The 57,093-nt window shown below is 58.0% G+C and carries 42 protein-coding genes and 25 pseudogenes (1 of these 67 only partly in view); 34 read left to right on the forward strand and 33 right to left on the reverse strand.

Going from position 1 to position 57,093, the window contains the following annotated elements; all coding sequences use genetic code 11:
* Positions 1-116 precede the first annotated feature (116 nt).
* Together AB4Y35_RS40705 and AB4Y35_RS40710 are read right to left on the reverse strand one after the other, a co-directional pair.
* Positions 117-725, reverse strand: coding sequence for an RES family NAD+ phosphorylase (locus tag AB4Y35_RS40705; RefSeq protein ID WP_368708724.1), 609 nt, complete (start codon positions 723-725; stop codon positions 117-119).
* Positions 725-1,363: a hypothetical protein gene (locus AB4Y35_RS40710; RefSeq protein WP_368692154.1), complete on the reverse strand. Its 639-nt coding sequence runs from the start codon at positions 1,361-1,363 to the stop codon at positions 725-727. Before AB4Y35_RS40710 ends, AB4Y35_RS40705 begins: the two co-directional genes overlap by 1 nt.
* A gap of 662 nt (positions 1,364-2,025) precedes the next feature.
* Here AB4Y35_RS40710 and AB4Y35_RS40715 point away from each other — a divergent pair.
* On the forward strand, positions 2,026-2,553 hold the full coding sequence (locus AB4Y35_RS40715) for a hypothetical protein (RefSeq protein WP_368692153.1): 528 nt from the start codon (positions 2,026-2,028) through the stop codon (positions 2,551-2,553).
* A gap of 492 nt (positions 2,554-3,045) precedes the next feature.
* On the opposite strand, the pseudogene AB4Y35_RS40720 reads toward AB4Y35_RS40715, so the two are convergent.
* Positions 3,046-3,117, reverse strand: a pseudogene (locus tag AB4Y35_RS40720) (IS6 family transposase); the annotation flags it as partial.
* 469 nt (positions 3,118-3,586) lie between these two features.
* Between AB4Y35_RS40720 and AB4Y35_RS40725 the strand changes: the two are divergent.
* The 5 genes and pseudogenes from AB4Y35_RS40725 to AB4Y35_RS40745 form a co-directional block, all read left to right on the forward strand.
* Positions 3,587-3,847, forward strand: a pseudogene (locus AB4Y35_RS40725) (integrase); the annotation flags it as partial.
* Between the two features lie 14 nt (positions 3,848-3,861).
* Positions 3,862-4,677 (forward strand): class I SAM-dependent methyltransferase, encoded by an 816-nt coding sequence (locus tag AB4Y35_RS40730; protein WP_368692152.1) that lies wholly within the window; start codon positions 3,862-3,864, stop codon positions 4,675-4,677.
* 75 nt (positions 4,678-4,752) lie between these two features.
* The gene (locus AB4Y35_RS40735) at positions 4,753-5,079 is read left to right on the forward strand and encodes a hypothetical protein (protein ID WP_368692208.1); all 327 of its coding nucleotides are present in this window, start codon (positions 4,753-4,755) and stop codon (positions 5,077-5,079) included.
* A 263-nt stretch (positions 5,080-5,342) separates the two neighbouring features.
* Positions 5,343-5,612 (forward strand): hypothetical protein, encoded by a 270-nt coding sequence (locus tag AB4Y35_RS40740; RefSeq protein WP_368697587.1) that lies wholly within the window; start codon positions 5,343-5,345, stop codon positions 5,610-5,612.
* A pseudogene (locus tag AB4Y35_RS40745) lies at positions 5,560-6,556 on the forward strand (IS110 family transposase); the annotation flags it as partial. The gene AB4Y35_RS40740 and the pseudogene AB4Y35_RS40745, both read left to right, overlap by 53 nt.
* Before the next feature lie 440 nt (positions 6,557-6,996).
* On the opposite strand, the gene AB4Y35_RS40750 reads toward AB4Y35_RS40745, so the two are convergent.
* A complete protein-coding gene (locus tag AB4Y35_RS40750; protein ID WP_368692151.1) occupies positions 6,997-7,926 on the reverse strand; it encodes a class I SAM-dependent methyltransferase in 930 nt (309 codons plus the stop codon).
* A complete protein-coding gene (locus AB4Y35_RS40755) occupies positions 7,923-9,170 on the reverse strand; it encodes an STM4012 family radical SAM protein (protein ID WP_368692200.1) in 1,248 nt (415 codons plus the stop codon). The genes AB4Y35_RS40750 and AB4Y35_RS40755 overlap by 4 nt, the downstream gene beginning before the upstream one ends.
* Between AB4Y35_RS40755 and AB4Y35_RS40760 the strand changes: the two genes are divergently transcribed.
* Entirely contained in the window at positions 9,122-9,448 is a 327-nt protein-coding gene (locus AB4Y35_RS40760; protein WP_368692207.1) for a hypothetical protein, read from the forward strand. The genes AB4Y35_RS40755 and AB4Y35_RS40760 overlap by 49 nt on opposite strands.
* Here AB4Y35_RS40760 and AB4Y35_RS40765 read toward each other — a convergent pair.
* Positions 9,356-10,385 (reverse strand): annotated as a pseudogene (locus AB4Y35_RS40765) (IS630 family transposase). The gene AB4Y35_RS40760 and the pseudogene AB4Y35_RS40765 overlap by 93 nt on opposite strands.
* A gap of 900 nt (positions 10,386-11,285) precedes the next feature.
* Entirely contained in the window at positions 11,286-11,429 is a 144-nt protein-coding gene (locus tag AB4Y35_RS40770; protein ID WP_368692150.1) for a hypothetical protein, read from the reverse strand.
* Here AB4Y35_RS40770 and AB4Y35_RS40775 point away from each other — a divergent pair.
* From AB4Y35_RS40775 to AB4Y35_RS40790, 4 genes are read left to right on the forward strand one after another with little or no spacing between them, the layout of a single operon-like run.
* Positions 11,428-11,589, forward strand: a complete 162-nt coding sequence (locus AB4Y35_RS40775) for a hypothetical protein (RefSeq protein ID WP_368692149.1) — start codon at positions 11,428-11,430, stop codon at positions 11,587-11,589. The two genes, AB4Y35_RS40770 and AB4Y35_RS40775, sit on opposite strands and share 2 nt — an antisense overlap.
* A 3-nt stretch (positions 11,590-11,592) precedes the next feature.
* A complete protein-coding gene (locus AB4Y35_RS40780; RefSeq protein WP_368692148.1) occupies positions 11,593-11,868 on the forward strand; it encodes a transposase in 276 nt (91 codons plus the stop codon).
* Complete coding sequence (locus AB4Y35_RS40785; protein ID WP_368692199.1) at positions 11,796-12,146, forward strand: transposase; 351 nt, start codon at positions 11,796-11,798, stop codon at positions 12,144-12,146. Before AB4Y35_RS40780 ends, AB4Y35_RS40785 begins: the two co-directional genes overlap by 73 nt.
* Positions 12,095-12,364, forward strand: a complete 270-nt coding sequence (locus tag AB4Y35_RS40790; protein ID WP_368692147.1) for a hypothetical protein — start codon at positions 12,095-12,097, stop codon at positions 12,362-12,364. The genes AB4Y35_RS40785 and AB4Y35_RS40790 overlap by 52 nt, the downstream gene beginning before the upstream one ends.
* A gap of 575 nt (positions 12,365-12,939) precedes the next feature.
* Here AB4Y35_RS40790 and AB4Y35_RS40795 read toward each other — a convergent pair.
* Together AB4Y35_RS40795 and AB4Y35_RS40800 are read right to left on the reverse strand one after the other, a co-directional pair.
* The gene (locus AB4Y35_RS40795; RefSeq protein WP_368692146.1) at positions 12,940-13,680 is read right to left on the reverse strand and encodes a sulfite exporter TauE/SafE family protein; all 741 of its coding nucleotides are present in this window, start codon (positions 13,678-13,680) and stop codon (positions 12,940-12,942) included.
* 126 nt (positions 13,681-13,806) lie between these two features.
* Positions 13,807-14,061, reverse strand: coding sequence for a hypothetical protein (locus AB4Y35_RS40800; RefSeq protein ID WP_368708725.1), 255 nt, complete (start codon positions 14,059-14,061; stop codon positions 13,807-13,809).
* 543 nt (positions 14,062-14,604) lie between these two features.
* On the opposite strand from AB4Y35_RS40800, the gene AB4Y35_RS40805 reads away from it, so the two are divergent.
* Positions 14,605-14,781 (forward strand): phage integrase family protein, encoded by a 177-nt coding sequence (locus tag AB4Y35_RS40805; protein WP_368692144.1) that lies wholly within the window; start codon positions 14,605-14,607, stop codon positions 14,779-14,781.
* 389 nt (positions 14,782-15,170) lie between these two features.
* Here the strand turns inward: AB4Y35_RS40805 and AB4Y35_RS40810 are convergent.
* Together AB4Y35_RS40810 and AB4Y35_RS40815 are read right to left on the reverse strand one after the other, a co-directional pair.
* Positions 15,171-15,827, reverse strand: a pseudogene (locus tag AB4Y35_RS40810) (IS630 family transposase); the annotation flags it as partial.
* Positions 15,787-16,284: pseudogene (locus AB4Y35_RS40815) on the reverse strand (transposase); the annotation flags it as partial. The pseudogenes AB4Y35_RS40815 and AB4Y35_RS40810, both read right to left, overlap by 41 nt.
* Before the next feature lie 693 nt (positions 16,285-16,977).
* On the opposite strand from AB4Y35_RS40815, the gene dmpG reads away from it, so the two are divergent.
* The 4 genes and pseudogenes from dmpG to AB4Y35_RS40835 all read left to right on the forward strand — a co-directional run.
* On the forward strand, positions 16,978-17,988 hold the full coding sequence (gene dmpG / locus AB4Y35_RS40820; RefSeq protein ID WP_368692143.1) for a 4-hydroxy-2-oxovalerate aldolase: 1,011 nt from the start codon (positions 16,978-16,980) through the stop codon (positions 17,986-17,988).
* A gap of 15 nt (positions 17,989-18,003) precedes the next feature.
* Complete coding sequence (locus tag AB4Y35_RS40825) at positions 18,004-18,882, forward strand: acetaldehyde dehydrogenase (acetylating) (RefSeq protein WP_368692142.1); 879 nt, start codon at positions 18,004-18,006, stop codon at positions 18,880-18,882.
* Between the two features lie 20 nt (positions 18,883-18,902).
* Positions 18,903-20,090, forward strand: coding sequence for a pyridoxal phosphate-dependent aminotransferase (locus tag AB4Y35_RS40830; RefSeq protein WP_368692141.1), 1,188 nt, complete (start codon positions 18,903-18,905; stop codon positions 20,088-20,090).
* Positions 20,091-20,209: 119 nt separating this feature from the next.
* Positions 20,210-20,661: pseudogene (locus AB4Y35_RS40835) on the forward strand (IS5 family transposase); the annotation flags it as partial.
* Between the two features lie 54 nt (positions 20,662-20,715).
* On the opposite strand, the pseudogene AB4Y35_RS40840 reads toward AB4Y35_RS40835, so the two are convergent.
* A pseudogene (locus AB4Y35_RS40840) lies at positions 20,716-21,390 on the reverse strand (IS6 family transposase); the annotation flags it as partial.
* A 269-nt stretch (positions 21,391-21,659) separates the two neighbouring features.
* Between AB4Y35_RS40840 and AB4Y35_RS40845 the strand changes: the two are divergent.
* Together AB4Y35_RS40845 and AB4Y35_RS40850 are read left to right on the forward strand one after the other, a co-directional pair.
* Positions 21,660-22,085 (forward strand): hypothetical protein, encoded by a 426-nt coding sequence (locus AB4Y35_RS40845; protein ID WP_368692140.1) that lies wholly within the window; start codon positions 21,660-21,662, stop codon positions 22,083-22,085.
* Positions 22,086-22,433: 348 nt separating this feature from the next.
* On the forward strand, positions 22,434-22,697 hold the full coding sequence (locus tag AB4Y35_RS40850) for a DDE-type integrase/transposase/recombinase (RefSeq protein WP_368692139.1): 264 nt from the start codon (positions 22,434-22,436) through the stop codon (positions 22,695-22,697).
* Here AB4Y35_RS40850 and AB4Y35_RS40855 read toward each other — a convergent pair.
* Positions 22,652-22,888, reverse strand: coding sequence for a hypothetical protein (locus tag AB4Y35_RS40855; RefSeq protein ID WP_368692206.1), 237 nt, complete (start codon positions 22,886-22,888; stop codon positions 22,652-22,654). The two genes, AB4Y35_RS40850 and AB4Y35_RS40855, sit on opposite strands and share 46 nt — an antisense overlap.
* A 71-nt stretch (positions 22,889-22,959) precedes the next feature.
* On the reverse strand, positions 22,960-23,163 hold the full coding sequence (locus tag AB4Y35_RS40860; protein WP_368692138.1) for a cold-shock protein: 204 nt from the start codon (positions 23,161-23,163) through the stop codon (positions 22,960-22,962).
* 174 nt (positions 23,164-23,337) lie between these two features.
* On the opposite strand from AB4Y35_RS40860, the pseudogene AB4Y35_RS40865 reads away from it, so the two are divergent.
* The 3 genes and pseudogenes from AB4Y35_RS40865 to AB4Y35_RS40875 form a co-directional block, all read left to right on the forward strand.
* Positions 23,338-23,689 (forward strand): annotated as a pseudogene (locus AB4Y35_RS40865) (DDE-type integrase/transposase/recombinase); the annotation flags it as partial.
* A gap of 320 nt (positions 23,690-24,009) precedes the next feature.
* Positions 24,010-24,345 (forward strand): H-NS family nucleoid-associated regulatory protein, encoded by a 336-nt coding sequence (locus tag AB4Y35_RS40870; RefSeq protein WP_368692137.1) that lies wholly within the window; start codon positions 24,010-24,012, stop codon positions 24,343-24,345.
* Between the two features lie 231 nt (positions 24,346-24,576).
* Positions 24,577-24,729: pseudogene (locus AB4Y35_RS40875) on the forward strand (IS6 family transposase); the annotation flags it as partial.
* A 5-nt stretch (positions 24,730-24,734) separates the two neighbouring features.
* Here the strand turns inward: AB4Y35_RS40875 and AB4Y35_RS40880 are convergent.
* From AB4Y35_RS40880 to AB4Y35_RS40890, 3 genes and pseudogenes are all read right to left on the reverse strand, one after another.
* A pseudogene (locus tag AB4Y35_RS40880) lies at positions 24,735-25,400 on the reverse strand (IS630 family transposase); the annotation flags it as partial.
* 984 nt (positions 25,401-26,384) lie between these two features.
* A pseudogene (locus AB4Y35_RS40885) lies at positions 26,385-27,515 on the reverse strand (IS110 family transposase).
* Positions 27,516-27,802: 287 nt separating this feature from the next.
* The gene (locus AB4Y35_RS40890) at positions 27,803-28,204 is read right to left on the reverse strand and encodes a transposase DNA-binding-containing protein (protein WP_368692198.1); all 402 of its coding nucleotides are present in this window, start codon (positions 28,202-28,204) and stop codon (positions 27,803-27,805) included.
* A 124-nt stretch (positions 28,205-28,328) separates the two neighbouring features.
* Here AB4Y35_RS40890 and AB4Y35_RS40895 point away from each other — a divergent pair.
* The 5 genes and pseudogenes from AB4Y35_RS40895 to AB4Y35_RS40915 all read left to right on the forward strand — a co-directional run.
* Positions 28,329-28,538 (forward strand): annotated as a pseudogene (locus tag AB4Y35_RS40895) (IS3 family transposase); the annotation flags it as partial.
* Between the two features lie 854 nt (positions 28,539-29,392).
* Positions 29,393-30,835, forward strand: a pseudogene (xdhA, locus tag AB4Y35_RS40900) (xanthine dehydrogenase small subunit); the annotation flags it as partial.
* Positions 30,836-30,928: 93 nt separating this feature from the next.
* Positions 30,929-33,316 (forward strand): xanthine dehydrogenase molybdopterin binding subunit, encoded by a 2,388-nt coding sequence (gene xdhB / locus AB4Y35_RS40905; RefSeq protein WP_368692205.1) that lies wholly within the window; start codon positions 30,929-30,931, stop codon positions 33,314-33,316.
* A gap of 32 nt (positions 33,317-33,348) precedes the next feature.
* Positions 33,349-33,790: pseudogene (locus AB4Y35_RS40910) on the forward strand (integrase); the annotation flags it as partial.
* A gap of 58 nt (positions 33,791-33,848) precedes the next feature.
* Positions 33,849-34,160, forward strand: a pseudogene (locus AB4Y35_RS40915) (IS6 family transposase); the annotation flags it as partial.
* 460 nt (positions 34,161-34,620) lie between these two features.
* On the opposite strand, the pseudogene AB4Y35_RS40920 reads toward AB4Y35_RS40915, so the two are convergent.
* The 8 genes and pseudogenes from AB4Y35_RS40920 to AB4Y35_RS40955 form a co-directional block, all read right to left on the reverse strand.
* A pseudogene (locus tag AB4Y35_RS40920) lies at positions 34,621-35,448 on the reverse strand (IS110 family transposase); the annotation flags it as partial.
* A 207-nt stretch (positions 35,449-35,655) separates the two neighbouring features.
* On the reverse strand, positions 35,656-35,856 hold the full coding sequence (locus tag AB4Y35_RS40925) for an integrase (protein WP_368697357.1): 201 nt from the start codon (positions 35,854-35,856) through the stop codon (positions 35,656-35,658).
* An 85-nt stretch (positions 35,857-35,941) separates the two neighbouring features.
* Complete coding sequence (locus AB4Y35_RS40930) at positions 35,942-36,664, reverse strand: tyrosine-type recombinase/integrase (RefSeq protein WP_368692196.1); 723 nt, start codon at positions 36,662-36,664, stop codon at positions 35,942-35,944.
* Positions 36,657-37,607 carry a tyrosine-type recombinase/integrase gene (locus AB4Y35_RS40935; protein WP_368692195.1) on the reverse strand — a complete coding sequence of 317 codons (951 nt, stop codon included), beginning with the start codon at positions 37,605-37,607 and terminating at the stop codon, positions 36,657-36,659. Before AB4Y35_RS40935 ends, AB4Y35_RS40930 begins: the two co-directional genes overlap by 8 nt.
* Complete coding sequence (locus AB4Y35_RS40940) at positions 37,604-38,458, reverse strand: site-specific integrase (protein ID WP_368692204.1); 855 nt, start codon at positions 38,456-38,458, stop codon at positions 37,604-37,606. Before AB4Y35_RS40940 ends, AB4Y35_RS40935 begins: the two co-directional genes overlap by 4 nt.
* Entirely contained in the window at positions 38,364-38,861 is a 498-nt protein-coding gene (locus AB4Y35_RS40945; RefSeq protein ID WP_368692209.1) for a site-specific integrase, read from the reverse strand. Before AB4Y35_RS40945 ends, AB4Y35_RS40940 begins: the two co-directional genes overlap by 95 nt.
* 100 nt (positions 38,862-38,961) lie before the next feature.
* Positions 38,962-39,189, reverse strand: coding sequence for a hypothetical protein (locus tag AB4Y35_RS40950; protein ID WP_368692194.1), 228 nt, complete (start codon positions 39,187-39,189; stop codon positions 38,962-38,964).
* Between the two features lie 357 nt (positions 39,190-39,546).
* Positions 39,547-40,530 (reverse strand): AraC family transcriptional regulator, encoded by a 984-nt coding sequence (locus AB4Y35_RS40955; protein ID WP_368708726.1) that lies wholly within the window; start codon positions 40,528-40,530, stop codon positions 39,547-39,549.
* Between the two features lie 25 nt (positions 40,531-40,555).
* Here AB4Y35_RS40955 and AB4Y35_RS40960 point away from each other — a divergent pair, with 25 nt between their 5' ends.
* Positions 40,556-41,599, forward strand: coding sequence for an alpha/beta hydrolase (locus AB4Y35_RS40960; RefSeq protein WP_368692192.1), 1,044 nt, complete (start codon positions 40,556-40,558; stop codon positions 41,597-41,599).
* Positions 41,600-42,091: 492 nt separating this feature from the next.
* Here the strand turns inward: AB4Y35_RS40960 and AB4Y35_RS40965 are convergent.
* Positions 42,092-42,455: pseudogene (locus tag AB4Y35_RS40965) on the reverse strand (group II intron reverse transcriptase/maturase); the annotation flags it as partial.
* A 691-nt stretch (positions 42,456-43,146) separates the two neighbouring features.
* Between AB4Y35_RS40965 and AB4Y35_RS40970 the strand changes: the two are divergent.
* A pseudogene (locus tag AB4Y35_RS40970) lies at positions 43,147-43,212 on the forward strand (hypothetical protein); the annotation flags it as partial.
* Between the two features lie 44 nt (positions 43,213-43,256).
* Complete coding sequence (locus AB4Y35_RS40975; protein ID WP_368708732.1) at positions 43,257-43,847, forward strand: IS5 family transposase; 591 nt, start codon at positions 43,257-43,259, stop codon at positions 43,845-43,847.
* A 207-nt stretch (positions 43,848-44,054) separates the two neighbouring features.
* Here the strand turns inward: AB4Y35_RS40975 and AB4Y35_RS40980 are convergent, their stop codons facing one another.
* From AB4Y35_RS40980 to AB4Y35_RS40990, 3 genes are all read right to left on the reverse strand, one after another.
* Positions 44,055-45,152, reverse strand: coding sequence for an OpgC domain-containing protein (locus tag AB4Y35_RS40980; RefSeq protein ID WP_368692661.1), 1,098 nt, complete (start codon positions 45,150-45,152; stop codon positions 44,055-44,057).
* Positions 45,153-45,463: 311 nt separating this feature from the next.
* Positions 45,464-46,750 (reverse strand): cytochrome P450, encoded by a 1,287-nt coding sequence (locus AB4Y35_RS40985; protein ID WP_368708727.1) that lies wholly within the window; start codon positions 46,748-46,750, stop codon positions 45,464-45,466.
* A gap of 528 nt (positions 46,751-47,278) precedes the next feature.
* The gene (locus AB4Y35_RS40990) at positions 47,279-48,445 is read right to left on the reverse strand and encodes a porin (protein WP_368708728.1); all 1,167 of its coding nucleotides are present in this window, start codon (positions 48,443-48,445) and stop codon (positions 47,279-47,281) included.
* Positions 48,446-49,377: 932 nt separating this feature from the next.
* Between AB4Y35_RS40990 and AB4Y35_RS40995 the strand changes: the two are divergent.
* Positions 49,378-49,577, forward strand: a pseudogene (locus AB4Y35_RS40995) (transposase); the annotation flags it as partial.
* Between the two features lie 146 nt (positions 49,578-49,723).
* On the opposite strand, the pseudogene AB4Y35_RS41000 reads toward AB4Y35_RS40995, so the two are convergent.
* A pseudogene (locus AB4Y35_RS41000) lies at positions 49,724-49,855 on the reverse strand (transposase); the annotation flags it as partial.
* A 112-nt stretch (positions 49,856-49,967) separates the two neighbouring features.
* Between AB4Y35_RS41000 and AB4Y35_RS41005 the strand changes: the two are divergent.
* Positions 49,968-50,519: pseudogene (locus tag AB4Y35_RS41005) on the forward strand (transposase); the annotation flags it as partial.
* 473 nt (positions 50,520-50,992) lie between these two features.
* On the opposite strand, the gene gspD reads toward AB4Y35_RS41005, so the two are convergent.
* Entirely contained in the window at positions 50,993-53,182 is a 2,190-nt protein-coding gene (gene gspD, locus AB4Y35_RS41010; RefSeq protein ID WP_368692658.1) for a type II secretion system secretin GspD, read from the reverse strand.
* An 823-nt stretch (positions 53,183-54,005) separates the two neighbouring features.
* Here gspD and AB4Y35_RS41015 point away from each other — a divergent pair.
* Positions 54,006-55,135: pseudogene (locus tag AB4Y35_RS41015) on the forward strand (IS3 family transposase).
* 127 nt (positions 55,136-55,262) lie between these two features.
* On the opposite strand, the pseudogene AB4Y35_RS41020 reads toward AB4Y35_RS41015, so the two are convergent.
* A pseudogene (locus tag AB4Y35_RS41020) lies at positions 55,263-55,424 on the reverse strand (nitrogenase-stabilizing/protective protein NifW); the annotation flags it as partial.
* Positions 55,421-55,693 (reverse strand): annotated as a pseudogene (locus AB4Y35_RS41025) (IS630 family transposase); the annotation flags it as partial. The pseudogenes AB4Y35_RS41025 and AB4Y35_RS41020, both read right to left, overlap by 4 nt.
* Before the next feature lie 366 nt (positions 55,694-56,059).
* On the opposite strand from AB4Y35_RS41025, the gene AB4Y35_RS41030 reads away from it, so the two are divergent.
* The gene (locus AB4Y35_RS41030; RefSeq protein ID WP_368708729.1) at positions 56,060-56,326 is read left to right on the forward strand and encodes a hypothetical protein; all 267 of its coding nucleotides are present in this window, start codon (positions 56,060-56,062) and stop codon (positions 56,324-56,326) included.
* Between the two features lie 447 nt (positions 56,327-56,773).
* Positions 56,774-57,093: the 5' portion of a carbonic anhydrase gene (locus AB4Y35_RS41035; RefSeq protein ID WP_368692656.1), read on the forward strand. It continues 301 nt past the right edge of the window; the window shows 320 of its 621 coding nt (coding positions 1-320); the start codon lies at positions 56,774-56,776; the stop codon falls past the right edge of the window.

Genomic DNA, 57,093 nt, shown 5'->3' on the forward strand with positions numbered 1-57,093 from the left:
AGCCCGACGCACAGGCTCACCATCCTGACGCAGACATCGCCGGTCGATCGCGACCGTCGCGATGCAGCTACGCTCGCCCGCTGGTTGCGAACGATTCTACATTCGGTGTGGAGAATTCATCGCTTACCCTTTGTCCGTAACGGCTCGACGGCCATCGACTCGTCGCTGACAACAGTCAGGCGTGAGGACGGAAGCCGCTGGCCAAAAAGCATCACGCAACGGCCTGAATCATCCCTGCGGGAGCCGTATGCGATGGCATGCGCGCCTGGGCACTGGTTGTATGCTGCCTGGGACCACTTCCGCGTCGAATCGTAGACGGCCGGCAGGCTGTCTATCAGGTCCGCCCTTGTCAGGTCCAGGGCAGGAAGGTGCGGCGTGTGAAAGCTGACGCACTGAATTGGATCCGGAATGGTCAGCCTTGCGAGCCGGAAGTGCGTCAGCCGGTCGAGGTCGAAGACGCCCGGCGGACTCAGCGGCACGTCATGGAACAGCGACTCCATGACGACGCAGGCGAATGAACTCGCAGCATAGTACGTGTGGACCGGCGATCCATCCGGACAGGAAATCGGCGCAAAGCGGGTATTGCCCCAGCCCTGCGCAAAGGTCGTCGCGGTCGTTGCATGCGGGTGCGTGCAGTACGCGTGATACCAGACCGGCACGTCTTCCCACGTGACGGACACGACGGTGAAGGCTTCCGCGCCGCCAGGCATGTGCGGACCAGCCATCAGGCGATGTACCCGTGACTGGTGTGGCGCGCCGCTGCGTCGACCACCGCATCGTGCCGGTCAAGGGCATCCCGCGGGGATGCAGGTTCGCCCTCATGGCCGCCAGTGCCAGCGATCCATCCGTTCGGGAAATGAAACCACGCCGCGATCTTCCAGCTGTCTGCGACCGGACCCAGCGCCTCGAGGATGTCCTTGATAACGGGCAGCGGCTGGAACATCGCATCGAACTGGTAGCCCGCATAGTATTCCTTGCCGTTGAATGCCACGCTGAAGATCCGGCCCCGGCGCTTCCAGTCGCTCGCAGGCTGAGCCTTGTTGGTGGGCGGCGTCGCCTGGAGCCTGTTGATTTCCTCCGCCGTCAGCCAGTCGCCTCGCGCAAAAACCTCGCGCATGGTCTTCTGGCGCCGGATACGCTCCTCGATCAACGCGGGCGTCGGCGCAGCCAGGCCAGTGATCGCACGCGCAAGGTCATCCGCGCGCAGGAAAACCTGTGTCTCCCACTGGGGCGTGGCCAGAAGAACGGTCAGCAACTCCTGCATGCCTTTTTTTAGGGTAGAGGCGACGGCCGGATCGGTTCCCCGCGGGAGCGGCAAATTCAACACGACATCCGTGTTTGCTTCACCATGAACCTGGATCATGACTCCCTCCGACAGTTTGCGAATCTGCCAACATTATAGATGATGTCGGCAAAATCGCAATTTATGGAGGTGGCGAGCCGCCGAGCAATGGGGAGGATTCTTCAGGGAGATATGTGGCCCCATTATCCATCGCCTGATACGGTCCCGTCGCATCGAGGCGCAGGCGAGCACCACAGGCTGCAGGGACGTCCCCGCCCTGCTCGAGGCCCGCGCGTTCCCCAAGGCCCCCTGCGATGGAGCTCTCCGCTCGAAGCACCAGGACGGGGCAAGCCGGCTTCCACGCTGAGTTTGACATCCCCCGGCCTGTACAGATTGCGCCGGCGCACGGGGGCTGTCCGACTCTTCACCGCGCCTGCGACCACCTCGCCGCCATGTTCATCGGCGCGCGAGTCGCTACCGGCTAATAGGTGTCACAATGGCGGCAGGGTCTCCGGGCTTCCGCCCGCGTCAATATGAACTCACAGCTGTCAGCGTGCGGTGACCAGCTCCCGGCAATCTGATGGCATAGTCTCCCCCGCGATCGCAGGAAGAACCGATACAGGGGTCCCCGTGCTTTTCGTGCCGTTTACCGGGTTAGCGGGCTCTAGGCCTGACAAGGCTTTCCGGTCCGCCCTACGTTAATTTTCAAATAAATCAGGTGGTTGCTGTCTGGTCCTTCTGTATTGCGTGAAGACCTGGCCGGAGGGGCTTATCCAGCCTGCCGTGCTCTCGATCGGATCAGCCGGGGCTGCATGGCGGCGATAAGGAATATTTTTCTTCATAGCTATATATTCCCGGAGGCGCAGAACCTGCCCATCGAGTTCTTCCGTGACTTCCCGTCGTTCCTCAACTTCGCGTTCGATTCACGCAACCTGCTCACAGTATGGCTGGCCGCGCATCCGTGCCTGGCCACCACGCTCGAGCGCGCGCCGTATGCCGCCCTGTACGGTCGTATCCAGGCGCGTGTGCAACTCAAGCCCGTGATCGAGCGCGAGCGCTTCGCGCAACTGATTGCGCACGCCCTGAAGAGCGCCGGCTGCACGCATACGCTGCTGGCCGACTCCGGGCTCGAACTGTTGCGGCAGGCCTCACGCGGTTTGCCGCGACAGGCCGGGCGCATCCTGCGCACCGCCATGCAACTGGCCGTGCCCCGCGGCCTGAACCATCTGCCCGACGAACTGCTGCAACAGGCTATCGAGGAGTTCCGGTGAGCAGGCGCCGCAAACACCCGAAGGCGTCTCGCACGGCGCCGAAGGTCATGTCCCGACCGCCTGCACTACCCGAACTGACGGATGAAGCCGCCGCGCAGATCAGCGACTGCTGGGCGACTGGCTCCTGTGGTTCAGCGCGGCATACGGCGAACAGATCCGTCGCAACGAACCGTGGACGGCACCGCCACGCGAACCACCTCCCTCTCATCGCATCGACGATCCCTTCTGACGACACAGCAGCCCCGAGCTTAACAGCCGGGGCTGCGTTCGTTGTGCCGTGCGTCAAACGCGCGATGCCACGCACGTATCGTCTTCTTGCATCTCGCGTTCAATTAGCAAGGACTTCTACTCGACTGGCCCGTGTGGCGCGACAATCTGGATGAGAGACGGGGCTCTCATCTTGTTTGACGCGCGGCAGGCCCGCGACAATCAGCGTCGTCTCGCCTCGAATATCTCGCGATACCGAACCCCGAATACCGCGAGACGTAACAACCAGCGAACCGCGCAGCTGATGACGATGGCAGGGAAGCGGTGACCGTGATAAAGCGACTTTCTTTTCTTCATCGCTTCATTCTACCCCCGCTACTGCGTCAACCTGACAGAGCCCTTCACCGGGCTCACCCTGGATCCGTCCAATTCCTGAGAAAATGTACGTCCTGTGCCCTCTTGCGTCGTGAATACCTCAACGTGACAACGCCCTATTTCGCGATCAGCTGGCGCAAGTAGGATCACGCAGTCTTTGAGATTGATCAACCGGCAACAAGTTTGAAGCGTGTCTATCTTGTGCCGTGCCTATCGAGTCGGGCAAAATGATCTTGCCTGTTCTGGCTCCGGATGGATGTGATCTTTCTTTGAATGTCGACTATTGCAATTCACTCAATCATCTGAAAATCGGGGTGACAGGATTTTATCTCTCCAGAGGCCGTAATTGATTCAAAAGCTACCGATCAACGATCAAGGAACCCATCATGCAGACTCGTAAAATGAAGGTGCCCCGGGAACCGTGGAGGCTGGTTGGTTTAAGCTAATAGCGTACGCCGGACTCAGCTCTCGCGCGCCTGTTGAGCACTATCTGGCGGCTCGCAAGGCTGCCGGACAATCGGCGCGCGGTAGGCTCGGGAACATCCGGCGAGATCTCATGCTGTTTGCCAACAGCCGTCACAGGCCGGATCTCGCCGCGGTGTTTCAGCACACGCCAGAAGAGCGGCAAGCACGCGCCAGCGCCGTCGAACGAGCAATCAAGCTGTTGCCCGCGCTGCCGGTGCCGCAACCCCAGATCAGCGACGCCGTTGACGCAAGGAGGACGAGATGGATTATGCATCGATGCTCCAACCCCACAATGCCGAGGCCGCAGGCACGTGGGGAAGTGCAGGGCGGCAATATGAACGAGTTAGTCAATCAATCTCCGATGCGATTGAGCATTGCGTTATTCGCGTCGCTCCGCAGCCCGGCGAGCGCGTTCTGGACGTGGCCACGGGTACAGGGTGGGCCGCACGGCGCATCGCTGCCCGTGGCGCAAGCGGTATAGGAATTGACTTGGCAGCAAATCTCATCGAGACCGCCAAAGCGTATGCGGCTGATGCGCAATTATCCTTCGAGTTCCAAGTGGGCGATGCGGAGGCGCTGCAATTCGAGGATCAAAGCTTCGACGCCGTCATTTCGACATTCGGCGTTATGTTTGCCAGCGATCCGGACGCAGCGGCCTCGGAGTTGGCGCGGGTCTGCAAACCGGGGGGCAGGCTGGGAATTGCATCCTGGCCTTCCGACGGTACGGTCGCTGGGTTGTTCAAAATCATGCAGCCATATGTGACGCGACCTCCCGTGCCACTACCAACGTCGCCATTTGCCTGGGGGAACACAGATTACGTTAAGAAGCTGCTTGGAGCGGCCTTCGACTTGCGCTTTGAGAGCGGCACTACCGTCTTGCGCGAACTGAACGGGTCTACCGTGTGGGAGTTGTCCGTGGAGAGCTACGGCCCCACTAAAACCTTGGCCGCGAGCTTGGATCCGGACAGCCGTGAGCGCCTAAGGCAGGATTTCATAACATATCACGAAGGGTTTCAGTCCGAGTTGGGGATTGCGATGCCGCGGGAGTACCTCGTGGCTATCGGCATCCGAAAGTAGCCTTTGCGTATTGGCAGACACACACTGAACCGCGCCGGGTTTTCCGGAGGCGCCACTTCTTGAGAAAATGGAGCTATGGAAAATACCAAGAAGAAGGCCCCACGGTACTCGCCGGAAGTTCGTGAGCGGGCTGTGCGAATGGTGCTGGAACATCAAGGCGACCGTGACTCGCAATGGAAGGTAATCGGGTTGTGTCGCGTTAAGGACGATGGCGTCGCCTCGACTGCAGCCGAACAATACTTCCGGGTAGATGGATGTCGCTCATGGGCCTTCGCTACGGTGGAGCCGGCCGACGGCAGCCGGATGCGGGTGACTGTGCGCCGTGAAAGCGGCGAATCGAATTCCTGCCGCAGGCAGGAGGAGAAGAGTTGCTTCTGGGTCGTCAATCTTACCGGATGGTGAAAACCTTAAGGGATATGAGCATGGTTGAAAAGCATGAGATGGGCGAACGTACCAGACCCGTCGTTATGCAAGACCCGCGCAATATGGTTAAAGCTGGATTGCCTGAACCCCAGACCCCAGTGATGGAACCGCACATCCTCCGCCACGGTACGTTTGGGCGGTGCCAACGGGCTAGGACAGTACGAGTTACGCCGTCTGAACTCTTCTCCCGTTGGACGACGATCACAAGAGAGCGCGGTAACGGAAAGAGTCCACTGGTAGCCATGTTTGGCGGTATATCATTGCCATGGCGAAAAGACGCAGTACTCGACGACCGCCCAAAGAAAGTCTTCAACGGGCTACGTAGTGAAATTGTGTCACGCCTGCTCGCACAGGAATGTGAGGTCTGCGGGACTACGGATGGGCCGTTTCAAGTTCATCATATCCGCAGATTGAGCGACCTTGACCAAACCGGACGGAAGGCCAGACCTATATGGATCAAGCGTATGGAAGCGCATGCAGTCAAAAGCGTCAAACGTCGTGTTCGTCTATGAAGCCGCCCCTGCGGCTATGGCCTTCATCGCCAGTTGACGGCGAAGGGTTACCCCTGCATGGTCTGCGCGCCGTCACTGATTCCCCGCAAGCCCGGCGAGCGGGTCAAGACCGACCGCCGCGATTCTGCGAAACTGGTACGAGCGCTTCGCGCCGGAGATCTGTCTCCCGTGCACGTGCCCACTGTCGAGGACGATGCGTTTCGTGATCTGGTCCGCACCTGGGGCGCCGCCAAACAGGATCTGAAACAGGCCAGGCAACGTCTCAAAGCCTTCCTGCTCGCCCATGACGTGCGCTATCCGGCCGCGCCAACTGGGGGCCAGCACACCGGCGCTGGATCAGCGGCTACTCGTTCGATTCGCACTGGCAGCAGCTTGCGTTCGAGGAGTATCGCAGGACCATCGAAGACCGTCTGGCGCAGTGCGAACGACTCGAGACGGCTTTGCGCGAGATGGCACCACAATGGCGATTCTATCCAGTGGTTAAAACGCTTCAGTCGCTACGCGGCATTCAGTTCACGAGCGCCATCGGCTTGCTTGCCGAGCTCGGTGATCTGTCACGCTTCGATCACCCGCGGCAGTTGACTGCCTGGCTTGGTCTCACGCCATCCGAACATTCCTCGGGCCAGGGGCGCAGGCTGGGTGGCATCACAAAGGCCGGCAACGGCCATGCGCGTCACCTGATGGTTGAAGCGGCCTGGTCGTACCGTCACCCCGCCAAGGTCAGCCGCGCCATTCAGCAACGCCATGACGGACTGCCCAAGGCTATCATCAATCGCGCGTGGGATGCACAGCTGCGACTGTGCAAGCGGTATCGCAGGCTGGTCGCCCGTGGCAAGCATCCCAACGTCGCCGTGATCGCAATCGCACGGGAACTGGCCGCATTCGTGTGGGATATCGCGCGAATGACCTCAAATCCGATTGAGCAGCAAACACACTCGCATTGATCACGGCACCATTGCAAATTCAACGGAGGAGGAACAGTCTGCTGAGGACGGCGCAGCACGGTCCGTGAACAATCTGCGAAGATACTACGAGACGGCCTTCAGGCCAGACTCTCGGCCATAGAGCGCGGCAGGTTCACAAGACGGAACCCTGTAATGTGGTAACCAACCCACGGATATCAGCCGGATCCACCGTCGACGTTACAGGCTGCGCCGCCCTCAGCAGATTCACCGAAAAGCGATCGGCGCTCAGAAAAAAACCTTGGGGGACTTGACCGCGAAAGTCATATCAGTATCTAGACCGGTTATAAAAACTGCGATGGTCGGTATGAGGATTCGACTATGCAACAGCGTTCAATGTTCATCGGTTCGCCTCGTCCGCTTGCGCACAATTAGCAGATCCTTTGTTTTACGGAATGTCAAAAAATGGAGGAATGGCTGGATTATTCCGTAGGATAGTTGCTAGAGTTTCGCAACGAAAATGGTGACGTAAAATACTCGTATTTGCCCGTCAAAATGCCCTGTGTGAATTGGAGTCCGTGTCTCCCAAAAATCCAGTCTTCAACCACATAGTTGCCCGTCAGCTCTGTAGGAGAGGTCATGTTCCACCCTGGCATTTCAATCCGATTGACGTGTCTCGGACGAACACCCATCGACTTGACTGAGGTAGCGTTGGCTCCAATGGGTATACGTTCGAACAAGAATAAAGGAAGGCTGTCGCTGTTCGAAAGATCGACCTTCGTCAAACTGAACCGCTCGACCGAATTTGCTTTTCTCGAGAGAAACTTCTCAACGGCATGCACATGCGTCGGAATACCCGGATGTGAATCCCACTTCGCGTAGAAATCGGAACGAAGAATCTGCCAGTCCGCATATTGCGAGTCGAGATCGCCTCGGTCAAACGAATTAGCATGTCGGCACTCGTGCGGAACTGGGTAGCGAGGAATTCCAATAATCGATGTGAAGTTGTGAAATCCACCCGGATTTGTCCGTTGCCTCATCTTCCGAAGCAAGGGAATCCACACTGCTTTTTTTACAAAATGCAACGATGAGTGCGCCAAGGCTAAATCATAATTTTCATTCGGAACGAAATCCTCAATCCGACCCTCAATCACATCGATGTTCAACGAATATCGGTCAGCAATCGAATGAAGTTTCTTTACGGCGCTCGAGGAAAGTTCCAAGGCGGTCACCTTGTGTCCCCTGAGGGCGAGAAAGAGCGCATTTCTCCCTTCACCACAGCCGATGTCTATAACAGACGACTTTCGTGGTAGAAATTGTTCAATTTCAAATACCTCAACGCTCGGTCCGCCCATCGTCCACACTTTCGCATCCGAATATCCTTTCTCCCAAAACCGCTCACTGTTGCTCATCGTGGAACATACCTTTCTTCCAAGGTTTTCACACGGTTCGAGAAAAGGTGGTGCGCGACCAAATTACTGTATTTGTAACCCTTCGTGGTCAATCGAATCTTGTCATTGGACGGTGGCTCGATGCAACCCTCAGCCTCGAGTGCGTCAATCACGTCCGAAAAATCAGAATACAGATTCCGGCCGAACCGTGATGAATAGAATGTACCAGAAAGTTGGTTCAATGTAAGACTGAGAATGAAATATCTCAGGCGCTCTTCGCGAGCATCAAGAACAATTCCGTACCTCACCATGCTATGTTCGGTGATTTCGAAGTTCAAATAGTCTTCAATGGCCTTTCCGACCTCCTCGAGGTTGACCGCGTAGTCGAAACTGTAGTGGTATTTTCCGTTGTAGCTTCTTGCGCCTGCTCCAATTCCGATCATCGGAACGCCGAGAAAGTCGGAAGTCTCTTGGGCGTACGCGCTGGTATTCTCAGGCAGACGGGTGAACCTAGTGAAGGACTCTTGTCGGTATCCATTCATTCGCATGAACTCGACATTTCTATCGTAAATCGCATACTTGTTTCGGTCGTTGATGTACCGCTCTGGATGCAATCGCTGCTGCTTATGAATCGCAGTGAGAGGTCGGCTAACTGCAGGATACAGTGAGATAGTCAATGGACCTGATGAAACGATGTGGCGGAGCGAATTTTCCCAGCTTTCGTAGGTCTGGCCTGAAAGGCCGTAGATCAGATCCAGATTGAAATTTTCGAAACGCTTTCGAATATTCTCTATCGCAGAGATTGTTGTCGAAACCGGGTATGGGCGACCGCTAGCCTTCAGCTCAGCGGAATCCATAGTTTGGATACCCATACTGATCCGGTTCACGCCTTGGCTTTTCAAGGAATCGAGAAGTTCCTCGGACATCGAGTCGGGAGAACCTTCGACACATAGCTCAGCGAAGGACGCAATATTTGGGAATCCATGCTGAACCGATGAGAAAATCTGTCCGAATTGTTTTTCGTTTAAAATAGTTGGGGTTCCGCCACCAAAATACACAGATACCACTGCCTTACTTCCGCAGTACTTCGCATAAAATTTGATCTGATCACATAACTTATCGACATAACTTTGTATTATGCCGCCTGTATGATTAGTCGTTAGAAATAACGTACAATAAGTACACCTATACTTGCAAAATGGTATGTGGATATATATTGAAACTGGCCCGCGATCACCTGTGCACCATACTTTCGCAATGTCGATATTATGTAGATATTTATACGATCTTTTCGAAGGATAACTATATACGTACGACTCAAAGTGACTTTTACTTATGGAATGTCGAATTGAATCCGCAATTTGTTGCATGCTTCCTCCAGTCACGTCTGCATTTTTCAGGGATGGATGTGACGCGAAAGTTGAAGTTACCAAGCTTTCCGAAATACGTGTCACATAGCGGCATATTGGCACTCGGACTGGCGAAAGAAGGATTTCACCAGTTCTGGCAGTTTCTGGATGCGACGCAACGCGCCAAGCGCTAGTCATTCCATCTTGTTCTTGCGCCAGTCATTTCGAGACGCTGCGCTTTACATGCGCCCAGACCTGCTCATCGCGATTCAGATGTGGCGAATACGGCGGAAGCTAGAAAAGCTTGAGCCGCCTATTCTGGGTCGTTACGAAATCCTGAGCCAACCTTGCCCTGTGCACCGGATGGCCGTCGAGCACCAGAAACACGGGTTTGTCCGCGCCGATGATCTGGCTGCCAAGAAACTCCCGAAACACTGCCGCAGTGACTGCGCCATCGTGCACCATGAATCGGAACTCGCCTTGCGGACTGACCGCCGGAATCATGTTCAACGAAAACCAACTGCCCGTGGTTTCCACCACCGGCGTTTGGCCCTGTGGCACCCATGTCGTGCCAGTATGGTAATCGGAGCGAAGACTCGACTCGTCGGAAAAATAGATCGTCGCTCCAGCCGATCAAGCGGCCTGGATGGCGGAGTAAGTCTCGAACTCCCATTGGCGAACGAGCGCGGCGCCTTTGCTGCCACGCCTGGTACAACAGCTTCTGTGCCGTGAAGCCCAGCAACTTCATGATGCGGCTCACGCCGGAGACCGACAGCTTCTTGCCAAACTTGCGTTCGATGAGCACTGCAATCAGTGGGAGCGTCCACAGCCCAAGCTCGAACTTGTATTGCAGTGGCGTATTGTCCCGCACGGCTTTGGCCAACCAACGCATTTCCTCGGGACTGACTTTGGGCGGCCGACCCGGAATCGCCTTTGCCAGCAAGGCGTTCTTCCAACGTTGACGAAATCGGACAGCCAGCGATAGACGCTGCATTCGTTCACCCCATAGGCCGCCGCAGCAACGCTTGCCACATCTTGCCCTTCGCGTATGGCCTTCACGGCCTGCTGACGCATCGCCTGCAACGTTGGGCGGCCGAAAACTCGATCACGCGACGTGCGTTTGCATTTCATCCTCGTGTTTTCTCATCATGGTGACAATACTTTTGGAAAACTTAGTACGTGACTAAAACGATTTTTATGGCAAGAGAGTGTCCTTGCCCGGCGGGGCAGGTATACCTATTAGGGGCTGGCCAAGATCCGCTCGAATTGCTAACATGAGCCCAGCGGTTATGGAAGCGTCGTCCACTTATTCGATGCGCAGCCTCAAACCGCTGAAAAATGCGTTGAAGTCGCGTTGGAATTGCTCATCAATTTAAAAAATTGCGGCAGGAGCCGCGTAAGCGGCCTGCTAGGAACAGACTGGAGGCTGCCCTTCCACGTGGCAGCACCAACCGTGCCACCCATTTGGCTCACATACAGGCTCAGCAGCCGAGATTGGCTGAGCCAAAACCATCATGATGACGGTTAAGCCCAGGAGCATTGATTTCGTAACTTTACGCATAACGCTACTCCGATAAGATCAATCTATGAATCTACGTCGGATATTATGCGAAATCCATGCCAACACGCCAACGCCAATAGAGACCAGAAAACGGCCATTAAAGACATCCACCGATAGTACTAACAGACAAACCAGATAATTCTGCCAATTTTTGTCGCTCCCGCAACAAATTGCTTCATCCCTGCTTGGACGGTGTTAGGTACCGGGATTAGCGTGCAGCAACAAGGCGTTCGTCGCTCCGTCATCGCGTTATGGCTCGGGCATGAATCTGTGGAAAGCGCGGAGATCTATGTCGAAGCGGCTCTTGCAATCCCCGTCCCCCTTGGTCGTGTTCGAGACATACGACGGTTCTATATCAAACAAAATGTGCAAAAAGCTCTGATGTGGGAGACACGACTCCCGCGGCCCATCATCACCATATCAATTTGCTGTTCGTCGATCACTTGCTGCATTGAACTCTGGTGCAAATTTCAATAGCGAGCGAGAAGCAGCGTGTTCGTGCCCTCCTCTTGAGCGGAAAGAACTGCCTTCAAAATAGCGGGTGTATTGGTATCTTTGAGGTGTAGGTTCGCGAGATCGAGTTGCGCTTTGCGAATGCGATGCGTCAACTCCATGCCCGAGATCGTGACGGTCACGTTTCTAAAACATTTGAAGCCGCTGCTGAAGGCGCCGAGCCGGCTGGTTGCGGGCATCATCAAAAAAACGGCGGCCCGCAAAGGCATCCTGCCGGGCATCTTGACGGCGCTGCACACGTTCGGGCGCAACCTGCAATGAAACGTGCATGTCCATCTGAGCGTGACCTGCGGGGGCTTAACGCCCGACGGCGAGCAGTGGAAGTCGATATATTTCGTGAAGGCACAGGTCATGCCGATGTGGCGCCACGCAATCGTCGATCTATTGCGGCAGTCGTACGACTGCGCTGATTCTGCCGCAGGAGCTGAAAACGCAGTACCCGACAAAAGTGGCGTGGAGGCCGCTGGCTGGATGGTCACTACGGCAAGCCATGGATCGTCCATTTTGCGCCACCGTCGGACAGCCATATCCGCAACGTGAACTACCTTGGCCGGTATATCAAACGCCCGCCGTCGTCGCAGTCGAGGCTGAAGCATTACGACGTCAAGACGGTGGCGTTCGACTATCTGGACCATCGGGACGGACGGCATCGGGTCGCACAGTTCGAGACGGAAACGTTCATCGACCGGTTCGTGCAGCACATCCCGGAGAAGCACTTCTGGCTGATCAACTTCTACGGATTCGTGGCGAATCGTGTGCGGGGTCAATGGCTGTGCCCAAGGTCTACGCGTTGCTGGACCAGGACGTGGAGCCGATGAAGACGAACCGCTACCGCAATCTGCAGAGCCGTGCATTCGGCGCGGATCCGTTGAACTGCCTGCTGTGCGGGATCCCGTTGCGCTACATCGGCATCACCCGGGGCAAGTCGCTGGCGCAGTTGCGCCCGCATCCACGAGGCGCTGGCGCGCGCAAAAATTGTTGCCTGACCGCTCAGCGGGCGCAGTCCGTCCTGAGGCCGGGGAAATGGCATGTTTGAGCGAAAGCGTGTCCTGTTCGTGATAATCGTTACGCATTGACGGCGCCGTCCACTTCGTCATCAGCACGACCGGCTGCACATGCTGCGACGGTCCGCCCTGCTCCGGCACTTCCAAATTCCTATGCGTCAAGGTTGCTTCGTGCGGCCTTAATGTATTGTGTTTGCTCCATCAGCTGACGTTCAGACCGGATGCTGTACAGCACCTGCAGCAGCATCGCCCGCCTGCAGGGCGGCCAATCAGAAAGCGATGAGCGGATTTTGGGGGCTTTTGGCAAATTCTCGCCAAGCTGGAGCTCGCAGCCCGTAAAGTTTCCGAGTCGTCAAAGAAGGCCACGGCAACGTCAGACAGTTTCGACGAGCCCGATATCTGGAGATGAGCCCGTATCCGTCATTTAGTTGACGGGCGACGCAGGATTGCGAGTCCTTGAAGGGTGGCGCAAGCGGCTCCCGTTCGGGCAAGATTTAACGGCCCGAGCACTAACCGCGCCAGCAGTCCACGTGCAGCGAGTCGCTGGAAAGATGGCATCACTGGCACGCCGCTCCTCCTGCCTCTGTTCCTTTAGGACTACAGTGACTCAAACGGGCAGGAGCAGCTTCAAGCTCGCAACCATCAGCACAATGCCCAGCAGAAAATGGATCTGGCGAGGTGATAGCCAACGGCTGCCCAGATGTGCCCCAAACCAGCCTCCCACGATCACCACCAACGCCAACCGACCGATCCCATTGGGAAGGTGATCTGCGGCGTTCCAGGTACCTGCCAGCGCCGCTATGGAATTGCAGAGGATGAACAGCGCGGAAACGGATGCTGCGGTGCGCGTGGAGCACCACCGACAAAGCAACAGAAGTGGTGTCATCAGAACGCCGCCGCCCACCCCGGTCAGCCCCGAGGCAAACCCGATAACCGCTCCGCACACCAGCGCGATCGGCCTGGGAGGTGGTCGCACAGCGTGATCATTTGATGGCTTTCGCGTCAGCGATAACGTTCCGGCAATTAACAACAGGATGCCAAGCAGATACTCAAACCGTGTTTTCTGGAGCGTTATATAGCCGCCCAATAGCGCCATGGGAATGGCCGGAAGTGCAAACGGCCAGAACAGCTGCCAGTTAAAATGCCTGTCGCGAATGAAGCGCCAGTTCGCGACCAGGGAAACGAGGATATTCAGGACGAGCGCGGTGGGCTTGATGATGTCTGGCTCGTAGCCCAACAATGCCATTATGGCAATGTATCCAGAAGCCCCAGCCTGACCTGCGCTCGCGTAAAGCAGCGCAACGGCCAGAAACGCGCCGTAGGTCAGCAGTGTTTGTGTACCGATCATCGCGCATATCAACCAGAAGCCTGAAGTGACAGTATCGCATCCGAAGCTGGCTGAATACTTGCGTTAACTCAGGTAGCCTGCGAACAGGACTGAATCCGCTGTCGAGCATGGATCGGCTATCGTTGATCACCCATCAACAGCATTGCCGGCGGCTTGCAGGCCAGGCATTTTGTGTCGCATCTTCGCGAGCACGATTTGATTTCCGTCGCGCACAACCAGCCCTTCCCTCTCCAGGTTCGCCAGAGGGCGATACAGGGTTGCATGCGCGATCCCGAGCGTGGCCACCCATTGCATGAGTGTGCCAGGCGGCTTGAACCGACCCTCGTCGTTGCGCTCGAGGCGCAGGCAATGCAGGACGCGGTCGCGAGGCGAACGTAGCATCAGACACTCATCGCGGGCGCGGCTGCGCATGAGTTGCCGCGACGGTTGACCTGTTCCACTGTTGAGGTGCTCATCGGATGATGATGCTTCATGCCGGGATCGTGCCCTTGCATCGTGACGATGATCGGACAACTGGGCATCGAACCATTCATGCAGAGACGAGATGAGGCTCGTCCGCAAGTCACGATAGTGGATCTTCAGTTCGCCTGGACGCACTCGCACTAAACTGACACACGGTTGGCTCCTTTTCACGCCGAAGATCCTGGAATCAGGTGTCGCTATGCAAGCGCGCTCGTCCGATGCAGCATCCGTCCGCTTCCCCAGTGATGCGAGGCTCGCTGCTGTGCTCAGCTGGTACGCAGGCATCGGCGCGCGGGAAGCTGTGTCCCGCTATCTCGCTCCTGAACACGTCACGGACACCTCCGCACGCAACATGCTTCGACGCATCCGCCGACGTCTGAGCGCGCACGCACTGGAGCGCAATCGCCCGACCTTGCCGCAGTCTTTCTCGACGGGACGACGCGAGGCGATCGCTCATCCGTCATGCGAGCCATTGAAACACTGCGACGGTCCCCGCTTCCGCGGCCAGCGCTGGCTGACCCCGTGAGCAACTGGCTCACGCCGCGCAGCGTCTCGCCGCTCGAAGCGCACAGATTGTGCCCCCTTGCGGACCTGATCGTGCAAGCCCGGCAACGTCGCCGATGGTGGGAACCAGTCTAGGGACTTGGTGCGGCCGGAACGCGCCGCATCGAGGCGTTCCTCACCGCGCACTCTGAGCTGGTTGAGCGCGCCGACGCCCGGGCCCCGCCACGGCCGACGCCGCTGGAACCATGGGAAACGCTGCGCGTTCCTGAGCGGGTGAACGGCACCCATGGACAGTTCCGGGCACCCCAGGCGACCTGTTTGCTGAAAGCAACCGACGACTACGAGGCAGCGCGGTCATGGCTCGCGCTGCACGAGACTTCAGGGGCTCATCGTGCTTACCTCAAGGAGGCCGAGCGACTGATGCTCTGGGCAATCGTCGAACGAGGTTGCGCACTATCGTCTCTGACGAAAGACGACGCCATCGCGTACCGCAGTTTCCTGCGCCGACCGACACCGGCCACGCGCTAGTCCGTTGAACCGGATGAATTGCACCGGATTCGCCGCGATGGATCGGAGTACTTCCATTTCAATGGGAGCGCTTGCTTGTTGTATTGACGGATGTACCGCATGAGCTTTTTGTCGAGATCCCTGGTGCTGGTGAATACGCCACGCGCAATGACGTCGCGCTGGATGCGGGCAAACCAGTTCTCGACCTGATTCAGCCATGACGAATACGTGGGTGTGTAATGTATCGAGACTTTCGGATGGTCAGCCAGAAATGTTTGAACGGCGTCGGTTTTGTGGCTGCTCACGTTGTCACAGATCACGTGGATCTCCTTTCCGCGCGACTGGGCCGATACCACCTCGGTGAGGAACGCGACAAACTGGGCGCTGGTATGGCGTGGCGCGGTTTTGCCCAGCACTTCGCCAGTTGCGACATTCAATGCGGCGAACAGGCTCAGGGTTCCATTGCGTTTGTATTCGAAGCCATGACTCTCAGCGCGCCCGGGCGAGAGCGGCAACATCCGGTCCTTGCGATCGAGCGCCTGGATGGCCGTCTTCTCGTCCACGCAGAACACCACCGCGTGCAACGGCGGATTGAGGTACAGCCCGATCACATCGGCGGCCTTGGTCTCAAAGTCAGGATCGTTCGACACCATGTGCGTATCCAGACGATGTGGCCAGAATGTCCTCTGGCATTCGGGCCATGCGGGTCAGATTGCTCGCAACCATCGTCAGCTTGAAGTGCTGGTCGACGCGCCGAATGCCACGATAGACCGTCTGCCGGATCCGACCGACTGTTTTACCCCAGCCGAAATGCTCCTCGATTCGCTTGCGGATGATCTGGCTGATCCGGTAGCCCGCGTGCCGTCGATTGCGCTGCCGCCCCAACGTTCATCGTTGCGCGCAACATGCGGTGTCACCTTGCGAGCGCGGCAATCATTCACGAAGTCGCGGGTGTCATACGCCTTGTCGGCGCCAACTGTCTTTGCGTGAGCACTTGGCACGCAATCGAGCAACTGCAACGCACTGGCCCGCTCGGCAGAAACCATCTGCGTGACTGACCACGGCGCCGACCACCAGCCCCGAGCGATTCTCCATCAGGATGTGCCCGTGGTAGCACAGGATCGCCGGGCTCTTGTCGTGCTCGTCAAAATCCCGAGCGTAACAGACCAGCGCATCCAAATTGCACCACTACCGAATACACAACGACCTCGTCCCCACCCCGCTGCCTTCGGTATGTCAACCCGCAGCACCGGTAGTCTTCGCCGCATGACGGCCGCGCTCGCGAGACGAATTGTTCAGGGCGCATGGTGAGAAGCCCACTTTTGCACGTCTAGTCAAGTACACTGCCGGCCGCAGAATCACGCCATTCTCCGTCGCGATCTCTTACAAGGGCTCTGGTGCAAATAGACGGTCCCTCAGCCCATGTCAATTGTCACGTATTGACCGAATGCTTACAAACGAAACGACGACTGTCGCACGTCGGCGGTCCGCACAACAACCTACGTCGGATACCAATCCGCCTGACAGCGTCGCACGTTGCCTGATGGCTCCTTGAGCCTTGAGCCGACTAATCTAAGTCGGCACGATCTGTGCTCTGGAAATATGAAGCGATCTCGCGATCACGCCGTATGACGTCTCGGGCGTCACACAGTAAAGACTAAGTTGCACCGATACGCTTCCCAAAAAATTCAAAAAAAAAGCAAATGCACATATCAAAGATACAGCTGACTTTTTCTGCTCTCTCCTGCCAAAACGGTTGTTCCTGGAAAAGCGCGAACCTGACCATCAATACCCTTCGATCCTGTACAGGGAGTGTCTACACAAATGACCATTTCAATCTACGACCCCACGCTGCGCGACGGGAATCACGCCGTCTCCCACTCATTGTCCCTTGAGGAAATTTCCAGATACTGCCGAGCAGTTGACGGCTGCGGTATCGACGTTATTGAGGTCGGTCATGGTAATGGTCTAGGCGCGTCTTCCCTTCAGCTTGGTATCGCGCGACACCGGGATACCGAAATGCTTGAAACCGCTCGAGCAAACCTGACACGTTCGAAACTCGGAATTCATATGATTCCCGGATTTTCCCGGTTAAGCGACATCGATACGGCACTGCGCATCGGGGTTGAAGTGCTCCGTATCGCAGCGCATTGCACCGAAGCCAGCCTGACTGAAAGCTATATCGAACATGCAAGAGCGAGGAACGCATTTGTGCAGGGCGTCCTGATGATGACTCACATGGCAAGCGCTGAGAGGTTGCTCATCGAAGCCTCGAAGCTGCAGGCCTATGGCGCAAATGCCATCGTCCTGATGGATTCAGCAGGCAATTACGATCCAGACAGCACCCACGAGAAATTGAGCCTGCTGGTCAAAGAGATTAGCATTCCCGTAGGTTTTCACGCTCACAACAATCTCGGCCTGGCCATTGCCAATTCCCTGGCCGCCGCCAAAGCTGGCGCTACCGTCATCGACGGATGTATGCGTGGCTTCGGTGCCGGCGCCGGCAATACCCAGCTGGAGGTGCTGTGCGCAGTACTGGAGCGCTACAGGTTCGAAACCGGCGTTAACGTTTTTGAGTTGTGCCGCGCGGTCGAAAGCCTCTCGGACATCGCACCGGTGAAGACGCCAACAATAGTAAAAACGTCGAATCTGATCAGCGGTCTTTACGGTGTCTGTGGTGGATTCGAAAAACACGTCACACGCGCTGCATCCGAATTCCGCGTCGAACCACGAAAGATCTATGAAGAACTCGCGCGTTGCAACGCAGTGGCGGGCCAGGAGGATCTGATTATTTCGGTCGCCAGTCGCCTGTCTCAATCCGACGCCACCGTTTGACCCTGGAGATCAAAGATGGGACTGAAAACCGCCATTATCGGCAGCGGCAATATCGGCTGCGACATACTCTGCAAGGTTCTCGCAGAACCAGGCCTCGATTGTGCAATATTCGCCGGACGCTCAAAGGAGTCGTCCGGTCTGACGTTCGCACGCGAGCGCGGCGTTGAAACGACGCCCCGCGGCATCGACGGGCTCATGGAGTGCATCGATCAGTTTGATCTCGTTTTTGATGCCACTTCAGCATCGGCGCACGAAGGACACGCCCCCTGCCTGATCGAAGCAGGGAAGGCGATCATCAACCTCACCCCGACGCCTATGGGTGAGCTGTGTGTTCCGTCGCTCAATGGCATGGAGCTGGTCGACGCAAGCAATATCAACATGATTACCTGCGGTGGTCAGGCATCAATCCCGATCGCAGCGGCTATTGCTCGTGCCAACCCGGATGTCCGCTACATCGAGGTCGTATCTTCGATCAGTGCTGAGAGTGCGGGTCCTGCAACGCGTCGCAATCTGAGCAACTATATCACGACGACCGAGAATGCGTTAAAGCAATTCACCCAGTGCGAGGACGTCAAGGCAATCCTGAACATCAACCCTGCCAAGCCGAACGTCTACATGCAGACTGCGGTATCGGCACTGATTGACGAAGTCGATCTTGCGGCAACACAACGCGAAGTCGACCTTGCCGTCAGACAGGTGCAGTCTGCCGTGCCGGGTTATGAGGTGGTCGTCGGTCTTCACTACAGCGGCAACCGTCTGTTCACGATGGTTCGCGTCGAAGGCGCAGGTCACTATCTCGATCCAAGTGCAGGCAATCTCGACATTATTACGGCCAGCGCGACGTATATGGCGGCGCTCAGGGCGCGCAGTTGCGTGGCCGAACTTGTGGCCTGAAACAGCGAGAAGACATATCCATGCCTACGCTTGCCCCTGACCTCGAATTTGCCCGGTTCTGCCCTATCCTCGGCGTAGCTCAAAACGTCAGAAAAGTTCAGGGCCCTGTCATTGATCTCGGTGTCGGACTCCCCGGATTTCTTCCCGCGCCCCATATCGTGCAAGCCGCAGTTACTGCCGCTTGCGAAGATAACGGTGCTTACGGGTCCAGCCGAGGAGATGAGGCACTTCTGACCGCCTATCTGGGTTACCTGCGCCGATCAGGAATCAGCTGCTATTCGGCGAACAATCTGGTTGCAGGTCTCGGTGCGAAGCACCTGCTCTTCAGCGCCCTGAGGGCAATCATCCGCCCGGGCGACAAGGTCGTTGTGCCAACACCTTGCTGGCCAACGTATTTCGACATCGCGGCCCTTGTCGGTGCCGATGTCACCCGGATACCTTGCTGCGCCGCAACGGGTTACAAGATGTCGCCCGAGGCTCTTGAAGGCGCACTCACCGACGAGGTCCGTGCCGTCATCCTGAATTCACCGGGCAACCCGACTGGCGCAGTCTATACCACCGAAGAACTCACATCGCTGGCGCAAGTCATGCGCAAACGGGATATCTGGATCATCTCAGACGATGTCTATCAGCGCTTCGTCTTCGAGATGGACCGTTGTCCCGACCTTTTTTCTGTCGCTCCAGATCTGGCGGAGCGTATCATCAAGGTTGACAGCGCATCGAAGCTCTATGGAATGCCGGGATGGCGGGTTGGCATGATGGCAGCCAACGAAAGGATTGCTGCTGCGGTCACCACGCTCAACTCCAATTCCATTTCAAACCTGCCGTCCGTTACAGCAGCGGCCGCGGCCGCAGCATTCAGCGGCGATCAGTCTTTTTCCTTCGCTGTGAGGGATCGACTGTTCACGCGCAGGCAGCTATTACTTGCGCACCTTGAAGCCGCCCCTCATATCAGCTACAGCGTACCGTCCGGCGCCTTCTACCTGTTTCTGGATATCAGCCAAACCATAGGCAAGCGCAGTCAAGGGAAATTAATCACCGACGACGAAGTGTTCTGCTCCGTCTTGCTGGAGAGCCACGGTGTCGCTCTCATTCCCGGCAGTTTTTTCGGGGCACCCGGACATGTGCGTCTGACCTATTCTGGCGACACAGGGCAGGTTCAGTCCGGTGCATTGCGCTTACGTGAATTTCTGTCGTCCATCTCATGACTGACGTCGTCGTGGAGCGAGGCAATTCGCACATACCGGTAGGGAGCACACCGTATTTTCAGACTGAGTGTGGCTAACACAACCTGGACATGAGGCCATGAAGGCCATATCCTGGCAGCATGTCCAGACGCAAAATCAGTAACGAGTTATGGGCGGCATTGGAGCCACTGATTCCAGTGTTCGCACCATCGCCCAAAGGCGGCCGACGCCGAACGGTAGATGACCGAGCAGCCTTGAATGGCATCCTGTACGTCCTGCAGACTGGCATTCCGGGGAATACCTGCCGAAGGAACTGGGTTTCGGTAGCGGCATGACGTACTGGCCACGACTACGAGACTGGCAGGCCGCAGGTGTTTGGGAGCAATTGCATCTGGCGATGCTTCGCCGGTTGCGTGAGCACGACCAGATTGATTGGGATCGGGCGAGTCTTGATGCCGCCAGTGTTGCCAGCCCCCGGGGGGCCAGGAAACCGACCCCAACCCGACAGACCGGGGCAAGCTCGGCTCGAAACGGCACATCGTCGTAGATGCGCGGCATTCCGCTGGCCATCACAGTCACGGGCGCCAACCGGGGTTCTGGTGCAAATAGGTAAGCGGGTCGAGAAAATCTATATAGGTAGGAAAGCTTACCGATCAAACAGGTCCGCATTCCATACGGCTGGCGCAGCGGCCTCCTTGAGGCCGAGCTTCGCGAGATCGAGCTGCTCCTTGCGAATGCGATGCGTCAACTCGATTCCTGAAATCGTGGTCGCGGCGCTCCCGAATCGCTTGAACCCAAGGATCACGTTCGTTCTGGACTTGATGTGGCGATGGTCTTGCTCGATCACGTTGTTCAGATATTTTGAGGACCGGACCTTCGTGTCTTCAGGCAGCAGACCACCGGTCTTCATTTCGCGCACCACGCGGTGCGAGGCAGCATAGCCGTCGAGCGTGATGGTCTCCGGCGGCTGGCGCCGATCTGCGTTGTTTCTACCGATTCATGTCCCAGCCACAACGCGATGTCTGATTGCCTTCCTGAAAAAGGCTTTTACCGTCTTCACGTCGCGCTTGGCACTGAGCATGAAGTCCACCGTCTGGCCCACCCGATCCACCGCCCGATAAAGAATAGACCCCTTGCCGCACAGCTTGAGATAAGTCTCGTCAAGACGCCAGGACTGGCCGATGGGCCTGCCAAAACGATTCCACCGTTTGACGAACTCCGGTGCAACGCGCCGCACCCAGCGCAGGATCGTCGTGCGGGCCAGCGACAGACCGCGTTCCGCCATCATTTGGCCAGATCCTAGCTTGTAGCGCAGGTACCAGCAACCCCAGCCCATCAAGGTCAAGGGCGGCCAGTGGAAATGTTTGCACTGTCCCGCATGAAAATAACTGCTGCGCCACAGTTCGCGCGGACTGAACTTCATATCAATTATCTTGATGTTAATTGTCTTGTTTCTCCCCTGTCCTCGCGGCAAACTTCTACCTCGCGCTTGCGGCGCGCGGTAGCCAAGCGGACTCTTCTCAAGGATGGTTGGACAGCTTCTTAGCCGTGCATCACGACGCGCTTCCTATAATTCCTTCGGAAACGGATATGGCAGAACTCGAAAAAATTACCGACGACAACCTTGGTACTGTGCAGATTTGGGGGTTCCATGGGAAATGTAGCGTAAGGGACGTCGCAGTGGCTCTTGAGAAGATCGCTGCAGGGCTAGAGGGCGACGGCCATACGATTCATGTGATGTCGGGCACCCACGGCTATTGCGTGGGACAAGTCGGTGCTGTCGCGACACGCGAGCAAAGGTTTGTGGAAGAAGATCGGGCTCTCGCCCACCCCGTGACGGCAGACAACAAGGCCATTGTTGTGGCAGTCCACGACTTCAATACGAACAAGCTGCCGGCTCCCGACTATGTGTCCGCTGCAATGGCTAAGCTCAACAGGGAGATCCGCACGATCGTGGCAGAGACGCCCGGGACTCCTACCTTTCTGCTCGCCTATTGCTGCAGTGCAGGCACGTAGTGGCGGTGATGAGTTCCCCGGGGGGCTTCTTCGAGTTTCCCCGGGGCATGCAACCAATCCACTGCCCGCTCAGCCCGAGCAAGAACGAATGAGCCGTCCCGTTGAGGTCAAATACATTCAAGGCTCCGGTTCAAATAGCGCGCCGAATCGGTTAAGGTGTCGGGCTGAGCGAATTGAGAGCTGGTGATGTGCACGCTGAAGAGCTTGGACGAACTGTTTGCACGCCGTCACTTCGACCGCGATGTGATCAGTTGCTGGTACCTGCGCTACAAGCTTAGTTTGCGCGATCTGGCCGAATGATGGCGGAACGGGGTCTGTCGCTGGGCCCGCACGACGATCCTGCGCTGGGTGCGGTGCGTTGCACCGGAGTTCGTCAAACGGTGGAATCGTTTTGGCAGGCCCATCGGCCAGTCCTGGCGTCTTGACGAGACGTATCTCAAGCTGTGCGGCAAGGGGGTCTATCTTTATCGGGCGGTGGATCGGGTGGGCCAGACGGTGGACTTCATGCTCAGTGCCCAGCGCGACGTGAAGGCGGTAAAAGCCTTTTTCAGGAAGGCAATCAGACATCAGGGCCAGCCACCGAAGACCATTACGGTGCAGTGCGCGAGATGAAGGCCGATGGCTTGCTGTCTGAGGACACGAAGGTCCGATCGTCGAAATATCTCAATAATTTGATTGAGCAGAACCACTGCAACGGCAAGTCCCGGATCGGCTTCAAGCGTTTCAGGAACGCAACGATCACTCTCTCTGGTATTGAGCTGGGACATCATATATGCCACCGCGCCCGTAGTCTGGGAGGCCATCGTGTCTGCTTGATGAGGTATCTTCTATAAAAGAAAAATCTCGTGCAGACCGCCTATTTTCACCAGAGCAGTCAAAGTAGTTCGATGCTTGTCGCAAGCTTGCCCTTAGGACCATCTTTTACGTCGAATCTCACTCGCACGTTCTCCCGCAAGGTCTTGAAGCCCTCCACACGGATTTCAGAGAAGTGCGCAAACACGTCAGTGCTTCCATCATCTGGTGTGATAAACCCAAAGCCCTTTGACTCGTTAAACCACTTTACTGTACCTGTTGCCATCTTTCTTCCCCGATCCCATTGTCCGGAAATACGTATCTTCGTTGGAAGATTAACAGTGCAGGACGATTTGTGAATTGATCATTATCAAAACTCCCCATGCTAATGCATCGACGGTGTACTGCCAGCGGTTGATGAGGCTCTCAGTTTATTGAATTGGGACGGTAGAATGAGGTAATGAAGAAGACAAAATCGCTTTATCATGGTCATCACTTTCCTGCTATCGTCATCAGCTGCGCGGCGTCGAGGAGTTGCTGCTCGATCATCGTGTTGTGGTCACGTACGAGACGATCCGCTGCTGGTGCGAGAAGCTTTTGGCACTCGATTCGCCCAGCGCGCCAAAGCGGCGCGGCCCAAGCCGGGCAGCACATCGCATCTGGACGAGATGTTCGTGATGCTGCGCGGCGAGCGGTATCTGTTGTCGCGAGCGGTCGACGAGCATGGCGCTGAACTCGACGTGCTGGCGCAAAAGCGGCGCGATAAGGCCGCAGCAAAGCGTTGCTTCCGGAAGGTGCTGCGTTCAAACCCGGTAAGGATACTATGCGTTCTTCGATAAAGGTAATCCACGCCCGCTAACTTGACAGTACCGTCGCACGCTCTATTGCACAGGAAGAGAGCCATTGTCCGAGCAAGATGCGCAACGTGGTAAGGGAATCAGGAGCGTGGCGTTGAACGCGCTGGACTGCCAATACCTGGTTATCTGAAAAGGATGTCTCCTTTAATGGGGTTGGCAAACTCCATCGCTTAACTTGACAAAGCCTGACAAGGCTTTCCAGACGTGGAAGCCGACTGCACCGAATGCGGCCGGCTCGAACTGATCGCATCAACTAGCACGGAGGACAGAATTAGGTGAAAGGCGATACGTACAAGCACCTCATCGCCGAGCTGCAAAAGTTGAACCGGCGCATCGAGAGTGCGAGGCAGGACGAACGGCAGAACGTTTTGCGGGAGATTCGTGAGAAGATGACCGAGTGGGATATTACTTCGAACGAGCTCCGGCGATATCGACGTGGCACGTACCACGTGAAGCCGGTTGTCGCGAAGTACCGAGACCCGGCCACTGGTCTTGAGTGGAGCGGCCGGGGCCGTGAACCGGCCTGGATCTCTGGCAAGGATCGCAGTCTGTTCCTCATCGAGAACAACTATGCACCAGCCGGCACGCTGCGGGCCGTTCGCGCTGGTTAGCTCTCTCTAAGGCTGCGCTACGCATCGAGCCTCGTTCCGAGTCTTTGGCCAGGTGCGGCCGAGCGGCCGCACGTAGGCGCTCGCCGCGCGGGGTTCATCTCGGTTTCGGTTTGTGCCTGTGGCCGTTTCCCCTGATTTGCCGTCCTGTCATGCGACGATAGCTAACTACGACCATCAAGGGCTGCGCCGGGCTCTATCAGATTAGTGAAATGGTGGCGATAGAGTGACGTAATGAAGAAGACAAAACCGCTTTATCATGGTCATCGCTTCCCTGCCATCGTAGTCAACTGCGCGGTTCGCTGGTATTTCCGGTTCAGCCTGAGCCTGCGCGACGTCGAGGCGTTGCTGCTCGAACGTGGTGTCGTGGTCACGTACTGGACGATCTGCTGCTAGTCCATTGAACCGGATGAATTGCACCGGATTCGCCGCGATGGATCGGAGTACTTCCATTTCAATGGAAGTGCCTGTTTGTTGTATTGACGGATGTAACGCATGAGCTTTTTGTCGAGATCTTTGGTGCTGGTGAATACGCCACGCGCAATGACGTCGCGCTGGATCCGGGCAAACCAGTTCTCGACCTGATTCAGCCATGACGAATACGTGGGGGTGTAATGTATCGAGACCTTCGGATGGTCAGCCAGAAATGTTTGAACGGCGTCGGTTTTGTGGCTGCTCACGTTGTCGCAAATTACATGAATCTCTTTTCCGCGCGGCTGTGCCGACATCACCTCGGTAAGGAACGCAACAAACTGGGCGCTGGTATGGCGTGGCGCGGTTTTGCCCAGCACTTCACCGGTGGCGACATTCAATGCGGCGAACAGGCTCAGCGTGCCGTTACGTTTGTATTCGAAGCCATGGCTCTCGGCGCGCCCGGGCGAGAGCGGCAACATCCGGTCCTTGCGATCCAGCGCCTGGATGGCTGTCTTCTCGTCCACGCAGAACACCACCGCATGCAACGGCGGATTGAGGTACAGCCCGATCACATCGGCGGCCTTCGCCTCAAAGTGGGGATCGTTGGACACCATGTGGGTATCGAGACGATGTGGCCGAATATCTCGAAGCGATGCTTGCGATGAGGTAGCAAGCCCTTCAGAAGGCATCTCCGCCACGCTGCAAACTAGGACGCTACTGGCCGACCGGCGAGCTCCTGAGCTTCCTGAATAGTCTGTAGCGTCACGAAACTATGTCGGGTGTCGGGACGAGTACGTCCGCTTTGCGAACTGCAAACTGCAATCTTCGAACGGTCGCTGATCGCCCAATCATGTCACCCCACGTAATCAGGAAGGGAAGAGAGTGCCTCATGTACTAAACCGCTGACGTAGACCGCAATAACTCTGACACCGTTGCGTCATAAAAAGTGTCATCCATTGAAAGGCGTGGATCAAGAGATAAATACTCCTCTCTCAGGTTTTGCTACCCTGCTTAGCTGAAACAGTTTCAGCCCCCCCACGACGTCGACGCGCATGAGCATGCATCCGGTTTTTCGGTCGCTTGGTTGCAGAACTAGTCTCCACCACTCATCCATCGGGATCAAGGCGAAGGCCGGTGTTCTGGCGTTCGCCCGTGGCTCATGAAGGGCTCCCAGAAAACCATCGGTACCAGACCGGTGTCCACGGGAGTATTCACCAATGATCGGCTTGCTGCGTTAGCAGTGCCAGGCTCATTTCGGTTCATGGTCTGGGCATCCCAACGGTCGCTGATCGCGGACGGCGGGAGCGCGCGGCCCAATCGCATGAAAGTTACGCGATCGCAAAGGTCGGTTGCCTCAGTCACCAACATAAGCACCCGTGCCACTGACCTCTCAATCGCCGCCAGAGGCGGGACGGAGCCCCTTACCGCGCGAGCGGTTTAGTCCATTCGGCCGTAGCGGACATTGCGGGCCACTCGGTTGTACGTCAGCAATGTGGCCAATTGCTGACAGTTGCCGCTGAGCACCCCGACGTCAGCTTCCTGCATCAGCGAACTCACACTTCCGAGCCGTTGCAGTCGCTCGAACCGCCGCGACAACTGCGGCAGGTAACGTGCCCCTATGTGATTCGTCAAGCATTAGGGGCGGATTTCGGTTGATAGAAGGTGGCATCACGCAGCATGGCGAACAGCACGTCGCAGCGACGTCTGGCGAGAGCAATGAGCGCCTGATTGTGGCGCTTGCCCTGCTGGACCTTGCGAGCGTAATAGTCCTTGGAGACCGGGTCCCGTAAGGCGGCAAAGGCAGAGAGGAAGAGCGCTCTCTTGAGCACCTTGTTGCCTCGTCTGGACGGGTGTTCGCCACGGAGGAACCAGAGCGTCGTGTCACCGGCGCAAGGCCGGCGTAGGCGGCAAGATGCGCGGCTGAGGCGAAGGCTTTGTGAGCGACTTCGGTGAGGAGTCTGGCGGCGGTCCTGACGCCGACTCCCGGCATACTGGTCAGGACCGGCCAAAGAGGGTGTGCATGCACCAAGCATTCCATTTCGCTGGCAACTTCGTCGCGTTGCTTACGCAAGGCGGCGAGCTGCTGGGCCAAACGTGGCATGACGATGGTCGCGGCCTGCGTGCCGGGCACGACCACAGCTTCGCCTGAACGATTTCGGCCGCGAGGCTTTTGCCCATGCGGGGTGCGAGTTTGGTGAGGCGGTTAGCAAGAGTCTTCTCGCTGGCGGCCGCAAGTTCGGCGGGCGACGGATATCGCTCGAGCAGGTCAAGCACGGCCGGATGGTCGAGGCGCGGTCCCAGAACCCGCTCCAGAGCGGGATGAATCTGGGTGAGCAGGCCGCGAATACGGTTGCTGGTCTGCGTGATTTGCGCGGCGAGATCGTCATCGAAGCCGCACAGCATGGTGAGTTCAGCGAGTTGCTCATCAGCCAATCGAAGCGAGCGCAGTGTATGCGGCATCGAGCGGGCGGCTTCTGCAATGATGGCGGCATCGCGGGCGTCGGTCTTGGCTTCACCGGCATGCAGATCGGCGATGCGGCGCATGGCCAGACCCGGCAGATAGGCGACCAGGACACCTTCATCACGGCCAGCGCGCTGACGGTGGCGGGCTGATCGACGACGAACAGAAGTTGGCCGTGCGCCTTGAGTTCGGAGATGAGCGCGCGCAGTTTGGCCTCATCGTTGGGCAGCGCTTTGTTGTACAGGCGCTTTCCATTCCGATCGAGAGCGACGGCATGATGGTGGCCTTTGCTGCGCAGCTGATGACGATGACAGGGAAGCGGTGACCGTGATAAAGCGACTTTCTTTTCTTCATCGCTTCATTCTACCCCCGCTCCTGCGTCAACCTGACAGAGCCCATCGTAGACATCGCCTTCGCGATCGCTCACGCCGATGACTTGCGTATGCGGACAGTGTATCTTGAGTATGCCCAGCTGCTCGATACCTTCGAGCCATTTCGCGCTCTCTTTCTCTTGTACGCTTCGTTGTCCGCGCAGATGTTTCTTACCCAACTCCTCCGGCCTACGTATCCACGTCTTCAGGCCGATCACGCCGAGTGGCAGTCCCTCAGGCGTGAGCGCAAGCAGCCTGTATAACCACGAACGTGTGGATCGGAGCCATATCCCAGACCTTCGGTTGCCCGCAAATGAGACAAATTGAACTCAGTGGTGTCCTGAACCGCAAGTACGATCGGCACCTGCTGCATGCGACAAAGCGTTTGGCCGATGTGCGCGCTCAGCACGCCATCAACATCCACCTGTGGGTTATCGAAAAACCGATAAGCCGCCTTCAGTTCAGAAGCATTGAACGATTGCGGAAAAGAGCAATGCGGACTCGTCGAAAGCCTACGCGGCAGCATCACGAGCCGTCTGGTCAGGCGAGCGTCGCCAAGTTCGGCAGCACCAAACTCTTCACTTGCCCAGTCATCGAGATCAGGGGTGTGCGACAACGCCCGGCATCACGGATCATGAACGGCTCCAAAGTTAACATCCGCTGTCTTCGTTTACAGACCATCCCATCGCAGAATTACGAACAATTTGCGGGTAATTCCGAGGGAAAACCCGGGGCAGTTCAACTGCTTCGACAACGCACCGATTGAGTCGTTCTGGGGTACATTCAAAAGTGAGCTGGTCTATCATCGACGCTTCGCCACACGCGAAGAGGCACGGCGAGCCATCACCGAATACATTGAGATCCTCTTTAACAGGCAACGCAGGCAGGATCGACTTGGCTACCTGTCACCTGTGCCATTCACGCAGCGATACCATCTGAATCAGGTCGCTGGTCAACCCGTTGGCGTCCACGCGTTCCGATCGACTACCTCACTTGTCAGATTTTCGACAATGTCGGGAAGAAGCCAAGGTATTGCCAAGTGATCGCGTTGTCCTGCATGACTTTTTTGGTTTGGCACGACACTTGCGGCATCTCGATCACGCTAGCCTCCACGAGGAAAATTCATGGTTCGACTCACCAATCCCCCGCGCAACCTCGCCTACGGCCACGCTTGTCGGTTGCCGCAGAGGTGATGCGCGCTATCTGGCACAGAGCCAACGGCATATCTTCCGCCCGCTGACGTGGATCGCCACCAATTGACCAGAGTCTGCGCGCCGGGCCGCTGCAAAGGGCGCAAATATCGCATGCGTAGGACCGGCGCCGTTCGGAAGTTTACTGACGCATACGTACCGAGGACGGGCACAACACGGGCGCAGACGGCCAATCATCATTTTTCGGGTCGCTTGTTTCGCATGATTGTGATCCACCAATCTGCAAACCATGCATATTCGGTCGCGGCACCTGCTTTCGAGAGCGATGGCTTAAAAACTTCAAATACTCGTACGACCTCAATGCAATTCCCTTCCACCAAACCACAACCTTAGACGCCGCAGTAGAGAGTGAATTGTGCGTAGTAGGAACAGCAGCTCTTGTGAGACAGACTCTGCTCGATCAGTTGGAAGAGGCGGGGCCAACTATCTTCTTTGCCAGCTCGCGTTTGGGAATCTGCATGCCTCATTTTGCACGGCTATGACCATTGAATCCGAATTGATGAGCCGAATTGCATGAATACGATTGTCCCGAAGTCCGCTTTTGCGGCCCCATGCGTAACGCCCGCCCGATCCGCACTGTCTTCCGATTCGCCATGACAACGCAAACCATCCGCTTCTATCACCAAGGGGCCGTCCGCGAGGTCGCGGGCGTTCCGGCGACGCGCACCGTGCTGACGCACCTGCGCGAGGACTTACACTGCACCGGCACCAAGGAGGGCTGCGCGGAAGGCGGTTGCGGCGCGTGCACGGTCGTGATCGGTGAACTCGACGCGCGTGGCGAACTCACGCTGAAGGCGGTCAACGCCTGCATCCAGTTCCTGCCCACGCTCGACGGCCGCGCCCTCTTCACAGTCGAAGACCTGCGCGCCGCGACCGGCGCGCTGCATCCGGTGCAGCAGGCGCTGGTCGATTGTCACGGTTCACAATGCGGCTTCTGCACGCCCGGCTTTGTGATGTCGATGTGGGCGCTGTACGAGAACCAGCCCGCCAGTGCCGGCCTGCCGACCCGCGACGAAATCGACGCCTCGTTATCCGGCAATCTGTGCCGCTGCACAGGCTACCGGCCGATCATCGATGCTGCACAGAGGATGTTCGACTATGTGCAGCATCCGCGCGTCGCGCTCGATCGCGATGCGATCGCGGCCACGCTGCGCACACTGCAACGCAAGGACACGTTCGAATACAGCGCGCCCGACACCCGCGGCCCCACATTCGGCTCGCCGACCTTCCACGCCCCGCGCACGCTCGAGGCGTTCGCGACGCTGCGCATGCAGCATCCGGACGCGCGCATCATCGCGGGCAGCACCGACGTCGGCTTATGGGTCACCAAGCAGTTGCGCGATCTCGGCGACCTGCTGTACATCGGCAACGTCGCCGAGTTGAAAGCGATCGCGCGCGACGCGCATACGCTGACCATCGGCGCGGCGGTCACGCTCGAAGACGCGTACGCGGCGCTCACCGCCGACTACCCTGAGCTCGCCGAACTTTGGACGCGCTTCGCATCGCTGCCGATCCGCAATGCGGGCACGCTCGGGGGCAACGTCGCGAACGGCTCGCCGATCGGCGATTCGATGCCGGCACTGCTCGCGCTGGGCGCCGACGTCGAGCTGCGCCGCGATCGCAGGACCCGCACGCTGCCGCTCGACGCGTTCTACCTCGGCTATCAGAAGACCGCGCTCGCGCCCGGCGAATTCGTCAGCGCGCTGCGCGTGCCGCGCCCGGGCGGCGCGCTACGGTTTCGCACCTACAAGGTCGCGAAACGTTACGACCAGGACATCTCGGCGGTGTGCGCGGCGTTCGCGCTGCACGTCGCGGAAGACGGCACGATCCGCACGGCGCGCGTCGCGTTCGGCGGCATGGCGGCGACACCGAAGCGCGCCACCCACACTGAAGCCTTGCTCAACGGCGCCGCGTGGAACGACGAGACCGTCCGTCTCGCGATGGACGCGCTCGCCGCCGATTACCAGCCGCTCACCGACATGCGCGCGTCGCGTGCGTATCGGCTGAAGGTCGCGCGCAATCTGCTGTGGCGCTTCCGTCTCGAAACGCGCGCCGACGCGCCGCTCGCGTCTCTGCGACGTCAACACAATCGCGTTCGCGGCGAACGCAGCCGCGAAACAGTCGCCGTGATGAACCGGACGGATGCCTTTGTCGAACGCGCGGCCGAGCGTGCCGATCAACGCCATGCGACGCCTAACGATGGCGAGAGCGGCGCGTCAATCGGTGTGCCGTTGCCACACGAATCCGCCGCGCTGCACGTAAGCGGCGAAGCGACCTACACCGACGACATCGCCGAGCTGCACGGCACGCTGCACGCGGCCCTTGGCCTGTCGCGCCATGCGCATGCGCGCATCGTGAAGTTAGACCTCGACGCGGTCCGAAACGCGCCCGGCGTCATAGCGGTGCTGTGCGCCGACGATATCCCCGGCGAAAACAATAGCGGCCAATTAGTGCACGACGACCCGATCCTCGCTGACGGCGAAGTGCTGTACCTGGGTCAGCCGGTCTTCGCGGTGATTGCAGAGAGCCACGAACTTGCCCGCCGCGCCGCCACGCTGGCGAAAAGCGACGACGTGATCCAATATGAGCCGCTCGACGCGATCCTCACCGCAGCCGATGCTAAAGCCGCGAATCAGTTCGTGCAGCCGCCGCTGCATCTGCGGCGTGGTGACCCCAACGCGAAGATCGCCGCCGCACCGCATCGGCTCGCCGGTAGGTTCGAGGTCGGCGGCCAGGAGCATTTCTATCTCGAAGGCCAGATCGCCTATGCGGTGCCGCAGGAGATGGACGGCATGCTTGTCTACAGCTCGACGCAGCATCCGAGCGAAAACCAGCAGGTCGTCGCGGATATGCTCGGCTGGCCCGCACATAACGTCGTGTGCGAATGCCGGCGCATGGGCGGCGGCTTCGGCGGCAAGGAATCGCAGTCGGCGCTGTTCGCGTGCGTGGCTGCGCTTGCGGCGCAACGCCTGCATCGGCCGGTCAAGCTGCGCGCCGATCGCGACGACGACTTTCTGATCACCGGCAAGCGCCACGACGCCGTGTACGAATACGAAGCGGGCTTCGACGATCGGGGCCGACTGCTCGGCGTGCGCGTCGAAATCGCATTGCGCGCCGGCTATTCCACCGATCTGTCCGGCGCGGTCGCAACGCGCGCGGTGTGGCACTTCGACAACGCGTACTACCTGTCCGACGTCGATATCGTCGCGCTGTGCTGCAAAACCAATACGCAGTCGAACACCGCGTTTCGGGGCTTCGGCGTACCGCAGGCCGCGCTCATGATGGAGGTGTTGCTCGACGGCATCGCGCGCGAGTTGCGGCTCGATCCGCTCGACGTGCGGCTCGCGAATTACTACGGCATAGGCGAACGCGATACGACGCCGTACGGACAGCGCGTCGAAGATAACATCCTCGCGCCACTGACCGACGCGCTGCTCGATTCGAGCGACTACCGCGCGCGTCGCGCGGCGGTCGCCGAATTCAACGCAAAGAGTCCCGTGCTCAAACGCGGCCTCGCGTTTTCGCCGGTCAAGTTCGGCATCTCGTTCAACGTGGCGTTCCTGAATCAAGCCGGCGCGCTCGTGCACGTATACAAAGACGGTTCCGTGCTCGTCAATCATGGCGGCATCGAGATGGGCCAAGGGCTCAACACGAAAGTCGCGCAGGTGGTCGCGAATCAGTTCGGCTTGCCGTTATCGCGCATACGGGTGACCGCAACCGATACCTCAAAAATCGCCAACACCTCCGCTACCTCGGCCTCGACAGGCAGCGACCTGAACGGCATGGCCGCCGAAGCCGCCGCGCAGACGATCCGCGCGCGCCTGGCTGAACTCGCGGCGCGTCAGCTCGGCGGCGACGCCAACGACGTGCAGTTCGCGCGCGGCAGCGTCTCGGTGAACGGCAACGCGCTGACGTTCGAACAGCTGATCAACGCCGCGTATCTGGCGCGCGTGCAATTGTGGTCGGACGGCTTCTACGCGACGCCGAAAGTGCATTGTGATGCGGAGACGCTGACCGGTCGTCCGTTATATTACTTCGCGTATGGCGGGGCGGTGTCGGAGGTGGTCGTCGATACGCTGACCGGCGAGTCGAGGCTCGTACGCGCGGACGTGCTGCACGACGCGGGCCGATCGATCAATCCGGCGATCGATCTCGGCCAGATCGAAGGCGGCTTCATTCAGGGCATGGGCTGGCTCACCACCGAGGAACTCTGGTGGAACCGCGACGGCCGCCTGATGACGCACGCGCCGTCGACATACAAGATTCCCGCGCTCAGCGACACGCCCGCTGCGTTCCACGTGCGGCTCTACGACAACAGCAACGCGGAGCCGACCGTGTTCCGCTCGAAGGCTGTAGGCGAGCCGCCGTTCCTGCTGTCGCTCTCGGTGTTTCTCGCGATTCGCGACGCGATCGCGGCCGCGGTGCCGGGCTCGCAACATGCTCCGTCATTGCGTGCGCCGGCGACGCCCGAGGCGATACTCGACGCGCTGGACGCATTGAGCGCTTCGAATGCGTAGCACGACGCGGAGAGATCGGCGCTGTCACGTGCGGCCTACAAGCATAATTCCTGCAGCAGTGCCGCCAAGTGGGCTTGACTGCGGTGGACTATCCGTTCAATACGGCACGCCAGGCGATTCGCTCCCTCTCAGCGTGCGTGAAGGCGGAGCTGGCTACGCAGCTTCGGTACTGCTGCACGCGCGGCTGGCGCCTCGCACCTCAAAGGCTTGCCTCGCCCCGAGGATCAGGCAGGCGCGCCACCGGCAAGCCGCCCCTATCAGGTCGTCGAACTCGATGGTCACAAGCTCGACATCCGGCTCAAGGTAGTCGTGTCCGATCCGCTGGGCTTGAAGCACGAGTTCGAAATCGAGCGGGTCTGGCTGCTTGTCATCATCGACGTCTGCACGCGCGCCGTGCTCGGCTACCACCTTGTGCTCGCTCGTGAGTACAGCCGCTACGACGTCATCGAGAGCATCGAGAAGGCGCTTGAACCGGATCTGTCGCAATAAGGCGGTCTGCTATGCTGACGGGCCTTAATGCGTGACTTGATCGATGACCGAGAAGCTGAGTCCGGCCGTGGCAAAAGTACTCAAACGGTTGCATTACCCGCTAGACGTAATGTTGCTGTGCGTTCGATGGTACGTGGCCTATGCGCTGAGCCTGCGTCATCTCGAACGGATGATGGCCGAGCGCGGGGTTGCGGTCGATCATTCGACGGTTCATCGTTGGGCACTCAAACTGTTGCCGGTCCTGGAGAAGGCGTTTCGACAGTGCAAACGGACAGTGGGCAGGAGCTGGAGGATGGACGAGACCTACATTCGAATCAGGGGTGAGTGGCGCTATCTCTACCGGGCTGTCGACAAGCGTAGAACGCAATAATTCTGACACCGTCGCGCCATTAAAAGTGTCATCCATTGAAAGGCGTGGATCAAGAGATAAATACTCTTCTCTCAGGCTTTACCCTGCTTAGCTGAAACAGTCTCAGCCCCTACCACGTCGACGCGCATGAGCATGCGTCCGGTTTTTCGTTCGCTTGGGTTGCAGAACTGGTCTGCACCAGTCATCCATCGGCATCAAGGCAAAGGCCGGTGTTCTGGTATTCGCCCGTGGCTCATGAAGAGCCCCAGAAAACCATCGGTACCAGACCGGTGTCCACGGGAGTATTCACCAATGATCGGCTTGCTGCGTTAGCAGTGCCAGGCTCATATCGGCTCATGGTCTGGGCATCCCAGCGGTCGCTGATTGGGGGCGGCGGGAGCGCGTGGCCCAATCACTAGACTGGGTTCACGCCAACACTTTTACCGGGCTCACGGCCCCGCCGGATCTAACCAAAGTATTTGGTCACCTCGAATGGTTTGCCATCTCGCAACATGTAGAACGCGGCACGGGCGAGCTTGTGCGCGAGAGCCTTCATAGCGACCACGGGCATGCGCCGGGCTTTCTTGCGCTCATAAAAGCGTCTCGCCTGCGGACAGCTGCGCATGGCAACAGCGGCAGCTTCAATGAAGGCCCAGGAGAGGTACTTGTTGCCGTTTTTGGCATTGCCTTCGCCTTTCTTCCTGCCGTTCGAGACGCGCCTGCTTTCTACGCACCGACAGTACGAGCTGAACTGGCCGACAGTGCGAAAGCGGGTTATGGTGCCGGTCTCCAGCATGATCGTGGTCGCGAGTGTGACTCCGATACCAGGCGCAGTTTTGAGGATCGCGAACTCGGGACGCAGTTTTACTTCGCGATGAAGTTTCGACTCGATTACCCTGATCTGTGCTTGCAGAGTGTGCACGACAGCGAGGTTTGCCGCCAGGGCAGTCTCGATATGGGGCGGCAAACCTAGTGAAGTTACGGCCGCGCTATCGAGATGGCGGACCTGCTCTGCGTTGAGGCGCAGATTCAGCTGCCGGGCCAGGATGTTCTCGATACTGAGGGTGTTCAGCGTGCTCTGCTGTACGAGTTGCATGCGCTTGCGAGCGAGATCACGCAGGCCTCGCTCCTCCGGCGGATAGGTGTAGCCTTCTGGCAGCAGCCCAAGGCGGAAGATATGGGCGAGAAACACAGCATCTCGTTCATCGCCTGCGTACTTCAGGCCCTCGTACTGCTTGATGGCGGCGGTATTTGCCAAATGGACGACAAAGCCCGCGGCCATCAAGCCATCGACAAGCCAGTACCAGTTAAACGTTCTATAGAAACATTTCTATAGAACCTATTATGGACGCCCCGGGATTATGCATGCTTTGCCGTTGAGTGGAGCGGAGCGCACGGCGTGGGTTCCGATATAAATCGAATTATGGACCGTGCCGCGCGCGTATTTGAGTTCTTGAGCAATGCAGGGTTCAGTTAGCGAATCGTTCTTGGCCGTGCATAATCACAAGCCCTCGAGAAACTGCAGTACGCGGTCAGTGGGCCTGTATCGGTGTTGCCTGCTGTGAGGTAATTGAAGCGTACTGAGGGCTCTTTCCTTCATTGCCAGGTCCGCCTCGATGTACATGTGCGTGGTCGCTGGGTTCTCGTGACCGAGCCACAGCGCAATGACCGTAAGGTCAACGCCAGCCTGAAGCAGGTGCATGGCAGTCGCGTGCCGAACCAGGTGCGGTGAGATGCGTCGGCCCTTGAGTCCCACGCAATGAGTTGCCGCAGCCTCGTAGGCGAGGTTAAGACGATCCGGTTATTCCGGTTCGCGTCATCGGTCCGCCTGAGCGATTTGGAAAGAGCCACTGTCCGGGTGAAGCGTCAATCTGCCGAAGCCAGAGCCGGATCTGGTTTGCGGTGCTGCGCCAGAGCGGGACCGCACGTTCTTTGCGGCCCTTGCCGTGAAGACGTACAGAAGGGCTTCGATCCAGCTCGACGTCGGCGACGCGTATGCCGATGAGTTCGGATACCCGAGCGCCGGTGTTATAGAGGGTCGCCAACATCACGCGATCGCGCTGGCCGCACCATGTGTTGGGGTTAGGTGCATCGAGCAAGGCGCATATTTCTTCTCGGGAGAGGAAGCGGACCAGCGGGCGCTCATAACGTTTCATCGGGATCGCGAGCACCTGCTGAATTGTGCCCAGCGACTCTGGTACTCGGGACGCAGCATAGCGCAGAAACGAGCGAATGGCGGCAAGCCGAAGGTTGCGACTACGGATGCTATTGTGGCGGGCCGCTTCGAGGTGGTCGAGGAACTGAAGAACCAGGGGTGCATCGATGTCGCTGAGTTCCAGGCGTTCAGGTCTCCGATGCAATCGCTGTTCTGTAAATTGGAGCAGCAGCCTCATGGTGTCTCGGTAAGCCGCTACCGTTCGCGGGCTCGCATTACGCTGTTGTATCAGGCGCTCCATAAAGAACTGCTGCAGCAATTGCGGAAACGTCGGTGATGGGTTCGGGTCAAGCATGATTGCCTCCTTGAGCGAAGTGCTCGAAGCGATCGCCTGCGATGGTCATCAGCTCAGGTATTGCCGTTACATACCAGAACGTGTCGGTGACCTGGGTATGTCCGACGTAGGTGGAGAGCACCAGCATCGCATTACCGACATCGATCCCCTCCTGATACCAGCCGATAAGACGTCGGCAGATAAAGCTGTGCCTCAAGTCGTGGATGCGCGGGTGCGGGTGACCTCCCCGGGCTTGCCATCCGAGCTGGACTCGAAGACGGGCGAAGGCATATGCGATCTGCCGATAGTTCACTGGCCTTCCGCAGTCGGACACGAAGAACGCTTCGGTCGTCGACGCGGGCAGCCTTTTATCCCGAATACAGGCATAGGCGCGGAGGGCTTCGGTGGTGGTCGGATGTAGAGGAACCTGGCGGGCTTTACGAAACTTGCTCTGACGAATCGTGAGGAGGCTGCGTTCGAGGTTGACGTCCTCGCGCCGAAGTGCCAACGCCTCCGAGATGCGCAAACCCGTGGCCGCGAGCAGACCGAAGACGGTTTCACAGGTAACTGGACGCAGGCCACCCGTGGGCGGAAGTTGTCGAGCAGTATCCAATAACGTCTCGATTTCCTCTTCCGAATAAATATGCGGTGTCAACCGTCGGTATCCTGGTCCACAGAGTCCGGAAGATGCAATTTCGGTGGCGGGATCGAACTGCAGGCGGTACTTGGCAAATGGGCTCAAGATCTTCAACCGACCTGCCCTGGTGGCGGCTGTGGAGCGGCTGGACGAACAGGCCCAACGCAAAGCCAGTTCCACCGTGATCGGACCGCTGTGGCCAATTTGATCAGCGAAGCGTGCAAAGCACATCAGACGCTGTTCCTCACTTTGAAGAGCAAAGCCAAGTCGCCGCCGGCGTTCAAGATAGCACTCGACCAGAGACACCATCGTTGGGGCGGCCTTCATGTTCGTCTCCCAGGCCAGGGCAATGCAACGGCGTTGAGCCGGGGCAGATCGACTTTGAGATAGATCGTCGTCGTGTTGACGCTGCGGTGGCGCAGTAGATCGGCGATGTCCTTGAGACTCGCCCCTTCCCTGAGTAACCTCGAAGCGACAGAATGGCGGAGCACGTGGGTTCCAGTCCACCGCTCAGCCTGGCCGCACCGGGCGTAGGCGCAGCGTACGGCGTTGCGCACGAGGCTCGGCCCTACCGGTTCATCGCGCGGAGCGCGGTGGCGTACAAACAGTGCGCGGCTAGCCGTGCTGGGGCGCCCGAAGCGGAGGTAGTCGGAGATCGCTCGCCCCGTCTCCACAGGCAACGGCAGAAGAGTTGTGCGCTTTGTTTTCGCTTTCGCAATCCGGAGCGTGCCTTCTCCCCAGTCCAGGTCATCGAGCTGGATAGACGCTACTTCGCTTGCTCGCAGACCCAGGTCCACGAGACAGCGGACGATCGCGTAATCGCGCCGGCCGGTCGGACGCGTACGATCGAACGATTTCACCAACGCCGCAAGTTCTGAATCGGTAAGAGAATCCGGCAACGCCGCGAGGCGCCAGTAAGCAACTCTGGGGACTGCAGAAATAAGGGGTTCGGTAGGATCTCCCTGTATTCGACGGAAACGCAAATAACTTCGCAAACAGTCGCCAATGATTCCCGCAGTCCGGGGTTGACAGCCTTCGGCGCGATCAGTCACGAATCGGTAGATGTCATCGGGCTTAATGCGTTCAAGCGCACGGCTCCCACCCAAACCGGGCAAGGAGGAATTCACGCACGTAGCGCAGACGGTAAAGGCGCGTTGCCGATGCCAGACCCTGAACATCCTTGAGATACGCGTCAAAGTGCTGAAGCTCATCGTGTACGAACCTGGAAGCCGGCACTGACCTCGGCGGAATGATGCCCTCCGCACGCAACATGCGAAGCAGATTACGGAGCGCGCGGCGAAGGTTAGCGAAGGTGCGTGGACTTGGCTTGCAGCAGTGGCAGACCGGAAGGTGCACCGTAAGAAAGCGATGTAGTGCCGCCTCATCGATGTGATCAAGCGGGATGCGCTGCGAAGTCAGCCACCGCCCGAAGTGCGACGCGCATTGCAGGTAGTTCCCTACAGTAATGCCCGCATATCCGCGTCGGACCAGGTAGTCCTCGAAAGCCCCAACGACGGGTTCGAGTGCGCCGTACCGTGCACGTTTGCACGCGACGACTTCAGACACGACTTTCCTGATCATGATCGCTCTCCTGAGTAACGGCGGTGAAGCCGTCTGAGAAGAGCAGTATCTGTTATGGAAAGTCAATCGATGGTGAGGCGCTACCAGGCATCCTGAGGAATTAGGCGTCGCACCTCGGAATGCCCGCCAAACCGTGCATAATCCCGGGCCGTCCATAATACGTGGATTCCACCACGCCTCCTTGCAGGTCCTCGTGGAATGGCGCGAGAACCGCGATGATTGATGACAGGTCATTGGCCAGTCGCTTGCAATAGAGCACCCGGTCCTGATCGTCGATCACGGCGACCACCGCGTTATTCGAGTGCAGATCAATGCCGCTATACTTCATTTCAGCCTCCTGAACGGGTCGGTTGAGCTTGGCATCTCAACTGTAGACCCTGGCCGCCCCTTCTTTGGGCGGCCAGGAGGCCTTTCAATGATTATCACCGCGCGGTACCGGAACCGAACCGCCGTTGTCCGCCAGGAAGCGCCGTTCAGTATCGCCTGGAAATTGTTATTCAAACGCCGGCTTCACTTGAATACCGGCCTCTGGGATGGCGAAGTGCCACCGGCAGCTACGGGTTCGCGTCGATCACCAAACTTCAGCGGTTGCACCCGACGCGGCGAAAAATCGTCGTGAGGTTGACCGTCACCCGTGAGACGACTATCGGGTCGTCCACTCAACCTCGCGCCAACCCGGGCAAACTCAGTTGGCAGCGCATTTTCGCCACTGCATCGGCGACATCTCGTATCTTCCCTTGAACGCCCGGCTAAATGCTGCCTCCGACTTGTAGCCCACGCGATTCGCGACATCGGATATCGGTGCGCGGCTATACCGCAACAATTCCGCGGCCCGGTCCAGGCGCCACGTCGTCAGGTAGCTCAGCGGCGCTTGTCCTACCACCCGTTGCAACCGGTCCGCGAAAGCCGACCGGGACAGATTCGACAACGCTGCGAGGTCGCTGACGGTCCATGCGCGGCTGGGGTCCGCGTGAATGGCAGACATCGCGGGATTGATGCGGGCATCGATCGCGCCGGAGAGCCAACCCAGACCGACTCCGCCGTCCGTCGCCCAGGTGCGCAACAACTGAACAAAGATGACGTCGGGAAGTCGCGCGATCATCGCGGCGGCGCCCGCGCGCGGATTCAACGCCTCGTCGAGAATGAAATGGCAGCTCAGGTCCAGCCATTCGAAAGGCCGTTCCCGCAGCCCCTTGAGGATCAGGATCGGCGGCAGCATGGACAGCAAGCGTTGCGACAACACGCCGTCGAAACCGAAGTCCCCACACAGCCAGGTCGTGTCTCCCGTTCCGAGCGTCAGGCGCTCCCGGTCGTAGTGCTGCCGCGCAAGGTCAGCGAGAAGCTTGGCCGGGCGCCCCGGGCGGTCAGCGATGACGTGCCCATGGCCATGCATCAACATGATCAGGTCACCCTGGGAGGCCGTATATCGCTCCTTGTTCCCCTCTACTTCTATCGAGACGTTCCCGCTTCTGACAATGCGCAGGCGGCATTTGCCTGAGGGAAACCGCATGCCGAAAGGCGCCGACGCCGCGCAGGTGAAGACCGTATTGCCGCGCACGCGAATCAACTCCAGCACGTCCGAAAAAGCATCGCGCTGGAAGGCAAAGGGGTCTGCCCGAACATCCGAATCTATCGGCGTTTCAGCAAATAAATCCGGCCTTTGTGCCATGTCACGTCCTCGTTGGATCATTATCATGGACGCATCATTTACGCGGAATGGTTCGGATGTCAAAGATTATTTTTCGACCGCATTGTGGCGTCGGAATTTATACGAAGGGAATTTCATGTTCGATTTCAATCAAGGTAAGACCCGGATGCAGATGTCGAAGCTCCTTTGCTGCTCGATGATGCTTGCCGGCCTGATCACGGCTGGTCCGGCCTCCGCGCAGTCCGCTGGTTCGGGGGGCGTGCCCGATGTGCCGCCGACCAGCGCAGCGTCGCCTGATCCCGGCGCGCAGCCTGTTTCTCATCCGAAGACGGTCGTGTTCATTCACGGCATGTTCATGACGCCCAGGGCCTGGGACAAGTGGCAGGCGTATTTCCAGCAGCAGGGCTACACCACGATAGCGCCGGCATGGCCGCTGCACGTTGGTCCGATCAGGCAGCAATGGACGCCGGAAGCCCAAGCCGAACTGGGCAAACTGACGTTGGATCAGGTCATCGAGAGCTACAGGGAAGTGCTGCGCCAGTTGCCGGAGAAGCCCATCGTGATCGGCCACTCCATGGGCGGCCTGGTGGCTCAGAAGCTGTTGTCGGAAGGGTTGGCGGCGAAGGCCGTGGCGATCGATTCGGCGCCGCCGTCGGGGCTGATCGTATTCAGGGGGTCCTTCATCAAGAGCAACTGGGCGGTGATCAACCCCCTCGCGGACATCAACCAACCGGTGGCGCCATCGTTCGGCGACTTCCAGTATGCCTTTTCCAATTGCTTGCCGCAGGACGAGGCGCAGGCGCTATACCAGGAGCATGTGGTACCCGAGTCACGTCGGGTGGGACGCGGAACCAGCTCGGAAGTCGCGAAGATCGATTTCAGCAAGCCGCACGGACCACTGCTGATCATTGCCGGCGAGGACGATCACATCATCCCGGCCGCGCTGAATCTCAAGAACTTCAAGAAATACAGCGACCCCTCCTCGGTGACGGACTCCCATCAGTTCCCGGGCCAATGCCATGGGCTGACCGTGGACAAGAATTGGCAGGATGTGGCCGGTTACGTCAAGGATTGGCTTGGCGCCCATTGAGTCGGGATGACGTCGCGCGCGGCGTAGTGCTGGCCGCCGTCCAGCAACGATTCGCACCACGCCAGCGCAGCCTGTTGAATGGCTCTTTGGCCTTCCCCGTTCTCCCGGATACCTCCCCTGAGCCGACGTATTCCGGAGAGCGCGGAGGATGCCACCAGACCGTGCGTCGACGATCGTAGTTGCCCTGGATTTGCCATGCTAACCGAGCGGCAAGTGACCGTTGCACCCCAAAAGCAGCCCCTACGGTACCAGGGATCGACTGGCTGCAACGGGTCGTCGGATAGGGGTAGGAAACGGCGATCGCCGTCCCCTCCCTCCGAACCCGGTGTGCAGTTTTCCCGCGACGGGCTCTCCAGTCAGTTGTTTCCACATCGGGATTGGCGCGCCAATCGAAGGGCCTCGGACATCGTGAACAGCCCAAGATCAGCGAAGAAGGCATTTGGCCATCGAGTGTGATCGCGAAGGCATCGACCCTGACCCGGACGGTGAAGCTGGGATGCCCAGCTCGCGCTCGCCACCATCCGGTTTCGGAATCGTCACCCGTCGCACCGGCATCGGCCGGTACGCCCCCCCCCAGCAGTTGCTCCCGTATTGCCGGCCAGGCTGTCACCAGGTGTCGCGCAGTCTGGTCAATGTCCAGCCCGTCGACACCCGGCGCACCCTTGTTGGTCCGCACCCGTCTAAGCGCCTGCCGCAGGTTCTCTCTCGTCAGCGCTGCTTCCAGCAGCGCCGATCCTGTGTCTCTCGTCTCATGCCGCGAGCCACAGGCTTCGTCGCTCCCGGCTTCACGCGCAGCTTCACCGCGCGCTGCCACCGCTCGCGCGGGCATCTGACGCATTGCCTGTTGCGTCGGCATGTCGTTAAACACTCCTTCCCGTTCGGTCCTTCGCCACCAGCTTCAGCCTCACCGGCCTGTCCTGTGACTACTATGACCTCTGCTGAGACCTCGCTCCGGTTCGACACCGTCGCCCTTTCAGGCAAGAGGCGAGGCGTCCCCAGGTAAGAACGCACTCCTTCATCGCACAACCGCCGCATCTACGCCGCTTCGCCTTGATCACGAGAGCTTTGCGGTTTCATGCCCGCTCGCCCTGCTCGGCAGCGCCTTCTATGCAGTTCTTGTTCATCGGCTCGCGATTTACGCTCCACGCTTCCTCCCCACACTCGGTCGCCCTCATGCAGTTGCGCTTCACTTCATTCGCCGTGGTCAGCTTATGGTGGGACTTGCACCCGCAGGAGTGCGCCCATGCTGGGCGCACACGAAAAACGACCCGGCCGCGCATGCGACCGGGTCGTCAAGTCCCGCCCCTCGCGTTACTCCGTTCGGCACCTTAAGAGACCATTTCAAAAAGACCCCAAGGGGGCTGTTAACCTTTTCGGCAAGCTGTTAACCTTGGTCGTCTGAACAACTGGAACCAAGGGGATGGGCGCACCGATCATTGATGACGAACTGTGGGCATTGATCGAACCTTTGCTACCGCCGCCGAAGCCGCGTCGCAAGAACCCCGGGGCGGCTTCCGATTTCAGACCGGGCTGCGCTGAACGGCATCCTGTTCGTATTCAAGACCGGAATACGCTGGTGCGACCTTTCAACCAAGCTGGGATTCGGATCGGGGCCGACCTGCTGGAGGCGTTTGCGCGACTGGCAAAAGGCCGGCGTGTGGAGCGCGTTGCACGAGTTGCTGCTCGCCAAGTTACGCGAGGCCGGCGAACTCGATTTCTCACGGGCAGCGGTCGATTCATCCTCGGTGCGAGCCGTTGGGGCGGGCGAAAAACTGGCCCGAACCCCACCGATCGCTCGCGACCAGGTTCGAAGCATCACATCCTCGTCGACGCCAACGGCGTGCCCATCAGTGCAATCCTGACTGGCGCGAATCGTAACGACGTTACCCAGTTGCTGCCGCTCATTGACGCGATCCCGCCCATTCGCGGCGTACGCGGCCGACCGCTTCGCAAGCCCAAGGTCATCTACGCAGATCGCGGCTACGACTCCGAGCCGCATCGTGAGCGGCTTCGTGCGCGCGGTATCGAACCGGTGATCGCCAGGCGCCGTACGGAACACGGTAGCGGACTCGGCAAATTCCGCTGGGTGGTCGAGCGGACTCACGCATGGCTGCACAATATTCGTCGTCTTCGCATTCGCTTTGAGCGTCGAGCCGACATTCACGAGGCATTCCTTAAACTTGGTTGCTCGCTCGTCTGCTGGAACATCTTCAGACGTGCCGAGCAGTCTTTTGGAAACGGTCTCTAAAAAAGACCTTAACTGAACGGCATTACCCTTAATGCCGCGGCTTTCCGACATGGCATCAACGTTTAGTGCAAAGTGAGCCACATCACCCCCGAGCCGTGCGCGGGGCTTCTGCGAGGAGAATCAGCGAAGCATTATTCAGTCCCAGCTCAAACTCAAGAGCCGCAAGGAACCGGCTTTGCGCATGATGCTATCCGACGGCTAATGGGTCTACAGGCGGAGCCTTTTCCTCAAGCGTGTCGTCTGCGCGCGGGCCGGCAGGCTCGCGAGTGAGGCAACGGCAAATACGGACAGGATTGCCACTGCGTCCGCAGCGAGACCCAGCGACACGTCATGCTGGCCGCCGGTTGTCCTGGCCAACACGGCATCGGCGCTCAGCGAAACTACGGTGCCGGCGACGAAGCACGGCAGGCTCCTGCGGCCGATCGCTCCGACCCACGGTGCCCTGTCAGCAGCGTGTCGTATCCAGCCACGGCGGACGAGATCGGCGACCAGCCACGCCAGCGCGATGAAATTCACCGCGCGCGGCCATTCGAGGTCCCGCTTCATGATGCCCGGCGTTGAGGGCTCGATCCTGAGCTTGTAATAGGCACCAGAGGCGATGATCGCGATCGCTGCAAGCCACGCGATCCAGCCGAAGCGCGCGGAATTGATGTGTTGATAAACGGGCTGACAGCGCGCGAGTGCGCCGAGCACAAATACCAGTTGCCAGGCGAACGGGTTGAAATCCCATCGGTTGTTCGGTGCGGCGGGAAGATACCAATATAAAGTTCCCGCGACCACCCAGAGCCCAAACGATAGCGCTACAAGTAGCCACGGGCGCTCGCGCGCGAGCGGTACCATCACCGGTGCTGCCAGCGCGAAGAGTACGTACATCGGCAGCACCGACGCAAGATATGGTTGACGGCGTAACAGCACGATATCGCACAGCACCGTTGCCGGCGACGCAATCAATTGCTGCAGATCGCGTGCCGTTTGCGGCGTTTCGATGTGGAACGCGCGCAAGACAGCGCTCGCCAGCAGCAGTAAGCCAGCCGTGAAAAGAAATGCCCGATAGATCACCCACGCTCGTTTGACAAACCACCTACGCGCGGCCGCTTTGTCACGGTACGCTGCCAGAGCCGTCCACGCGGTCGCTGTCGAGTAGCCCGCGAGAAACACAAACACTTCAGCAGCGTCGCAAAGTGCATACGTGTGCAACGTAATGTGCGACACGACGCTGCCGCTGACGTGATCGACGACAATGATCAGCAATGCGAGACCGCGGAGAAAATCGAGTTCTGGAAGCCGGGAGGTCGATGAATGCATGGAGTATGGATGGTGCGAGGGTGGAGCACTCACGGGCTGAGCGCTCGGGTGCAAACAGAAAGCATGGAGGAAATTTCATTACAGAATGGATTCGCCATCATGAAGAGAGAACGAGCTGCCACACTGCTGCCGACGTAGTGTCTTGGAGGCTGAATTTTGCCCCCTAATATGCCCAATATCATTGGGCTTTGCGAACCGCATCAGCTGGCATCTGGCCGGCCGGCGCAGGGCTTCGCTCTTGCTAGCCGCGCAAATATTTCTTCGACCACGTAGACATGAAGTCTTCTATGCGCGTAATATTGCGGGTTGTGTTATTGCAACATGCAGCGAACGGGAAGGTGTTTCGGTCCACAAACGAAGTTTGACTCCATGTATTCGATCTCACCCACTAGCTCAGCGCGTTGCAATCTCGGAATCAGCTCATCGAACAGAATCCGCATCTCCATGTGCGCGAGATGTTGACCAAGGCATACGTGGCCGCCGACACCGAAGGCGATATGTGGGTTGGGTCTGCGATCAATATTGAATGTGAATGGCGAAGGGAAGACTTCTTCGTCGCGATTAGCCGAGCCATAGCACAACATCAGCCAATCTCCCTTGCGAATTTTTCGACCTCGGATATTAGTGTCGGCAGTCGCTGTACGCATGAAATGATGAACCGGCGATGCGAATCTAAGGCATTCATCGATAAACTGTGGAATGAGCGATCGATTTGCCTGAAGCTGTGGTAGCAACTCCTTAAAGCGGCACAATGCCCACATTGCGACCGACGTGGACGACGACACTGTATGATGTCCTGCGGCAGCGATAATTACGTAATAGCCGAGGCGGGTTACGTCATCGATAGGCTGCCCATTGATGACCGCGTTGGCTAGCAAAGTCGCGACATCATTGCGCGGGTCCTTCCGGCGCGCTTCGTTTAAGCTTTCGAAGTACTCCCTGAAGTCGTCAACTACAGACAGGAGCGCCTTGCCCGTCGCGCTGCTCGCGTCGCCTTGGCGCAACGTGTCGCGTGTGTATTCGGCGTCCTCACTCCCGAACATCTCGTAAGTTAGTGCATGTATGCGAGGAAAATCCTCCTGAGGGACGCCGAGAATATCCATGATTACGTGCAGTGGGTACTGCGACGCGAATGTGCCTGAAAAATCGATCACCTTTCCGTTGTGTTGCTGCAGCTTCTCGACCATCGTACGGGCTAGCGAGCTAATACGGTCTTCAAGCTTGAGAATACTGTTCGGCATGAACCAGGATTGAGTCAGCGCGCGTAAACTTTTGTGTTCTTCGCCGTCGATGTGCACGAGCGATCGAACAATGTTCGGCGAACCGGTCGCGGACATAATATGCTCGATCGATGCTTTAGGGCGACACACGACAGAATAATCTCCATTGTGGAATAGAGAATTATTCCGTGAGATCATAGAGACGTCGGCGTGTTTTGTAATCACCCAAAACGGGTCATGCCCGTCAGCCGTCGCTCTCCCGACGGGGTTGTTTGCGCGTGCCCAACTATAAATTTCGTGGAGGCCATCGATGTCCGTGTGGGACTTCGGATCGACGATGCGGTTCGCTATTTCCCTTGGTAGGTAATATTTTTGCATTCTGTTGAAGTCCAGGTGAGGTTCGTGTTAGTGGACGCGCGGCACGAACAAGCGTCTACGCGCGCGATGATCCAGTCTGCTAACGTAGAGAGCTCCTTTCAGTTGATGCTTGCCGATCGATTTAACTCTATCGCAGGCGTGTGCTCCCTGTGGGTGGTGATTGGTGTGGTGGCTGTCCATTTGCGTCTGGCGTATCTAATTATAATATTATGATTTCTCATGTCATCCTTAATTCAGATCAACATTGTCCGTTGATATCGACGATATTACGGATACGCGGCACAACGTATGAAAATTAATGCGCGAGTTGTAGTCTCCTGTCGAAGTAAAGATAATTAACTGGTGTGATGGTTTTCGCCAGCTTAACCAATAAGACGCAACGCCGCTCAGGATGTCAGGAACTTCAGAAAATTTAGTCACGGATCGAAAGTGGGGGCGCGACTCGCCAACGCTGGCAGCGTCAGTCGGGTCATTTGCGAGGATCGATCGGTGCTGTGAGTCGTTGCATTGCAGCATGTTTAGCTCTATTCAGAACTTTTGACGGATCGCGGCGCGAGCAAGGATCTGGCGATTGCTGGATGAGTCACCCACATTCGCGACGCTTGCAATAGCGGGGACCCCACGAGACGATGTTCCAGATGCTTGTTGCCAACCGATTTCGAAATAGACGTCGGTTCGCTTGGATAAAAAGTAGTCTGTTGAAATCGCTACTTGGTTGAAGTGCTGGTTTCCGAGTATATGTCCCGAAACGTCTTGAATGCCATTCGATTGCAAGTAGTCGTATGATGCTGCGACTGTCCACGCTTGGCTGAAACGATACATTATTCCGACATCGTAGTTGTTGAATATGACTGTTCCGTCCAGATGAGACAGGGCGAGATTCGCGTATTGAACATTAGAGAACGATGCTGCCACGATGACTGGGCCGATTGTGTAGTTGGATGCTACGACTACAGACTGGTACGCTTGGGCGGAGCCATATCCACTGTTGATAGCACCTTGAAGAGGAGAGATCCCATTCAAATAGGCAGTAAAAAATCCTGTGCTTGGCGCTGCAGTGGGGTTCTTAAAGTACTCGAATGCTGCCCCCAGTTTCAATGGCCCGTTCACGTAACCTGCACCTACCGAATAACCACTGGTAGATGTGAAGTTACCGGGAATACCACCAAAGCTGTACTCAATTCCGAAGCTCGCGCCGTAGATGTCGGGGCTCATGTATCGGACAGAATTATTCGGTCGAACCGTGTTGGACGCATTGTCCAGATCCCCTGGGTGTCCCGCCGGCGCGCCTCCGACCAGCGCTTCGGCAGTCAGCGGCTCGGGAAAGTAGAAGATCATGTCGTATTGACGTCCAAATGTCAGGCCGCCCCAATTGTCGCTTTTGATACCGATGAAGGCTTGACGACCAAATAGCAGGCCGCCCTGACCAGCCTTACCTTGATTTAGGTTTGCGCCTGACTCAAGGGTGAACGTTGCATGTAAACCGCCACTGAGAACCTCGCTTCCGGTCATGCCCCATCGACTTCCCATGAGGCCGCTAAGCGAGTCAAGCGAAATTCTCTTGCTATCAGCAACGTTGCTTTGGTACATGATGCCTTCGTCGAGAACACCGTAGAGATTCACAGTACTTTGTGCTTGAGCCAAGGATGACGCACCAAATAAAGCCAGAAATATCGACCTTTCCCAACCACGCATAGTTAGGTTTCTAGGGGGCGTGTGAGTGAGAAGCTCTATTTCGCTCGACGACATCTGTCTGCACTGCGCTGCGACGTGCTGCCACGATTGCGCCGAAGTTCGTGTGCTCCAAAATAGAGCGCTACAGCGGAAGAAAGCCACTGTATCGTTGATATGTGCAGTTGCCTCGTTGCATTTTTTGGAGATCATATCTGTGCGATTTAGCCTTTACTGTATGGCGTCCAAGATGTCAAACGGGTTGAGCGCGAGATCGCTTCACATTTCCAGAGCACAGATCGTGCCGACTCAGATTCGTCGGCGAAAAGGAGCCACCAGGCGCAGTGCGACGTCTTCAGGTGGATTGATATCCGATGAAGATTGTCGTGCGGACCGCCGATGTGCGACAGTCGTCATTTCGTTTGTGAGCATTTGGTCAATACGCGACAATTGACATGGGCTGAAGAGCCGTCTATTTGAACAAGAGCCCTCGTAAGAGATCGTGAAGCCGGTAGCGTCCTTGACTAGACGTGTAAAACGGGAGGCTTGTCACGAGTCGCGCTGAACAATTCGTCTCACGAGGGCGGCCGTCATGCCGCGAAGACCACCGGTGCTAAGGGTTGACATACCCCCGGAAGGCAGGGTGTGGGGACGAGGCCGTTGGAATTCCCACGATCTCAGGGCATCGCTCAGACGGTGGTCCAGCGATATCTGTATCGCTTGTGGTTTTACGACGATTCATGCGGCTATCGTCCTGGGCGGCCCGCGCATCAGGCGCCCGACGTGGGCCTGCAGCGCGGCCGGGGCTACGCTTGGGCGCTGGGCCTCGACATCAAGAAGTTCTTCGGTAGTATCGAACTGGGAAATCATAATGCGACAACGAGGCTGAGCAAGGCGAGGCCGGCAACCATCGCAACTGGACCAGGCGCTAGACGGTCAACATGGCAAATGGCGACCTGAATCTGAACATTCTGCGCGATCAGCGGGCGACGTTCGAGCTGCAATTGGTGGCAGTATCAGCGCGGGCGGCCCGGCGTCGACGATTACGTCATCAGCATGTACGCGCGCGGCATGAGCGTGCGCGAGGTTCTGGGCCACTTGCTGGAGTTGTACGAGTTCGAAGTTGTCGCCCGACTTGATTTCGGCCGTCACCGACGAAACGGTGACCTTGATCGCACTTTGATTTCGATTTGGCCATCCAGCATTGGAACGCGCTCTTCCATTCGAGTGAGCCCGAACGGCCTTTTTTCCAGGCGGTGTTATGCACTTTAATGCCCTTTTACCAAGTGCCGCAAAGTGGACGAGCATAAGCGAGGAGAACACGGCGAAGTGGAAGCCAGCCAAGGTTTCGGGCAATCGCTCGCTGTACCTGGCCAGCCGACGCAAGCGGTCGAGCCAGCCAAAGCTGCGTTCGACCACCCGGCGTCGGCCAACGCCACCTTGCCAGGTTGGCCCGTGGCCTGCTGAATCTGACAGGCGAGTTTCCCGACCTGCGCGCGTGTATATATTCGGATATATCGCTTCGATGGATTGCTGCTTACCCATCGATCCCGACTTTGAGACGAAGGCTGCCGATGTGATCGGGCTGTACTTAATCCGCTGTTGCATGCGGTGGTGTTCTGCGTGGACGAGAAGACGGCCATCCAGGCGCTGGATCGCAAGAACCGGATGTTGCCACTCTCGCCCGGGCGCGCCGAGAGCCATGGCTTTGAATAGAAGTGCAACGGCACCCTGAGCCTGTTCGCCGCAGTGAATGTAGCCACCGGTGAGGTGCTGGGTAAAACTGCGCCACGCGATACCGGCACCCAGTTTGTTGCATTCCTCACCGCGGTGGTATCGGTCCAGCCGCGCGGAAAAAAGATTCACGTGATCTGCGACAACGTGAGCAGCCACAAAACCGACGCCGTTCAAACATTTCTGGCTGACCATCCGAAAGTCTCGATACATTGCGCGTGGCGTATTCACCGGCACAAAGGATCTCGATAAAAAGCTCATGCGTTATATACGCCAGTACAACAAGAAGGCGCTCCCGTTGAAATGGAAGTACTCCGATCCATCGCGGCGAATCCGGTGCAATTCATCTGGTTCAATGGACTAGTTGCGCAACAACGCGACGAAATCGCCGCCTATGTTGAGCGGTTGGGTGTTACCACTTCTTTTTGCAACCCTGACCAAAGTTCCGGGAATCGGGGGCAGAACCGCCGCCAGACCCCCACCGAGGTCTTGCACTAACATGAGGTTAGGTAGGTCACGTAGCGACTTACGCTGGCGTCGCATCAGTTACCCGGCGTTCACGCTCATTTATCCGTGGCGAGCACCCGTCCAAGCGCTGCAACAAGGTGCTCGGCGCATTGCTTCTATCGGCCGCCGTGGTGTTTAGACACCTATCTCACGGCCTCTCCGCACGCAAAGTCCAGCACGGCAACGACAGAACCAAGCGCTCATCGCACTGGCGCGGCAACGCTACGACGTTCGGTTCGCCAAACTACGGGACCCTTTACGACCCCGAGTCAGCCCCTAACGCTTGAAGAACTGCATAGGCACCGACATGACAACAAAGCCATCGACCTACTAGCGACGCATCTTGTCGAGATCGAACAGATTCAGGGTTGACCCGCCCTGTCTTGGGCCTACCGGCTTCTGCGGCACCACCGGGTCGTCGTCGTCCTTCATCAAGTTGTTGACCTGCCGATACGCGGCCTGCACACCTTGAATATAGTCGTAGCGGTTTGACGTAATAGCCTGCGCCTTGTCCCGGTCGTCGATGATGACCGGACGCAGGAATATCATCAGATTCGTCTTCCCTCGGCGCTTCTGCTCCGAACGGAACAGCTGGCCGATCAACGGCACGTCGCCGAGCAGCGGCACCTTGCTGTTGCCGTTCGCGTACCTGTCTTGCATCAGGCCGCCGAGCACGATGATCTCGCCATCGTCGGCCAGCACAGTCGACTGCACCGAGCGCTTGATGATCGACACGCCGCCCTGATTGTCCGCCGAGGCCGAATCGACGGACGAGGCTTCGGAATAGATTTGCAGCTTTATGATGCCACCGTCGGTGATCTGCGGCTTCACGTACAACACAATACCGACATCCTGCCGATCGAAGGTGTTGAATGCGGTAACGGACGTCGCGGCATTCGCGGTCGGCGTGGCGTATGAACCCGTCACGAGAGGCACGTTCGAGCCAACGACGATCTTCGCCTCTTCGTTATTGAGTGCGATGAGGTTAGGTGTCGATAGGACGTTGGCATCGCTCGACTCCGACAGCGCCTGCAACAGGCCACCAAGACCGAACACGTCGCCGAAGCGGTGCAACAAGCCGACGTTTAGGCCGTTGTTCAGCAGGTTCGTGCCCTCCTTCGCGAGCGCTGCGGCCGGGTCGTCCGCGATGATGGCTCCCTGCGCGGTCAGGTTCACGATGCCCTGGCTTCCATTAGAATTGAAGTTGGAACTTCCGTAGAGACCGTTGTTTCGACCATTCGACAGCAGCGCACCCTGCCACTGGATGCCGAGATTCGCGTTTGTCGTCGCCGACAGTTCGACGATTAGCGCCTCGATATATATCTGCGCGCGGCGGACGTCAAGCTGATCGATCACGCTGCGCAGATTGCCGTAGACGGCGTCCGACGCGGTAGTGATCAACGAATTGGTCTCCGGATCGGCCTGAATCATCCAGCCGGGCTGATTCTCTTCAATGTCACCGCCTTCCTTTTCGCCAAGAAACGCCGCGTTGTTGCCTTGACTGTCGTTGTTGCCGCCGCCTGCAAGCCGATTGCTTCCCATCGACGAGAATGACGAACCGCCCTGAGAGCCGCCTGGCAGTGGCGGCAAGGCCGGTGTGCCCGTCGACGAGTCCATGTTTCCTTGGTTGAACGAGTTCGCGGCATTACCGCCCCTTCTGGACATCGAATCATGGCCGCCCTTGCCGAGCATGCCGCGCATGCCGCGCAGCGTCTTCGCAAGACGCACGGCATCCGCGCCCCGCAGCTGCACAACGTGGATGTTACCGGGACGCCCAGTTGCCGCATCGAGATGCTTCGCCAGAAACTTTGCCGCCGCGAGGCGCGCTGCGTTCGACGCACGCAGCAATAGCGCATTCGTGCGCGGATCAGCCTGCACCAAGACCTTCAGCGTCGCATCCGCATTTCCGATCGCCCCAGGGTCAAGCATCTTGGTCATCTGGGTCGCAACGTCGATCGAATTCGCGCTCTTCAGTTGTACTACCTGTACCTGCTGGCCGGCCGCAGAATCGACGCCCTCGATGATCTGCGCGATGCGGCGGACATTATCTGCATAGTCGGTGACGACGATCGTATTATTTGATGGATAAGCCGCAACCATATTACTCGGCGAAATGAGCGGACGCAGCACCGGCAGCAGGTTGTTCGCCGATTCGTTCCTAAGGCGGAAGATCTGAGTGACGACCTGATCGCCGTGTGCCGAAGGCGCATTTCCGATGTACGTCGGCACACCCTCCGCTTTCGCATCCGCTTCGGGCACGACCTTCAGCACACCGTGATCCTGCACCAGCGAGAAACCCTGCATTCGCAGCGCAGACTGCAGAGTTTTCAATGCTTTGTCCTCCGAAACAGGGCGCTCAGAGACGAGATTTTGCCGCCCTTCGACGCGCGGGTCCACAATGATCGTCTTCCCTGTCGCCGCGCCGATTGCCTTGGCGACCTGATCAATGCCGGCATCGACGAAATTGAGCGTCACATCTGCCCGAGCGGTATGGGCAGCAATCAATCCAGTCAGCAGCAACGCAGTTGCGCGGCGGGATCATGGCCGCCACATTACGGCGTGGCGACGATGTGCGGAGTCAAGAGGCCTTGGCAGACCATGGAACAGCGCGGCCATCGGCTCCATCATCACGGTGAGGCTGCTGAGCTGCTGAGCCGATTCCGATCACCACCAGTTCGGTGAACTGCGTCGTCACATATGCTGACCGTCGCTACGCAGACCACCCTGACGGGGACTGCTATTGCGAGACCGCCCTGGCACGCTCAGAACCGCTTCGAAGCAGACAGGGCCATCCTTGACAAGGCGCTACCGACAAGAAAGGTGGTAATCCAGCGCGGCCGTCGCATCCGTTCTCCTGCTCGCGAACATAAACGCATCCGAGGCGGCTGAGCACGCTCGTAACGGGCCGCGACAACTCGGCGCAACGCTGGAGTCAACAAATCGACGCTTCGATCAAGTGCAAACCCAGTGGCACCGCAATCAGCGTGGACGGCGTTCGACTCCGCACTCGCACCTAGCCCCGTAGCAACAACGCACGAATCGTAACAGCGCAAGTTCGTTTCGTATAAGCCGCTATTTCTTTTGGATGCATCAAGCTGATTTATGAGTCGCGGTTCCGCCGAAAGCGACCTCACGTTGGCAAGCGCGGCTGAGTTAAACGGGGGTTATGCTCTTTCGAGCAGACCTGATACCCTGGCGGGATGAAAAAAGCAGCCACTACTCAACCGATGTATCGGATGAAGAGTGATACTTCGCCGCTCCGTAGCTAGACTTCGGACAAGGTCGGTAAGTGGAACGGTCGGAGCCTGAGCTGGTCATAGGGACCACCAAGAGGAACCCAAAGATGGCAAAAAGAAGCCGCCGGTCGCATAGCCCGGCATTCAAGGCAAAGGTAGCGCTGGCAGCCCTGATGGGCGACAAGACGCCGGCAGAGCTGGCGCAGCAGTACGACGTTCATCCGAACCAGATTACGGACTGGAAGAAGCAGCTGCAGGAGCGCGTGTCGGAAGTGTTCGAGACGGGCAAGTCGACGACGGGTGAGCCACAAGTGGACGTCAAGGTGCTCCACACCACGCGAAGATCGGCCAGTTGACGCAGGAGAACGATTTTTTAAGCGGAGCGCTCAGCAAGGCGGGGCTGAGCGGAAAGCGATGATCGACCGTGCACACGCACTGCCGATTGCGCAACAGGCGCGACTTGCGGGGATCGCCAGATCAAGCGTCTACTACCAGCCTCAACCGGTCAGCAAGACGGAACTGAAACTAATGCGCCGCATCGACGAGCTGCATCTTGAGTTCCCGTTCGCGGGAGCGCGCATGCTGGCGCGTCTGCTACGGCGTGAAGGCATCAAGGTGGGACGCCGGCACGTCGGCACGCTGATGAAACGCATGGGCGCGAAGCGCTGTACTGCAGGCCGAACACGAGCCGCGACAAGCAGCACAAGATCTGGCCGTATCTGCTGCGAGGAATGACGATCAACCGTGCCAATCAGGTGTGGGCGCTCGACACCAGCTACATCCCGATGGCGCGGGGCTTCATGTATCTGACTGCTCTGGTGGACTGGGCCAGCCGAAAGGTATTGGCACATCGTGTGGCGATCAGGCTGGAAGCGATCCATGCGGTCGAGGCGCTTGAAGAGGCATTCGCGAAATACGGCCAGCCTGAAATCGTCAACACCGACCAGGGCAGCCAGTTCACCGCGACCGCTTCTACAGACGCGGTTCTGGATCGCGGCATCAAACTGTCCATGGACGGCAAGGGAGCCTGGCGAGACAACGTGTTCGTCGAACCTGGCGAAGCGTCAAGTATGAGCAGGTGTACCTGAAGGCATACGAGTCGGTCAGCCACGCCCGGCGCTCTATCGGCGATTACATCAATCTGTACAACCAGAGACGACCTCATTCGAGTCTGGAAGACCGCACGCCGGATGAGGCATACTTCGCGACGCTGCCTGCGATTAAATCGGCAGCATGAACGCCCCGGTGGTTCCACTTAACAATCTTGGGACCCTGTCCGAACAAGCGAAGCCACCTCTGTGCATCAAGGGAGGAGTTGCATCGTGACGACTCATACAAGTACCAATATGATTCGCCCACCGACATCAATTGTTAGGCCGAACCGGCAGGGATTCAAGCAGGCTATCAAGTGAGATATGCCGCTTTCCGTCTGCTTCCTGAAGAACCTTGAACACCTTTTGCTCAGCGGGCGTGGAGATGACAAAGTCGTTGTACGCAATCAGCAGAAGATTTCGATATGCTGTGTAATCAGGCCGAACCAGCGTTCAACCTGATTCAACCAGCTTGAGTAGGTCGGCGTGAAGTGCATGTGGTAGCGCGTATGCCTGGCCAGCCATGCCCCGACCTTCGGATGCTTGTGTGTTGCATAGTTGTCGACGATCAGATGCACATCGAGATCGGCAGGCACTGCCTGGTCCACATGCCTGAGAAACGCCAGGAATTCCTGATGTCGGTGGCGCGACTTACATTGCGCAATGACTTCACCCGTTGCCGTATTGAGCGCGGCGAACAAAGTAGCCCTTTATCGACGCGGACTCATCGCACCGCCACCGCAAGATGCACCGAACTTCGTTGCGCACATCCAATAATCAGAACCAGCCGAGCGCAAATAATGCCACGCGGTAAGCGAGACTACTGAGAAGTAGACCATCAAATTAATTTATGTCTGTGCTTATATTGATCGGCGTAGGTCTGTTTTCTGCATTTTATCAATGAAGCACAGTCGGTATAAGAGATGCGCGCAAATCTATGCGCCTACGGAGCCAACGCATGGTTTCGTTCAAACAAGGGACGGGGTAGCCTAACGTATTTGACGACACAATTGCGACACGATGACTCATCTAGAATAGCCAATAGACTAAATTCTGTTATGTAAACCTTAATGACTGGAATGAAATGCATCGCAATTTTCATCAAGCTCAACACCAGTTGTCGGCGCAAAACACTGCATGTGATCGCCATCATGGAAGAATCTTCTGCCGGGACGATGGCAAATGGCAGTCGGCACGGCGTTAGCGCCGACCAAGTTTTAGCTGGCAAGGAACCTCGCGAAGACACCTGGCCGCTAGCACAAGCTGCTGAGCCAGTCCTGCCGGCATTGGTGTTCTCGGCCGCCATCACGACCTCTCCAGTTGTAACACGCCGTTAGCAAGGGGACGCTGGAGAAGAAACTCCTAGCGTGGGTGATCGGAGAGGACGTTCGAAATACTTGTTCCGACGCTCACGCATACTGCCACGGAACGACCCCGTTCGACCGACTGGCTGAATGGCCAGCGCGTCGCCGTGGTAGATGATGCCAGGGGATATCAAGACCACTCCATCGGATCAGGGCAAGGTGCGGAGAACGTTTCCTGCGCAGTGGCCCGGTCTCCAGCTCCAGAGAGGTCACTGGCCGAATTTCGCTATTTAGGAGCACCCCTCCTAGGGTATCCCGGCGGCGGCCGAGTGCACTGGGTGGGTTGATTGACTGAAGGCCGCGAAGGCCGCGCCACGTATTGGCGTCGTCCGGGTTCATTTTGGAATGACCCATTTTTTTGATAGAAGGCTATTCCGCAAGCATTGATCGAAGCCAACGAACTGATTGGAGTCTCGACTCGTGAATCTTCCAAAACGCATGCTCGTCGCCAATGTCGCGTGGGCCCAGGAAATCGGACGGCGCGAACCAAACTTGTTTCGCGCGCTAGCCATTGGGCAGAAACCGCAAGTGCTCTGGATTGGCTGCTCAGATAGCCGCGTGCCCGTCGAAACCATCACCCACTGCGCGCCGGGGGATCTATTCGTTCATCGCAACATCGCTAACCTTTTTCATCTTGATGACGACAACACCATGAGTGTGCTCGAATATGCGGTGTGTGAGCTGCGGGTCGCGCACATCATTGTCTGTGGGCATTACGGATGTGGGGGCGTGCGCGCCTC

It is taken from the genome of Paraburkholderia sp. EG286A, assembly GCF_040965375.1.
Lineage (GTDB): Bacteria > Pseudomonadota > Gammaproteobacteria > Burkholderiales > Burkholderiaceae > Paraburkholderia.

What these genes read in the sequence shown, in the direction of transcription:
- AB4Y35_RS40705 (WP_368708724.1), bottom strand. Translation starts at nt 725, where the DNA reads ATGGCTGGTCCGCACATGCCTGGCGGCGCGGAAGCCTTCACCGTCGTG.
- AB4Y35_RS40710 (WP_368692154.1), bottom strand. Translation starts at nt 1,363, where the DNA reads ATGATCCAGGTTCATGGTGAAGCAAACACGGATGTCGTGTTGAATTTG.
- AB4Y35_RS40730 (WP_368692152.1), top strand. Translation starts at nt 3,862, where the DNA reads ATGGATTATGCATCGATGCTCCAACCCCACAATGCCGAGGCCGCAGGC.
- AB4Y35_RS40735 (WP_368692208.1), top strand. Translation starts at nt 4,753, where the DNA reads ATGGAAAATACCAAGAAGAAGGCCCCACGGTACTCGCCGGAAGTTCGT.
- AB4Y35_RS40740 (WP_368697587.1), top strand. Translation starts at nt 5,343, where the DNA reads ATGTTTGGCGGTATATCATTGCCATGGCGAAAAGACGCAGTACTCGAC.
- AB4Y35_RS40750 (WP_368692151.1), bottom strand. Translation starts at nt 7,926, where the DNA reads ATGAGCAACAGTGAGCGGTTTTGGGAGAAAGGATATTCGGATGCGAAA.
- AB4Y35_RS40775 (WP_368692149.1), top strand. Translation starts at nt 11,428, where the DNA reads ATGCCCGAGATCGTGACGGTCACGTTTCTAAAACATTTGAAGCCGCTG.
- AB4Y35_RS40770 (WP_368692150.1), bottom strand. Translation starts at nt 11,429, where the DNA reads ATGGAGTTGACGCATCGCATTCGCAAAGCGCAACTCGATCTCGCGAAC.
- AB4Y35_RS40790 (WP_368692147.1), top strand. Translation starts at nt 12,095, where the DNA reads ATGGCTGTGCCCAAGGTCTACGCGTTGCTGGACCAGGACGTGGAGCCG.
- AB4Y35_RS40795 (WP_368692146.1), bottom strand. Translation starts at nt 13,680, where the DNA reads ATGATCGGTACACAAACACTGCTGACCTACGGCGCGTTTCTGGCCGTT.
- AB4Y35_RS40800 (WP_368708725.1), bottom strand. Translation starts at nt 14,061, where the DNA reads ATGCTACGTTCGCCTCGCGACCGCGTCCTGCATTGCCTGCGCCTCGAG.
- AB4Y35_RS40805 (WP_368692144.1), top strand. Translation starts at nt 14,605, where the DNA reads ATGCGAGCCATTGAAACACTGCGACGGTCCCCGCTTCCGCGGCCAGCG.
- dmpG (WP_368692143.1), top strand. Translation starts at nt 16,978, where the DNA reads ATGACCATTTCAATCTACGACCCCACGCTGCGCGACGGGAATCACGCC.
- AB4Y35_RS40825 (WP_368692142.1), top strand. Translation starts at nt 18,004, where the DNA reads ATGGGACTGAAAACCGCCATTATCGGCAGCGGCAATATCGGCTGCGAC.
- AB4Y35_RS40830 (WP_368692141.1), top strand. Translation starts at nt 18,903, where the DNA reads ATGCCTACGCTTGCCCCTGACCTCGAATTTGCCCGGTTCTGCCCTATC.
- AB4Y35_RS40845 (WP_368692140.1), top strand. Translation starts at nt 21,660, where the DNA reads ATGGCAGAACTCGAAAAAATTACCGACGACAACCTTGGTACTGTGCAG.
- AB4Y35_RS40855 (WP_368692206.1), bottom strand. Translation starts at nt 22,888, where the DNA reads ATGGCCTCCCAGACTACGGGCGCGGTGGCATATATGATGTCCCAGCTC.
- AB4Y35_RS40860 (WP_368692138.1), bottom strand. Translation starts at nt 23,163, where the DNA reads ATGGCAACAGGTACAGTAAAGTGGTTTAACGAGTCAAAGGGCTTTGGG.
- xdhB (WP_368692205.1), top strand. Translation starts at nt 30,929, where the DNA reads ATGAACCGGACGGATGCCTTTGTCGAACGCGCGGCCGAGCGTGCCGAT.
- AB4Y35_RS40925 (WP_368697357.1), bottom strand. Translation starts at nt 35,856, where the DNA reads ATGCACCTGCTTCAGGCTGGCGTTGACCTTACGGTCATTGCGCTGTGG.
- AB4Y35_RS40930 (WP_368692196.1), bottom strand. Translation starts at nt 36,664, where the DNA reads ATGCTTGACCCGAACCCATCACCGACGTTTCCGCAATTGCTGCAGCAG.
- AB4Y35_RS40935 (WP_368692195.1), bottom strand. Translation starts at nt 37,607, where the DNA reads ATGAAGGCCGCCCCAACGATGGTGTCTCTGGTCGAGTGCTATCTTGAA.
- AB4Y35_RS40940 (WP_368692204.1), bottom strand. Translation starts at nt 38,458, where the DNA reads ATGTTCAGGGTCTGGCATCGGCAACGCGCCTTTACCGTCTGCGCTACG.
- AB4Y35_RS40945 (WP_368692209.1), bottom strand. Translation starts at nt 38,861, where the DNA reads ATGATCAGGAAAGTCGTGTCTGAAGTCGTCGCGTGCAAACGTGCACGG.
- AB4Y35_RS40950 (WP_368692194.1), bottom strand. Translation starts at nt 39,189, where the DNA reads ATGAAGTATAGCGGCATTGATCTGCACTCGAATAACGCGGTGGTCGCC.
- AB4Y35_RS40955 (WP_368708726.1), bottom strand. Translation starts at nt 40,530, where the DNA reads ATGGCACAAAGGCCGGATTTATTTGCTGAAACGCCGATAGATTCGGAT.
- AB4Y35_RS40960 (WP_368692192.1), top strand. Translation starts at nt 40,556, where the DNA reads ATGGACGCATCATTTACGCGGAATGGTTCGGATGTCAAAGATTATTTT.
- AB4Y35_RS40980 (WP_368692661.1), bottom strand. Translation starts at nt 45,152, where the DNA reads ATGCATTCATCGACCTCCCGGCTTCCAGAACTCGATTTTCTCCGCGGT.
- AB4Y35_RS40985 (WP_368708727.1), bottom strand. Translation starts at nt 46,750, where the DNA reads ATGCAAAAATATTACCTACCAAGGGAAATAGCGAACCGCATCGTCGAT.
- AB4Y35_RS40990 (WP_368708728.1), bottom strand. Translation starts at nt 48,445, where the DNA reads ATGCGTGGTTGGGAAAGGTCGATATTTCTGGCTTTATTTGGTGCGTCA.
- AB4Y35_RS41030 (WP_368708729.1), top strand. Translation starts at nt 56,060, where the DNA reads ATGACTGGAATGAAATGCATCGCAATTTTCATCAAGCTCAACACCAGT.